48 protein-coding genes and 5 pseudogenes (1 of these 53 running past the window's edge) are annotated in these 57,671 nt (G+C 57.4%); 22 read left to right on the top strand and 31 right to left on the bottom strand.

Annotated features, from left to right (window positions below; genetic code table 11):
- Nucleotides 1-272: the start of a LysR family transcriptional regulator gene (locus J2X66_RS14360; RefSeq protein ID WP_310265384.1), read on the bottom strand. Its footprint begins 583 nt before the window's first position; the window shows 272 of its 855 coding nt (coding positions 1-272); its start codon is at nucleotides 270-272; its stop codon lies beyond the left edge, outside the window.
- 90 nt (nucleotides 273-362) lie between these two features.
- Here J2X66_RS14360 and J2X66_RS14355 point away from each other — a divergent pair, with 90 nt between their 5' ends.
- Nucleotides 363-800 (top strand): multidrug/biocide efflux PACE transporter, encoded by a 438-nt coding sequence (locus J2X66_RS14355; RefSeq protein WP_310265382.1) that lies wholly within the window; start codon nucleotides 363-365, stop codon nucleotides 798-800.
- Between the two features lie 228 nt (nucleotides 801-1,028).
- Here the strand turns inward: J2X66_RS14355 and J2X66_RS14350 are convergent, their stop codons facing one another.
- From J2X66_RS14350 to J2X66_RS14335, 4 genes are all read right to left on the bottom strand, one after another.
- Nucleotides 1,029-1,751 (bottom strand): TylF/MycF/NovP-related O-methyltransferase, encoded by a 723-nt coding sequence (locus J2X66_RS14350; protein WP_007946102.1) that lies wholly within the window; start codon nucleotides 1,749-1,751, stop codon nucleotides 1,029-1,031.
- Nucleotides 1,748-2,614, bottom strand: a complete 867-nt coding sequence (locus J2X66_RS14345) for a hypothetical protein (protein ID WP_310265378.1) — start codon at nucleotides 2,612-2,614, stop codon at nucleotides 1,748-1,750. Before J2X66_RS14345 ends, J2X66_RS14350 begins: the two co-directional genes overlap by 4 nt.
- A 187-nt stretch (nucleotides 2,615-2,801) precedes the next feature.
- Nucleotides 2,802-4,421, bottom strand: a complete 1,620-nt coding sequence (locus J2X66_RS14340) for an inorganic phosphate transporter (RefSeq protein WP_310265377.1) — start codon at nucleotides 4,419-4,421, stop codon at nucleotides 2,802-2,804.
- Nucleotides 4,422-4,587: 166 nt separating this feature from the next.
- Nucleotides 4,588-5,610, bottom strand: coding sequence for a transporter (locus tag J2X66_RS14335; protein ID WP_123432883.1), 1,023 nt, complete (start codon nucleotides 5,608-5,610; stop codon nucleotides 4,588-4,590).
- A gap of 283 nt (nucleotides 5,611-5,893) precedes the next feature.
- Here J2X66_RS14335 and J2X66_RS14330 point away from each other — a divergent pair, with 283 nt between their 5' ends.
- Complete coding sequence (locus J2X66_RS14330) at nucleotides 5,894-7,516, top strand: methyl-accepting chemotaxis protein (protein ID WP_310265374.1); 1,623 nt, start codon at nucleotides 5,894-5,896, stop codon at nucleotides 7,514-7,516.
- Between the two features lie 100 nt (nucleotides 7,517-7,616).
- On the opposite strand, the gene J2X66_RS14325 is transcribed toward J2X66_RS14330, so the two are convergent.
- The 3 genes from J2X66_RS14325 to J2X66_RS14315 form a co-directional block, all read right to left on the bottom strand.
- Nucleotides 7,617-8,795 carry a GAF domain-containing sensor histidine kinase gene (locus tag J2X66_RS14325; protein ID WP_310265372.1) on the bottom strand — a complete coding sequence of 393 codons (1,179 nt, stop codon included), beginning with the start codon at nucleotides 8,793-8,795 and terminating at the stop codon, nucleotides 7,617-7,619.
- A gap of 126 nt (nucleotides 8,796-8,921) precedes the next feature.
- A complete protein-coding gene (locus tag J2X66_RS14320; protein WP_310265371.1) occupies nucleotides 8,922-9,227 on the bottom strand; it encodes a PepSY domain-containing protein in 306 nt (101 codons plus the stop codon).
- A gap of 153 nt (nucleotides 9,228-9,380) precedes the next feature.
- On the bottom strand, nucleotides 9,381-10,508 hold the full coding sequence (locus tag J2X66_RS14315; protein ID WP_310265368.1) for a glycerophosphodiester phosphodiesterase: 1,128 nt from the start codon (nucleotides 10,506-10,508) through the stop codon (nucleotides 9,381-9,383).
- Nucleotides 10,509-10,745: 237 nt separating this feature from the next.
- Here J2X66_RS14315 and J2X66_RS14310 point away from each other — a divergent pair, with 237 nt between their 5' ends.
- Nucleotides 10,746-11,099 carry a DUF2025 family protein gene (locus tag J2X66_RS14310; RefSeq protein ID WP_310265366.1) on the top strand — a complete coding sequence of 118 codons (354 nt, stop codon included), beginning with the start codon at nucleotides 10,746-10,748 and terminating at the stop codon, nucleotides 11,097-11,099.
- 61 nt (nucleotides 11,100-11,160) lie between these two features.
- Here J2X66_RS14310 and J2X66_RS14305 read toward each other — a convergent pair whose 3' ends face one another.
- Both J2X66_RS14305 and J2X66_RS14300 read right to left on the bottom strand, forming a co-directional pair.
- Entirely contained in the window at nucleotides 11,161-11,469 is a 309-nt protein-coding gene (locus J2X66_RS14305; protein WP_310265363.1) for an antibiotic biosynthesis monooxygenase, read from the bottom strand.
- On the bottom strand, nucleotides 11,466-12,173 hold the full coding sequence (locus J2X66_RS14300; RefSeq protein ID WP_310265359.1) for a CTP synthase: 708 nt from the start codon (nucleotides 12,171-12,173) through the stop codon (nucleotides 11,466-11,468). The genes J2X66_RS14305 and J2X66_RS14300 overlap by 4 nt, the downstream gene beginning before the upstream one ends.
- 15 nt (nucleotides 12,174-12,188) lie before the next feature.
- Between J2X66_RS14300 and J2X66_RS14295 the strand changes: the two genes are divergently transcribed.
- Nucleotides 12,189-13,130: a LysR family transcriptional regulator gene (locus J2X66_RS14295; RefSeq protein ID WP_310265357.1), complete on the top strand. Its 942-nt coding sequence runs from the start codon at nucleotides 12,189-12,191 to the stop codon at nucleotides 13,128-13,130.
- A 7-nt stretch (nucleotides 13,131-13,137) separates the two neighbouring features.
- On the opposite strand, the gene J2X66_RS14290 is transcribed toward J2X66_RS14295, so the two are convergent.
- Nucleotides 13,138-13,671, bottom strand: coding sequence for a DUF1003 domain-containing protein (locus J2X66_RS14290; RefSeq protein WP_027923902.1), 534 nt, complete (start codon nucleotides 13,669-13,671; stop codon nucleotides 13,138-13,140).
- 120 nt (nucleotides 13,672-13,791) lie between these two features.
- On the bottom strand, nucleotides 13,792-14,409 hold the full coding sequence (locus tag J2X66_RS14285) for a TetR/AcrR family transcriptional regulator (protein WP_027923903.1): 618 nt from the start codon (nucleotides 14,407-14,409) through the stop codon (nucleotides 13,792-13,794).
- A gap of 214 nt (nucleotides 14,410-14,623) precedes the next feature.
- On the opposite strand from J2X66_RS14285, the gene J2X66_RS14280 reads away from it, so the two are divergent.
- The gene (locus J2X66_RS14280) at nucleotides 14,624-15,700 is read left to right on the top strand and encodes an MBL fold metallo-hydrolase (RefSeq protein WP_310265352.1); all 1,077 of its coding nucleotides are present in this window, start codon (nucleotides 14,624-14,626) and stop codon (nucleotides 15,698-15,700) included.
- A 113-nt stretch (nucleotides 15,701-15,813) separates the two neighbouring features.
- Complete coding sequence (locus tag J2X66_RS14275; RefSeq protein WP_310265350.1) at nucleotides 15,814-17,343, top strand: amidase family protein; 1,530 nt, start codon at nucleotides 15,814-15,816, stop codon at nucleotides 17,341-17,343.
- A 43-nt stretch (nucleotides 17,344-17,386) separates the two neighbouring features.
- On the opposite strand, the gene J2X66_RS14270 is transcribed toward J2X66_RS14275, so the two are convergent.
- The 3 genes from J2X66_RS14270 to J2X66_RS14260 form a co-directional block, all read right to left on the bottom strand.
- Entirely contained in the window at nucleotides 17,387-17,659 is a 273-nt protein-coding gene (locus J2X66_RS14270) for an XRE family transcriptional regulator (RefSeq protein ID WP_310265348.1), read from the bottom strand.
- Between the two features lie 11 nt (nucleotides 17,660-17,670).
- Entirely contained in the window at nucleotides 17,671-17,988 is a 318-nt protein-coding gene (locus J2X66_RS14265; RefSeq protein ID WP_310265346.1) for a helix-turn-helix transcriptional regulator, read from the bottom strand.
- Between the two features lie 93 nt (nucleotides 17,989-18,081).
- Nucleotides 18,082-18,849 (bottom strand): helix-turn-helix transcriptional regulator, encoded by a 768-nt coding sequence (locus tag J2X66_RS14260; RefSeq protein ID WP_310265344.1) that lies wholly within the window; start codon nucleotides 18,847-18,849, stop codon nucleotides 18,082-18,084.
- A 112-nt stretch (nucleotides 18,850-18,961) separates the two neighbouring features.
- Between J2X66_RS14260 and J2X66_RS14255 the strand changes: the two genes are divergently transcribed.
- Nucleotides 18,962-19,783 carry a sulfite exporter TauE/SafE family protein gene (locus J2X66_RS14255; RefSeq protein ID WP_310265342.1) on the top strand — a complete coding sequence of 274 codons (822 nt, stop codon included), beginning with the start codon at nucleotides 18,962-18,964 and terminating at the stop codon, nucleotides 19,781-19,783.
- A 100-nt stretch (nucleotides 19,784-19,883) separates the two neighbouring features.
- The gene (locus tag J2X66_RS14250) at nucleotides 19,884-21,056 is read left to right on the top strand and encodes a hypothetical protein (protein ID WP_310265340.1); all 1,173 of its coding nucleotides are present in this window, start codon (nucleotides 19,884-19,886) and stop codon (nucleotides 21,054-21,056) included.
- Here J2X66_RS14250 and J2X66_RS14245 read toward each other — a convergent pair.
- Nucleotides 21,042-22,046: a hypothetical protein gene (locus J2X66_RS14245; RefSeq protein WP_310265336.1), complete on the bottom strand. Its 1,005-nt coding sequence runs from the start codon at nucleotides 22,044-22,046 to the stop codon at nucleotides 21,042-21,044. The genes J2X66_RS14250 and J2X66_RS14245 overlap by 15 nt on opposite strands.
- Nucleotides 22,047-22,194: 148 nt before the next feature.
- Between J2X66_RS14245 and arsA the strand changes: the two genes are divergently transcribed.
- Nucleotides 22,195-23,952 (top strand): arsenical pump-driving ATPase, encoded by a 1,758-nt coding sequence (gene arsA / locus J2X66_RS14240; RefSeq protein ID WP_310265334.1) that lies wholly within the window; start codon nucleotides 22,195-22,197, stop codon nucleotides 23,950-23,952.
- Between the two features lie 110 nt (nucleotides 23,953-24,062).
- Nucleotides 24,063-24,521 (top strand): aspartate carbamoyltransferase, encoded by a 459-nt coding sequence (locus J2X66_RS14235; RefSeq protein WP_218281369.1) that lies wholly within the window; start codon nucleotides 24,063-24,065, stop codon nucleotides 24,519-24,521.
- 169 nt (nucleotides 24,522-24,690) lie between these two features.
- Here the strand turns inward: J2X66_RS14235 and J2X66_RS14230 are convergent, their stop codons facing one another.
- The 5 genes and pseudogenes from J2X66_RS14230 to J2X66_RS14210 form a co-directional block, all read right to left on the bottom strand.
- Nucleotides 24,691-24,918 carry a hypothetical protein gene (locus J2X66_RS14230; RefSeq protein WP_028939376.1) on the bottom strand — a complete coding sequence of 76 codons (228 nt, stop codon included), beginning with the start codon at nucleotides 24,916-24,918 and terminating at the stop codon, nucleotides 24,691-24,693.
- Nucleotides 24,915-25,789, bottom strand: a pseudogene (locus J2X66_RS14225) (colicin E3/pyocin S6 family cytotoxin); the annotation flags it as partial. The gene J2X66_RS14230 and the pseudogene J2X66_RS14225, both read right to left, overlap by 4 nt.
- Before the next feature lie 50 nt (nucleotides 25,790-25,839).
- The gene (locus J2X66_RS14220; protein WP_259153025.1) at nucleotides 25,840-26,091 is read right to left on the bottom strand and encodes a pyocin S6 family toxin immunity protein; all 252 of its coding nucleotides are present in this window, start codon (nucleotides 26,089-26,091) and stop codon (nucleotides 25,840-25,842) included.
- Nucleotides 26,092-26,101: 10 nt separating this feature from the next.
- Nucleotides 26,102-27,292 (bottom strand): S-type pyocin domain-containing protein, encoded by a 1,191-nt coding sequence (locus J2X66_RS14215; RefSeq protein ID WP_310265330.1) that lies wholly within the window; start codon nucleotides 27,290-27,292, stop codon nucleotides 26,102-26,104.
- Nucleotides 27,293-27,483: 191 nt separating this feature from the next.
- Nucleotides 27,484-28,197 carry an HNH endonuclease gene (locus tag J2X66_RS14210; protein ID WP_310265327.1) on the bottom strand — a complete coding sequence of 238 codons (714 nt, stop codon included), beginning with the start codon at nucleotides 28,195-28,197 and terminating at the stop codon, nucleotides 27,484-27,486.
- A gap of 291 nt (nucleotides 28,198-28,488) precedes the next feature.
- Between J2X66_RS14210 and J2X66_RS14205 the strand changes: the two genes are divergently transcribed.
- Nucleotides 28,489-29,082 (top strand): DUF4174 domain-containing protein, encoded by a 594-nt coding sequence (locus tag J2X66_RS14205; protein WP_310265325.1) that lies wholly within the window; start codon nucleotides 28,489-28,491, stop codon nucleotides 29,080-29,082.
- 47 nt (nucleotides 29,083-29,129) lie between these two features.
- Here the strand turns inward: J2X66_RS14205 and J2X66_RS14200 are convergent, their stop codons facing one another.
- The 3 genes and pseudogenes from J2X66_RS14200 to J2X66_RS30190 all read right to left on the bottom strand — a co-directional run.
- Nucleotides 29,130-29,753, bottom strand: coding sequence for a response regulator transcription factor (locus J2X66_RS14200; RefSeq protein WP_310265323.1), 624 nt, complete (start codon nucleotides 29,751-29,753; stop codon nucleotides 29,130-29,132).
- A 133-nt stretch (nucleotides 29,754-29,886) separates the two neighbouring features.
- The gene (locus J2X66_RS30195) at nucleotides 29,887-30,648 is read right to left on the bottom strand and encodes a methyl-accepting chemotaxis protein (RefSeq protein WP_405046782.1); all 762 of its coding nucleotides are present in this window, start codon (nucleotides 30,646-30,648) and stop codon (nucleotides 29,887-29,889) included.
- 93 nt (nucleotides 30,649-30,741) lie between these two features.
- Nucleotides 30,742-31,515: pseudogene (locus J2X66_RS30190) on the bottom strand (MCP four helix bundle domain-containing protein); the annotation flags it as partial.
- A gap of 1,041 nt (nucleotides 31,516-32,556) precedes the next feature.
- On the opposite strand from J2X66_RS30190, the gene J2X66_RS14190 reads away from it, so the two are divergent.
- A complete protein-coding gene (locus tag J2X66_RS14190) occupies nucleotides 32,557-32,943 on the top strand; it encodes a hypothetical protein (RefSeq protein ID WP_310265319.1) in 387 nt (128 codons plus the stop codon).
- Nucleotides 32,944-33,197: 254 nt separating this feature from the next.
- A complete protein-coding gene (locus J2X66_RS14185) occupies nucleotides 33,198-36,059 on the top strand; it encodes an autotransporter outer membrane beta-barrel domain-containing protein (RefSeq protein WP_310265317.1) in 2,862 nt (953 codons plus the stop codon).
- 43 nt (nucleotides 36,060-36,102) lie between these two features.
- Here the strand turns inward: J2X66_RS14185 and J2X66_RS14180 are convergent, their stop codons facing one another.
- Nucleotides 36,103-36,531, bottom strand: a complete 429-nt coding sequence (locus tag J2X66_RS14180) for a hypothetical protein (protein ID WP_310265314.1) — start codon at nucleotides 36,529-36,531, stop codon at nucleotides 36,103-36,105.
- A 259-nt stretch (nucleotides 36,532-36,790) separates the two neighbouring features.
- Here J2X66_RS14180 and J2X66_RS14175 point away from each other — a divergent pair, with 259 nt between their 5' ends.
- Entirely contained in the window at nucleotides 36,791-40,324 is a 3,534-nt protein-coding gene (locus J2X66_RS14175; protein ID WP_310265313.1) for an ATP-binding protein, read from the top strand.
- A gap of 138 nt (nucleotides 40,325-40,462) precedes the next feature.
- A complete protein-coding gene (locus J2X66_RS14170; RefSeq protein ID WP_310265311.1) occupies nucleotides 40,463-40,780 on the top strand; it encodes a hypothetical protein in 318 nt (105 codons plus the stop codon).
- 70 nt (nucleotides 40,781-40,850) lie between these two features.
- Here J2X66_RS14170 and J2X66_RS14165 read toward each other — a convergent pair whose 3' ends face one another.
- The gene (locus J2X66_RS14165) at nucleotides 40,851-41,474 is read right to left on the bottom strand and encodes a response regulator transcription factor (protein ID WP_310265309.1); all 624 of its coding nucleotides are present in this window, start codon (nucleotides 41,472-41,474) and stop codon (nucleotides 40,851-40,853) included.
- A 332-nt stretch (nucleotides 41,475-41,806) separates the two neighbouring features.
- Here J2X66_RS14165 and J2X66_RS14160 point away from each other — a divergent pair, with 332 nt between their 5' ends.
- The 4 genes from J2X66_RS14160 to J2X66_RS14145 all read left to right on the top strand — a co-directional run bounded on the left by J2X66_RS14160 (nucleotide 41,807) and on the right by J2X66_RS14145 (nucleotide 46,748).
- On the top strand, nucleotides 41,807-42,391 hold the full coding sequence (locus J2X66_RS14160; RefSeq protein WP_310265308.1) for a hypothetical protein: 585 nt from the start codon (nucleotides 41,807-41,809) through the stop codon (nucleotides 42,389-42,391).
- Between the two features lie 212 nt (nucleotides 42,392-42,603).
- Nucleotides 42,604-43,344 (top strand): molecular chaperone, encoded by a 741-nt coding sequence (locus J2X66_RS14155; RefSeq protein ID WP_310265307.1) that lies wholly within the window; start codon nucleotides 42,604-42,606, stop codon nucleotides 43,342-43,344.
- 96 nt (nucleotides 43,345-43,440) lie between these two features.
- Nucleotides 43,441-45,999, top strand: coding sequence for a fimbria/pilus outer membrane usher protein (locus tag J2X66_RS14150; RefSeq protein WP_310265305.1), 2,559 nt, complete (start codon nucleotides 43,441-43,443; stop codon nucleotides 45,997-45,999).
- A gap of 161 nt (nucleotides 46,000-46,160) precedes the next feature.
- On the top strand, nucleotides 46,161-46,748 hold the full coding sequence (locus J2X66_RS14145; RefSeq protein ID WP_310265303.1) for a fimbrial protein: 588 nt from the start codon (nucleotides 46,161-46,163) through the stop codon (nucleotides 46,746-46,748).
- A 76-nt stretch (nucleotides 46,749-46,824) separates the two neighbouring features.
- Here the strand turns inward: J2X66_RS14145 and J2X66_RS14140 are convergent, their stop codons facing one another.
- From J2X66_RS14140 to J2X66_RS14120, 5 genes and pseudogenes are all read right to left on the bottom strand, one after another.
- Nucleotides 46,825-48,996, bottom strand: a complete 2,172-nt coding sequence (locus tag J2X66_RS14140) for an autotransporter outer membrane beta-barrel domain-containing protein (protein WP_310265301.1) — start codon at nucleotides 48,994-48,996, stop codon at nucleotides 46,825-46,827.
- A gap of 136 nt (nucleotides 48,997-49,132) precedes the next feature.
- Complete coding sequence (locus tag J2X66_RS14135) at nucleotides 49,133-52,702, bottom strand: ATP-binding protein (protein WP_310265299.1); 3,570 nt, start codon at nucleotides 52,700-52,702, stop codon at nucleotides 49,133-49,135.
- 3 nt (nucleotides 52,703-52,705) lie between these two features.
- Nucleotides 52,706-53,329 (bottom strand): response regulator transcription factor, encoded by a 624-nt coding sequence (locus J2X66_RS14130; RefSeq protein WP_310265297.1) that lies wholly within the window; start codon nucleotides 53,327-53,329, stop codon nucleotides 52,706-52,708.
- A gap of 227 nt (nucleotides 53,330-53,556) precedes the next feature.
- Nucleotides 53,557-54,072, bottom strand: a pseudogene (locus tag J2X66_RS14125) (serine hydrolase); the annotation flags it as partial.
- Nucleotides 54,073-54,286: 214 nt separating this feature from the next.
- Nucleotides 54,287-54,832 (bottom strand): annotated as a pseudogene (locus tag J2X66_RS14120) (transposase); the annotation flags it as partial.
- 166 nt (nucleotides 54,833-54,998) lie between these two features.
- Between J2X66_RS14120 and J2X66_RS14115 the strand changes: the two are divergent.
- The 3 genes and pseudogenes from J2X66_RS14115 to J2X66_RS14105 form a co-directional block, all read left to right on the top strand.
- Nucleotides 54,999-55,295: a hypothetical protein gene (locus tag J2X66_RS14115; protein WP_310265295.1), complete on the top strand. Its 297-nt coding sequence runs from the start codon at nucleotides 54,999-55,001 to the stop codon at nucleotides 55,293-55,295.
- Between the two features lie 296 nt (nucleotides 55,296-55,591).
- On the top strand, nucleotides 55,592-56,548 hold the full coding sequence (locus J2X66_RS14110; RefSeq protein ID WP_310265293.1) for a fimbrial protein: 957 nt from the start codon (nucleotides 55,592-55,594) through the stop codon (nucleotides 56,546-56,548).
- A gap of 791 nt (nucleotides 56,549-57,339) precedes the next feature.
- Nucleotides 57,340-57,567 (top strand): annotated as a pseudogene (locus tag J2X66_RS14105) (transposase); the annotation flags it as partial.
- Nucleotides 57,568-57,671: the final 104 nt, after the last annotated feature.

Genomic DNA, 57,671 nt, shown 5'->3' with positions numbered 1-57,671 from the left:
TCGACGCCTTGTGACAACTGGCTGGCGGTCATTTCCAGGCGGCTGGTGGCGGCCAGGATTTCCTCGGCCCGTTGCAGCATCACGTGCCCGGCCGGGGTCAGGCTGGGTTTACGACTGCTGCGGTCGAACAGGACCAGATTCAAATCGATTTCAAGACTGGCCACCGCTGCACTGATGGTCGACTGGCTGCGGCCCAGCTTGCGCGCCGCTGCGGAAAACGAGCCTTGGGTCGCCGCCTGGACAAACGCCAGCAACACTTCGTGAGAGGCCATGAACTATCGCCTTGATCGATGGTTATTGGTTATGAAGTATCGGTGTGATGAAGGAGCATGGCAACCACAGTCACTCAGAGGAGCCTGGCCATGAGCGCCAACAAAACCATCACTGAACGTATTTTCCAAGCCGTTGGTTTCGAACTGCTGGCCATCCTGATCTGTACCCCGTTGTTGGCCTGGATCATGGACAAACCGCTGCTCGACATGGGCATGGTCACCCTGTTCATTGCAGCCCTGGCCCTGGCCTGGAACGTGGTCTTCAACGGCCTGTTCGACCGTGTGCTCAAGCACTACAAAATGGCGCACAACGCGTGGGTCCGGGTGGTCCATGCGCTGTTGTTTGAAGGTGGTCTGGTTGCCTTTGGCGTGCCGCTGATTGCCTGGTGGCTGAAGATCGGCCTGTGGGAAGCGTTCCTGCTCGACATCGGTGTACTGCTGTTTTTCCTGCCGTACACCTACCTTTACCATTGGGTGTACGACGTGGTGCGGGAGCGGTTGGTGACGCGCACTGTTTGCGAAGGATGAATAGCGCGGTCGGAGGGGGGGTGTATGAAGTGGACGGCAAGCAGCGGTCGCGGGTCAGAGGGTTTATGGACTGGCTGGGTGATCCAGCCCATAACCTGAAGGAGATTATGTGCAGGAGTAAGCTTGCTCGCGATGGTGGTGGTTCAGTCAACAGTGATGTTGAATGTGATGACCTCATCGCGAGCAAGCTCGCTCCCACAGGGTTTTGTGTCAGCCCCGGGGTATGCGTTAGACGTGGAAGTAACCCACGCACGAATCAAACGGCAAACGCTTCAGCTCGATCTTGTTCAGGTCCAGCACTTCGCGCAGGGCTTTGGTTTCGCCCGGGAAGTTGCGGTAAGCCACTTCGTCCAGCACCACGATCGCGCCTTTTGGCATGTACGGCAGGAAGGTTTCCAGCGCGACTTTGGTCGATTCGTACAGGTCGGTGTCGAGGATCAGCATGGCCACGACCAGGTCAGGGCGGGTCTTGACCCACTCCGGCACGGTCTTGACGATGTCGCCCTTGACCAGTTCGCAACGCGGGATGCGGTTGACCGGGCGCAGCAGGTCGTTGGCGTCGATCATGTCCTGGATCAGCGACTGGTCGGTGTCGGAGAACATGGTCTCGTTGACGTCGGCCGGGTCTTCTTTCTTGTCGATGCTCTGGAAGCCTTCGAAGGTGTCGAAGCCGATGATCGAACGGTTGATCGCGTACGGTTCCAGGATCATCGACAAGTGCATGTACAGCATCAGCGAGTTGCCCTTGTACACGCCGCACTCGATGATCGCACCCGGTACTTCAGCGACTTTTTTGAACAGTTCCATGCGCGACAGGGCAGCGGTCACGCCGATGCGGTTGGCGAACACGAACGGGGCGTCGGCCACGTATTCGGCATCGACCCGTTTCAGAACGTTGGCACGGGTTTCGTTGTACTGGGCCTCGGCAGGCGTGATGCGACGCTTGGTCATTGCTGGATTCCTTGGAAATTCGAAAAGTCGTGGGCGTGGAAATAATCTTTGAAACCGGCGCCGACGTCAGGGCAGGCGCTGTCGACGTTGATCGCGCCACGCTTGTGCTTGAGGTCATCGAGGTGCATCAGGCGGAAATCCACGCTGAAGCGGGTTTGATCGGTGTGGTTGGCGACCGTGCCGTGCAAGTGCGAGCCGGAGAAAATCAGCATCTCACCGGTGTTGCCGGCGATGCGCACTTCTGATGACGTATTGATCGCCTCAAGTGGCACCGGGTGCACGCGGACTTCCTCCTTGAGGTTGTCCTTGGCCTTGTGCCGCTGGTTGCTGATCCAGTCGTTGAGGCTCCATTCGCTGGAGGTGTTCTTCACCGGCACGTCGAAGTAGCCGGCATTGATCATCATGGTCTGGTCGGGGCGAATGGTGTGCACCGGCATCCAGGTGTTGATCTGGCAATCGACGCTGCCGTACCACGTGTCGCGGTGCGGCTTGTAGGCGTAGCTGACGCCAGCGTGCAGGTAGTCATAATTCGGCACCACGCGAATGCGCGGCACGTCGAAAATGTACTCGCGCGGGTCGACGCCGATCTCGTCGATAAATGACAGGATCAGGTCCTTGGCGCGCTGGCTGTTGGTGAACTGGCCCTTGAGGCGTGTTACCAACACCACGAATTCTTCCACCGGCATCAGCGTGTGCAGGGCCTGGTGGTTGGTCTCGCCGTCGAAAGCGGCGGTGATGCTTTCCTGAGCAAACGCACACAGTTCTTTGGCCGCGCGCAGCTGAGTGTTCAGGAAGATGTCGCCAGCGTAGATGGCTTCTTTGAAGTCAGCTTTTTGCTGAAGCTGATTGATATACAGATTCACGATTCCACTCCTGAATACATCGAGTCTCTTAAGAATCGGCAACACGTTAGCAAACTGAAGTGCTAACGGGCGGGTAGTGGATCAATAAATGCGTAATCGCCTGTATTTGCGACGAAATGCTTTTTACCCGGCAAAAAAAATCCCTGTAGCAGCCGGACGCAGGCTGCTACAGGGTTGGGTGTCCAGGTCAGAACAGTTTGGTGAACAACCAGTACAGGCTGCCCGACAACAGGATCGCGGCGGGCAAGGTCAGCACCCAGGCCATCAGCAGGTTGCGGATGGTCTTCATCTGCAAACCGCCGCCATTGGCGACCATGCTCCCGGCCACACCCGACGACAACACGTGGGTGGTCGACACCGGCAGGCCGAACATATCTGCCGCGCCAATCGTCAGCATTGCCACGGTTTCCGCCGAGGCGCCCTGGGCGTAGGTCAGGTGGGTCTTGCCGATCTTCTCGCCAACCGTCACCACGATGCGCTTCCAGCCGACCATGGTGCCCAGGCCCAAAGCAATCGCCACGGCGATCTTCACCCACAACGGAATGAAGCGCGTCGAGTTATCGATCTGCTGCTTGAACAGTTGCAGTTTGCCGCTGGTGTCGGCGTCGAAATTACCGACTTTGTTCTTGTCCATCAGGCGAATGGTTTCGCTGGTCAGGTACATGTCGTTGCGAACGTTGCCCACGGCCTCGGCCGGCACTTTGGACAGCGAGCCGTAACCCTTGACCTGGGCGCCGATGCTGCCGGTGAGGGCGGCGAGTGCAGGGACCAGCTGCGGTGTGGCTTCCTTGCTGCGCACGTATTCGGACAGCACCGGACGCGGGTCGGCCGGGGCCGGTTGTGGCGCCGCCTTGACCAGCGCTTGCTGGGTCACTTCCGCTACGGCGGCGAACTGCAGCGCCTGGTCGGCCGGCATGGTGCGGTTCAGCGCATAGGCCATGGGCAGCGTGCCGACCAGAATCAACATGATCAGGCCCATGCCTTTCTGGCCATCGTTGGAACCGTGGGCGAACGAGACACCGGTGCAGGTCACGATCAACATCCCGCGAATCCACCACGGCGGTGGCGTGCTGCCGACCGGCGCCTTGTACAGCGCCCGATTCTTGACGAATGCACGCAAGGCCAGCAGCAACAGCGCGGCAAAGCCAAAGCCCACCAGAGGCGACAACAGCAACGCGTACCCGATCTTGGTCGCCTGCGCCCAATCCACACCGCTGGTGCCGTCGTAACCGTGCATCAGGGCATTGGCCACGCCGACGCCGATAATCGAACCGATCAAGGTGTGCGACGACGAGGCCGGCAAGCCCAGCCACCAAGTGCCGAGGTTCCACAGGATCGCCGCGATCAACAGAGCGAAGATCATGGCGAAACCGGCGGAGGAGCCGACTTGCAGAATCAGCTCCACGGGCAGCAGGGCGATGATGCCGAACGCCACCGCACCGCTGGACAGCAGCACGCCGAGGAAGTTGAAGAAGCCGGACCACGCCACCGCGAAGTTTGGCGGCATCGAGTTGGTGTAGATCACCGTGGCCACCGCGTTGGCGGTGTCGTGGAAACCGTTGACGAATTCAAAGCCCAGCGCGATCAGCAGCGCTACGCCCAGCAGCAGAAACGGGGTCCAGGTGGTCACCACCGTGCCGAGTTCGTGCATGTCGTGCATCAGGCTGTAAGCGGTGAACAATAACCCACTGGCCAGCACCCCGAAAAACACCACAAGGGTGAACAGGCTGGGCTTTTTATCGAGTTGGGGTTTGGCGCTACGGGCAGCGGATGCCTGGGTATCGGCGGGGTAGGAAGGCGTAGCCATAACGGACAATCCTGATGAGGGAGGTGTATCAGGGATAGTCGTTGCTAATTGTTACAGAGAAACTGCGTCAGATCAGGGTTTGGGGTTTTTGCTTATCCGTTAGTCAGAATCCACCGCGCAACCCAGTAGCAGCAGGCTTCGCAGCTGCTACAGGTCGTGGGGAGGCTTAATAATCCTGGCGCTTGCGAAACGCCCAGCGTCCGGCCAGCACGGTAAAGGTTGCGACCAGTGCCACCAGGATCCAGAACCCTTCCGGGTCGCCGGACAGAGGGATGCCGCCGACGTTCATGCCAAAGAAACCGGCAATGATGTTGATCGGCAACGCCAGCACCGTCACCACCGTCAGCGTAAACAGTGTGCGGTTGCTCTGCTCGTTGAGGTTGGCGGCAATCTCTTCCTGCAGCAGTTTGATTCGCTCACCCAGCGCCGTGAGGTCGTTGATGATCAGCGCAAACTCCTCGGTGGACTTGCGCAGCTCCTTGACATCCTCCTTCTGCAGCCATTGCGGTGGCCGATTGAGCAAGCGAAGCAACGAGCCCGGCTCCAGTGCCAGCAGGCGTTGCAGGCGCACCAGCACGCGGCGGTTGGCGCCCAGTTCGGCACGGTTGGTCGACAGGCGCGACGACAACAATTCATCTTCGATCTGATCCACACTCAAGCTGGTCTTGCGCACGATTTGCGTCAGCACCTCGCCCTGATCGCGCAGCAAATGCACGAGCAACTCCAGCGGCGAACGAAAACATTCACCGGCCTTCACCGAAGAACGCAGCTTGTCCACCGAGTGCAGCGGTTGCAGACGGGCACTGATGATCAGCCGACTGCGGGCGCACACCCACAGCGTCGAGACATCCGAGGAGACCATGCTGCTGAGGTTGAACACCACGTCGTTGACCACCGCCAGCAAGGCCGAATCCACATGTTCGATGCGCGTCGAGCGTGAGCCTTCATGCAGCGCTTCGAAAAACTCGTCCGGCAATTCCAGATGGCTTTTCATCCAGCGCTCGCACGCGGCGTGCGCCAGGTTCAGGTGCAGCCAGAGGAATTCTTCGCTGTCGTCGGGTTGTTGCAGGCATTGCAAGGCTTTGGCTGAATCGATTTCACGACCACGTTCACCGGGCCGAAAACTGAAACCGTAGAGCAGACCGAACAGATCGGTGTCGCGATGGCTTTGGTCGATGCTGTGGTTCATGAGTGCTCGCAAGGGGGCGCTATCGCTCTATGTAGCAGCAGGCTTCGCCAGCTGCTACAGCCGCATCATCGCAAGGATTTTTGACAGTTCTGTGACAAATCGATGAAGGCTGAATAGTGGCTCTACCGACGGTCGGATTGGATTAAAGAACCGCTCTGGCCCGCCGATCTCGCTTACGTTAACGTGCGCGCCTTTGGCCACGAGCCAAGTCGCAGACAGGGATGTCCGAACACCTTTCACGCCCAGTCACGGCGTGTCTCACCCCTGTCATGAGTATCACTCGATGCTGCAAAAATCCCTGAGAGCACAAATTCTCGCCTTGTTGAGCGGCAGCCTGCTGGCGATGTTGCTGATTGCCTTGGCTTGCTTTCACTTTCTGTCCAACGGTGTTCAGAGCTACGCGAACCTGATCGACGGCCCGCTGCACACGTCCCAGTTGATCGATGAAGCCAACCTGCAATTCAAGGTGCAGGTTCAGGAATGGAAAAACGTCCTGCTGCGCGGCAAGCAACCGGCGGATCTGGACAAATACTGGAAGCAATTCGAAGACCGTCAGCGCGATGTGCAAAGCATCCTTAGTGAGCTGGCCGGGCAGAAGGGCATCGAGCCGCAACTCAAGACCCGCATCGAACGCCTGCGAGATGAACACCGCTTGCTGGGCATTGCCTATCAAAAGGGCCGCGATGCCTACGTCGCTGCCGGCGCCGACCCGGCTGCTGGCGACACCGCCGTCAAAGGCGTGGACCGCGCGGCCAGTGATCAGATGAGCGAACTGGTTGTCGAACTGCGCAAACAGGGCGCCGAACAGTCGAAGCGGATCAGTGCCGACGCTGACCGCACCGTGTTGCTGGGGATCATCGTGATGCTCGCCTCAGGCTTGCTGATCGGTCTGTTGAGCCTGTGGCTGGTCAACCGCAACCTGGTCGAACCGATTCGCAAACTGATCGACTACGTGGCGCAACTCAGCCAGGGCAAATTCGCCGATCGCGTGGCCAGCACCCGTCAGGATGAGCTGGGCAAACTGGCGGTCGCCGCCAACACCCTGCGCGATTTCCTCGCTGAGACCTTCAGCCATTTGCAGCGCAGCGCCAAGGACCTGGACAGCGCCAGTGGCGAACTGAACGCCATCGCCACGCTGATGGCCGGTGGAACCAACGAACAGTTCAACCGCACCGATCAGGTGGCCACGGCGATGAACGAAATGTCTGCGACCGCGCAAGAAGTTGCGCGTCACGCCGCCGATGCCGCACGCGCTGCCGACGACGCCGACCAGTCCGCGCAGCAGGGCGAAAAAGTCATGCAGGGCACCATCCATACCATCACCCAGATGCGCGGTGAAATCGCCAACACCGCCACGGTCATTCGTCAGCTGGAAACCGACAGCGGCCGCATCGGCAAGGTGCTGGAAGTGATTCGTGGCATCGCCGAACAGACGAACCTGCTGGCGCTCAACGCCGCCATCGAAGCGGCCCGTGCCGGTGAAGCCGGGCGCGGTTTTGCGGTGGTCGCCGATGAAGTGCGCAGCCTGGCCCAGCGCACGGCGGCGTCGATCATCGAGATCAACCAGATCATCCAGACTGTGCAAACCGGTGCGGTGGATGCGGCGCAGGCGATTGAAAGCGGGCAGTCACGCAGTGAAGAAAGTGTGCAGCAAGTGACCGAGGCCGGCGCCATGCTGGAGCGGATCACCCAGGCCGTCGAAGCGATTCGCGACATGAATCGCCAGATCGCCACTGCTGCCGAAGAGCAGACCTCGGTGGCCGAGGACATCTCGCGAAACCTCACCGAGATCACCAGCATCGCCAGTACCAATCTGGACAACGTGCAACGCACTGAAGCGGCAAGCCACAACCTGCACGGGGTGTCGTCGCAGTTGAATGAAGTGACGGCGCGTTTGAGCGCGTAAGGCCCACGGCGGGTTCATTGCAGACGGCAACGGCGGCGTTATTGCAGGCGTTGCAGGACGCTGATTCCAGCACGTCGGGTTCGCTGGTCAGTACCAGCGCCTAAGCCTGCACAGGCAGTGTGAAGGTAAACGTCGTGCCCTGAAGCGCGGTCGAGACCACCTCCAGTTTTCCACCGTGGGACTGCGCAATCTGACTGGCAATGTACAAGCCCAATCCGAGGCCGGCCTGCGGTGTGTCGCCGGCCGGTCGCGAGTAGGGGCGGAACAGGAAGGCTAATGCGTTCTCGGCAATCAGCCCCTGATTTTTTACGCTCAGGATGAAATGCCCATCGCGGATCTGCGCATTGACCTCGACCGGACCTTGTGGATCGCCGTGGAGTACCGCATTCGCCACCAGATTGGACAGCAATTGGGCGACCCGCTCGCGGTCGCAAGGGACGTTGTGCAAATCGCCAATGGAAGAGGTTATGACGCGGTCCGGGTGAACACTCTGGACCTCGGAAATCACATGCCGTAAAGCCGCGTCCAGATCCGCGTACGGTTTGATGTTCACCGGAATGCCACTGCCAAAGGAGCCACGGGCAAAATCCAGCACGTCATCGACCAGTCGGGTGGCGCGTCGAGCGCTGGTGAGGATGTGCCGGGCCCGTTGCTGATTGGCCGGCTCCGGAAGTTTGCGCAGGAGCATTTCGGCGCCGGCACTGATCGCGAACAACGGGTTGCGCAGGTCATGGCCGAGCACGGCGATGAACTGTTCGCGCAATTGCGAGGTTTCACGCTCCTGCTTGAGCGCCGCTTCGGTGTGCTGCTGGCTTTCTTCGGCCTCGATTTGCAGCGCCAACATCCGGGCGAAGGATTCCATGGTGCTCTGGATCGTGCTGGATGTGAGCGGCGCAGGGGTGGGGTCAAGCGCGCAGATGGTGCCGAAAAAGCGCCCGTCGGTGCGGAAGATCGGCACCGAGATGTAGCTTTCGAACTGGTAAATACGCGGCGTTTGGTGATTGTGATAGAGCGGGTCTTCACTGGCCTTGTCGATCACCACCGACTGGTGGGCCTGACGAATTTCGTGGCACAGGGTCGTGGCCACCTCCAGTTCACCGCCGACCTGCAAGCCGAAATCCAGTTGATCAAGCACGGCGCAAGCGGTCCAGGAATTCTCCGTCACGCGCGCCACCGCGCAGAAACGCAGGCCCGTCAACTCGCGGATGACCTGGAGAATCGCCGGCACCGCGCTGATCCGACCGATCGTGGCGATGTCTGCTGCCGCTGTTTGCCCCATATCGATCAATCTCTGCGAGAACACCGTGGACCGATTCTATCGGGCTGGCGGCGCGTTGGCTCGCGCTGAATTCGGGACGTAAAAAAGCCGCACGATTTGGAGATCGTGCGGCTTTATCAGTTCGGGTTACTTGTCCTGTTTGTTGCTCAGGACTTTGCCGGTCGCAGCATCGAAATCGATGTCCCATTCCGTGCCGTCAGCCAGACGCAGTTCCACTTCGTATTCGTAGCCGTTGAAGTGGTTGTCCAGGTCCGTGTCGGTGATGGTCGCACCCGGGTGCAGTTTCAGCGCTGCCTGGTTCATTTCTTCCAGCGGCTTGATCTTGCCGCTCTTGACCAGTTCAGGGATCTGATCGACGCGAACATCAGCCTGGGCCAGGCCAGCAGTGAGGGTCAGGGCAGCGGCGGTGAACAGGGCAGTCAATGTTTTCATGAAGTTCTTTCCTTGGGTTGTTCTGTTTAAGTGGCGCCAGATTAACTATGGCAACTTAATTCATCCTTAATTCCAGAAAGCCACCACCCACGAGTGCTGCTCAATTCCTGTGGGAGCGTGGCTTGCCCGCGATAGCCGCACCGCGGTCCCGAATCAATACCCGTTATTCTGCAGCAACTGCGCAACCGTCCCCGCCGCCGGCCGCTTATAGAACTTCAACAACTCACTGGCCCGGTTAGTAAAGACCCCATCCACCCCGGCATCCATCACCTTCTGGTAATCCACCGCATCATCAATGGTGTACACGTGCACCAACAAACCCTGATCGTGGGTGAACTGGTTCATCCACGGCTGCACCAGGTCCGAATAGCTCTGATCGCCACCCTGGGTCAGTGCGGCGGAAGGGCCGGTGCCGATGGCGCCCTGGGCCTTGGCGTACTCGACCCATTGCTGGAATTCGGCTTTGTCTTTCGGTTCCTGCCTGGCGTAATAAGTGGCTTTGTCCTTGTCGCCGGATTCAGCGAACGTCACTTTGGATTTCGGCTCGATGCTGCCTTCGCCGACCCACAGCAGCAGGATCTTCGGCACTTTCGGCATTTCTTTTTGCAGCAGTTCCAGGCTGCTCTTCTCGAAGGTCTGCAACACGACCTTGCCTTTGCCCTGGCCTACCGCCAGATCACTTTTCCCCAGTTTCGAACCGGCCGGGCTCAGCCAGCCTCGGTCCTGCAACTTGTCCTTGAGGTCGCGCTCGATGCCGGGGAATTGCTTCGGCTCTTTGGTCTCGATGTACAAGCCCGGCTTGTGCAGCGGGTTGCCTTGGGCGATGTCGATGATCTCGTCCAGCGTCAGGATTTTCAGCCCGGCGTAGGACGGACGCGCGCGATCCGGGTAAGCCGTGTTGAACCAACTGCCGGCGTCGAGGGTTTTCAGCTCGGCCATGGTGAACGCGTTGGCCGGGCTGTTCTTGCGATCAGGGAACCGGGTGGCGACGTCGGTGGTGCGTTGCAGGTTGTTGTCGTGCAGGGCAAACAGCACGCCGTCCTTGCTGCGTTGCAGGTCCATTTCCAGGTAATCGGCGCCCAGGTCGCGGGCCAGTTTATAGGCGGCCGCGGTGGACTCGGGGGCATCGAACGACGCGCCGCGGTGGGCGATTACCGCCGGGTGCGGAATGCCCAAACGGCTGGCCAGCGCGGTCGGGCCGGGTTCGCTGGCGGCCTGTGCCTGGCCGAGGCCGAGCATCAGGCTCAGCAGCAGGGCGCTTTTGGTGAAGGTAACCGGCATGTCGAGATCCTTTCGCAGAGAGATTTTCAAAGACGTCCCTTTTAACAACTGAGCGCCGCTCGCGCTATCGCCAGACCGACATAAACGTGTTTAAAGCTCATTTTTTCAGCGCCGGTGTGTGCCGCTTTGCAGTACTCTTGGCCACGGCAGTTTCCCCGGCAGAGGGAAACCCGCGTCGTTTTCCTTGCGTGTAAACCATCGGTCACCGGTCGTTAACGACCCTTTTGTGAGGTTTATATGCGCATCACTTCCGAACTCATCTGCCAGGCTGCCGACCAACTCCACGGCTTCGTCGGCCTCAATCGCAAGACGGGTCATTACATCGTTCGATTCAGCGAAGACGCGTTCGGTATGGACGTCGCCGATGACGGCATCATTCCGGTGAGCGAGTTTGTCTGGGCGCCGGGGCCGGGGCAGGTCATGACGCTCAAGCGTGAGTTGATTCAGTTGCTGCTGGATCAGAATATTGATGACCGCATCAACATCACCGAGCCGTTGCGGGTGTATATGCAGCGGCGGGACGTGCCGCAGATTGCGGCGGTGCGGAGTCTTGTCCGGCCTCATCGCGAGCAGGCTCACTCCTACAGTTGAAACGCGTTCCCCTGTAGGAGTGAGCCTGCTCGCGATGGCGTCCAAAAGAACACCACAACGCTCAGAGATGAAACCGATAATCCCGCTCAACCCTGCACACCCGCGTCTGACACTCCGCATACCAGGTCGAGCGCCCACGCTCACGAATCTGACTGTGCTCGGGATGATGTTTCCACGCCAGAATCGCCGCTTCACTGGCCCAATAAGAAACCGTAATCCCGAGCCCATCCTCGCCCCGGGCCGATTCCACACCGAGAAACCCCGGCTGCTCACGGGCCAGCGCCACCATGCGTTCAGCAGCCTCGGCGTAACCGTGATCACCTTCAGTGCGCCGGGAGGTGAAAATCACTGCGTAGTAAGGCGTCGTCATGGTTTCTGCCTCACACAAGCCCTGACGAAAGCGCGGACCAGCGGCGGCAGAACGCCCTTGAGCGCCGCACGTTCCGGCTGGAACAGCGTGGCGACAAAGAACGGATGCCCCTTGAGCTCAACCGCCCGCAAATCCTCCTGGGAATCATGGCCAACGGCGTGCAGCTGCTGGACCAATAACGCTCGTTCGAACTCAGGATTCACACCGAAGCGGCAGCGATAGCCTTCGCGTATGGCAGTCGTTTCGTACGCGTTGGCGATCAACGAACCTTCAACCAGATGAATGCTATCCACCGCTTCCACCAGCGAGCAGGTCAGCGGCGTCAGAAGCGCCCGTGCGGCATCAGGATGCGTCTCGCCGTGTTCGGCATCTTCCCAGCCCAACACATGGCGGGCGTACTCCAAAACCGCATGTTGAAACCCGCCACAAGTGCCGAGGAACGGTCGCTGCTGCTCTCGGGCAAAGCGGATCGCCCGTAACGCCCCATCCATGTCTCGATAAGGACTACCGGGCACGCACCAGAAACCCTCGAAACCTTGCAGCGGTGTGTCGGCGTTGATCTGGTCAGTGGCCAGCCACTGGAATTGCACGTCCAGCTTCAACGCTTCGGCGGCCATGCCAAGGGCGACGGGAATGGCTTGGTGGGCGGTGACTTGAGGGTCGTAGTCACCGATCAGCGCGATGCGGATTAAGGGGGTTTCCATGAGTGCTCTCTCGGCTTGTTGATTCCTGGCGCCCACTATAGATTGGCGTTCACGCACTCAATATGGGCGTTATTCCAAATGATCAATGCAGCAGCGCACTATCGGTTGGACTATCCCGACCTGGCCTTGATCCTCGCGCTGGTGCGTGGCGGTTCGCTATCCAGGGCCTCGAACCTGCTGAAAGTCGACGTTTCAACGGTGTTTCGCGCCGTCCGCCGACTGGAAGCGGCATTGGGGCAGCAACTGTTCGAAAAGAGCCGCGCCGGGTATTTGCCAACCACGCTCGCGCAAACCTTGGCCGAGCAGGCCGAGCGCGCAGAGCAAGCGTTGGACGCGGCGCGAATTGGGGTGGAGCAGGGTGGGGAAGTCATCAGCGGCACCGTTCGCCTGACCTGCACCGATTCGGTCCTGCAAGGGTTGCTGCTGCCGGCGCTGGCGCAGTTCATGCCGTCCTACCCAGCGTTGACCATTGAGTTGAGCACTTCTAATGACTTCGCCAACCTCAGCCGCCGCGATGCTGACATCGCGTTGCGCCTGACGCGCACACCGCCCGAGCATTTGGTCGGTCGACGCCTTGCGGACATTGCCTACCGGGTGTGTGCCAGTGAGCGGTATCTGAAGTCTGTCGACCCTGAAGATTTGGCTTCGCTGACCTGGATCGCGCCTGACGATTTCCTGCCTGACCATCCCACTGTTGCCTGGCGGCGTCAGCACTTGCCGGGCGTCACGCCGGCCTATCGCTGCAACAGCATGCTGTCGGTGACCGAGCTGGTGCGGGCCGGGTTAGGGGTGGCGGCCTTGCCGGACTTTTTGATCGGCGACACGTTGCAGCCGTTGACCGCTCCTCTGGACGGTTACGACACCACGCTCTGGCTGCTGACCCGTCCAGACTGCCGCGCATTGCGCTCTGTGGTGACACTGTTTGATGAGTTGGGGCGGGTGCTGCGATTGCCTTGAGCGCGCGTTAAACCTTGGGCGGCTCTTTGCGCACGAAGTGCTGATGCATTTCCGAGGTCAGGTTTTCAATGCGCTCGGTGAGGGTCTTGGTCATCTCGGTGAGCCGGGTGTTTTGTTCGAGCAACTCCATCAATTGCGCGTTGTTTTTTGCAGCTTCGGCCTGACGTTCGCTGTTGGCCACGGCGATGGCCTCACGGTGTTGCGCATCGGCATCGGATTGCGCTTTGTCACGCGCCGCCTGACGGGTCTGGGCCAGCAGAATCAGTGGGGCGGCGTAAGCCGCTTGCAGGCTGAACGCCAGGTTGAGCAGGATGAACGGGTAGACGTCGAAATGGGTCACGCCAAAGATATTGAGGCATATCCACACCGCCACGATCAGCGTCTGCGCCCCGAGAAAGGTCGGCGTGCCAAAGAACCGCGCGAAGGCTTCGGCCCGCAGGGCAAATTTGTCGTTGCCGAAAGTAGGCGCGAGGTGGGCGTGAGCGCGATGGAAGCGTAAATGATCGACGACGGGTTTTTTATCAGCAGTTGGGGTGGTCATGATGCTCTCTGCATGGCGCTGGGACTGACGCTCACTATAGCCCCCTCGCCAGTTTCATTCTGAAACACATTGCACTGATTTACTGAGCACCGAGCCATGCAGGGGAAGGGCGGGACCGTGTCATTTTTCGCAGACCTGATAACAGGCCAGGAACATGTCCAGCGCCGACTCCACCACGGTGGTCTGCATCTGCGGTGACAGCCCCGGCAACCCCATGGAAATCTGTGGCCAGAACGCAAAGGACTTGAGCATCCCCTGAATCTGTTGGGCGGCAAACGCGGGGTCGACCGGTTTCAATCGACCATCGGCCTGTGCCGTGCGAATCCACACGGTCAGGTCTTCTTCACGCTGGCCCATTCTGGCTACCATGTTCTGCGCACGCTCGGGCGAATGAATCGTGGCGGCGATGGCCACCCGCGCCAGGTCGAGAAAATTGTCATCGCCGAGCGTCTGCATTTTCGCCTGCAACATCACGCGCATCTGGTCGCGCAAGGGCAGGTCAGGGCGGTAGGACGTTTCCTGATCTGACAGTACCCGCGCCCACAATTGATTGAGGATTTCGGCAAACAACTCTTCCTTGCTCGGGAAGTGGTTGTACACCGTGCGCTTCGACACGCCGGCAGTGGCGGCAATCTTGTCCATGCTGGTGATATCGAAACCGTTGGCACGGAATTCGACAATCGCCGCCTGGATAATGGCTGCACGTTTTCGGTCGGTGAGGCGCTGTGGAGCTGTCATAAGTACGCTTCGGCAGGAGGCAAAGGAAAGTTACACTCGGTAGTTTACTTGTCATCGGCTTTGATGCAACCTAGAAACTACACTGTGCAGTGTAACGTTTTGTTAATCCTGCCCAGCGAAAAATAGATCTCCGGCTGATGCGTGCGTGCTTTGGCCATTTATCGTCCCACCGTGAAGAACTGCCATCTTGCGGTTTTTCTGGAGTCACTCAGTCATGGCCACTTCTACTTCCGCTGCGGATAACGCCCCTACGCCTGAAGCTTCTCATCAGACACTAGGGCGCTTTCAAAACCATGTGCCCGTGCAACGTGAAGGCGTTCACAAAATGCTGCGCATCATGTGGAGCATGATCTTCCACAAACCGCGCAACAGCCGCCCAGCGGCCTCAGTGCCGGTACAAGCCCTGACTCAGGCGGCGTTGATCGCAGCGCCTAACCACAGCGTCTACCGCCTCGGCCACTCCACCGTCCTGCTGAAACTGCGGGACAAATTCTGGATCACCGACCCGGTCTTCGCCGAGCGCGCTTCACCCGTGCAATGGGCCGGCCCCAAGCGCTTCCACCAGCCGCCGATCAGCCTGGACGAATTGCCACCGATTGAAGCGGTGATCCTGTCTCACGATCACTACGACCACCTCGACTATCGCGCGGTACTCAAACTGGCGGACAAGGCCAAGTACTTCCTTACCCCGCTGGGCGTCGGCGACACGCTGATCAAATGGGGCGTGGAGGCCAGCAAAGTGCGCCAACTCGATTGGTGGCAGGGCACTGAGGTCGACGGCATCCAGTTCATCGCCACCCCTTCACAACACTTTTCCGGGCGCGGTTTGTTCGACGGCAACAGCACCCTTTGGGCCTCGTGGGTGATGATCGACGGCGACACTCGGGTCTTCTTCAGCGGCGACAGCGGCTATTTCGACGGCTTCAAACGCATCGGCGAACAGTACGGCCCGTTCGACCTGACGCTGATGGAAACCGGCGCCTACAACGTTGAATGGCCGCACATTCACATGCAGCCGGAAGAAACCCTGCAAGCACACATCGACCTCAAAGGCCGCTGGCTACTGCCCATTCACAACGGCACCTTCGACTTGTCGATGCATGCCTGGTTCGAGCCCTTCGACCGGATTTTGGCGTTGGCCTGGGAGCGCAATGTGTCGATCACTACGCCGCAAATGGGCGAGGCGTTTAACATCATGTACCCACAGCGAGGGGCCGCGTGGTGGTCGGAAATGGAAAGTACGGTGAAGGAAGAAGGGCGTTTGGCTTGTAGCGGCTACAAGTCAGGGTGACATTTCCTACATTGACAGCTCCTTGTGACTGACAGCCGTTTCCTACGGTTTCGGTAGGCTGTGCGGCGGGTGAAATGACTCGCCCGTGATTAGCCATAACAAGGATGCTGTAAATGAAGGACATTTTAAAAAACCGCATGACGGCGCTGGCGCAGATCATTCTGCTATCGGTCTCCGGGCCTGCATTGGCAGACAACAACGCCTCCGTCACTGCCCAGCCGCTCGAATATGCGAGCGTCAGCGAGCTCACCGAGCGAATGGCGCGTAACGAACTCACCTCAGTCACCCTGGTGGAATATTTGCAGGCGCGCATTCACACGCTGGATAAGCAAGGGCCGTCGATCAACGCGATTATCGAGCTCAACCCCCAGGCCATCGACATTGCCAGCGCCTTGGACCAGGAGCGTCAGGACGGAAAAGTGCGTGGCCCGCTGCACGGCATCCCCGTTCTGCTCAAGGACAACATCGACACGGCGGACCAGATGCAAACGAGCGCGGGTTCTTTGGCCATGGTCGGTCAGCCTGCTGCGAACGACGCGTTTGTGGTCCAACAGCTGCGTGACGCAGGTGCCGTCATTCTCGGCAAAACCAACATGAGCGAATGGGCTTACGTCCGGGAAATGGGCTTGCCCCACGGTTGGAGTGGCCGAGGTGGCCAAGGTAAAAATCCCCACGTGTTGAACGGCGAAATCTGCGGTTCCAGCTCGGGATCAGCCGCCGGTGTTGCCGCCGGTTTTGCACCGTTAGCCATGGGGACCGAAACCAACGGTTCCATCGCGTGCCCTGCTTCGGCCAATGGCGTGGTGGGCGTGAAGCCTACGTTGGGTCTGTTCAGCCGATCGGGCATCATTCCCATCACACGTCTGCAAGACACGCCGGGCTCCCTCTCTCGGACCGTCCGCGATGCCGCGCTGATGTTCAATGCCCTGCAAGGCGTTGACGCCAGTGACCCGGTCACCCGCGATGCCCCCGTCGGCGTTGACTACACCGCGCTGCTTACCACCGAGGCGCTGCAAGGCAAAAGAATCGGTTACCCGACTGAGTACGTCGGCACGAACGGCACTGTTCTTCGGCCTGGTTTTGAATTCCTGATGGCCCTGGCCACACTGGAAGAGCAAGGCGCGACCCTGGTGCCGTTGACACTTCGACTGCCTGATATCGATGGCTACTTCAACGCCCTCATGGCAGGCATGAAACATGAACTGCCCGAGTACCTGGCCAGTCGTTCAGGCTTGCCGATTCAGACGCTTCAACAGTTGATCGACTTCAACGAACTTAACCCGGGCGCCGAAGGCTACGGGCAGCAAATGCTGAACGACATCAATGAACTGGACATGACCCCCTCGCAGGCCGCCGAGATGTTCGGCACCCTCAATGCCAGTTTCAAGGCTGCCATTGATGAGCAAATGACTGAACATCGCCTGGACGCATTGTTCGCCGATGCCGATGGCTACTCGCAATTCAGCGCCGCCGTCGCCGGTTACCCCGCCATTACCGTCCCGTCGGGCATGAGCAGTGATGGGCAGCCGACGTCTGTGTTCTTTTTCGGCCAGCGCTGGAGTGAACCCCAACTGCTGGCGCTGGCTTACAGCTATGAGCAAGCATCGTTAGAACGCCAGAATCCGGCTTTTGAAGAGCAGTAAGGTCTCAACGGGGACGGTCATTTCAGCGTGATCAAGTCAGGCATCAGAACGCCTGATCCTCCACCGTCGGGCCGCTCGCCATGGAGCGGCCCACAATCTTCGCCACTGTCAGATCGCGAACGTTCCCACCGAGAATTTCATCCAGCTCCCCGGCTGACAGCCCCAGCCTTTGCGCCGCTTCCGCCTTGCCCAACTGACCGATATCCAGCAGCATGCCAATCTTCATGAGGTATTCGGCCTTTGCCCTCATCTGCCCCGCATCGATATCACCCGAAGACGGATGACCGCGCCTGTCGCATTCATTGATTCCATTCATCTGCTGACTCCTCACTCAACCATCGCGTAGTCCGCCCGACCCACCGGATCAGGCGTCGACCCTTTCACATTCATCCCTCGACCCGGCGCAAACCCAGGGAAGAACACCAGGCCTTCCGATTCAAACCGATACGCCAACGCCAGCCGGGTGACATCCAGCACATCGCGTTCGGCCTCAAATCGCGTAATGGCCTCCACGGAGACCCCGGATTCCTCCGAGAGCTCTTCCACACTCCAACCCAGCATCGCCCGGGCCTGGGCGCAGTGGGCCGGGGTGAATTGGAAGAGGGCGATACGTTCCAGGGTGATTTTCATCGCATGAGAGGCCATGGTGTTCTCCGGGCTCGAGAGTGCTGATTTAAAATATACTGTGTTTTTGTACAGTTGTTTTGCGCCCGGATCAAACTCATTTTTCGATTTTTGCTATTTCGAGGCTTCCATCCAGACGGACGGTGGCTGGCCCAGTAAACGACGAAACATGGTCGAAAAGGCGGCAGGGCTGTCATAACCGAAATCCAGTGCGATGCGCGTTACCGCCGTTCCTGATGCCAACCGCGCCAGGGCCAGCACCACGCAGGCACGCTGCCGCCATTGGCTGAAACTCAGGGTGGTCTGTTGTCGAAACAACCGGTTAAACGTTCGCAGACTGATGTGCAATTGATCGGCCCATTGCTGCGGCGACTGGTGAGCATTCGGCTGCCGCAGAAACGCCCGACACAACCCCAGCAACCGCGCATCGACAGGCAACGGAATGTGCAACGGCAAGTGAGCACTGCGCGCCAGTTCATGCAGTAGCAAGTCGATCAGCGCGCCATCGCGCCCGGCCTCGTCGTACACCAGCGGGATCTCCACTGCCTCCATCAACAAATGCCGCATCAACGGCGACACACTGATCACCTGGCAACGAGCCCCCAGATCAACCGTGCCTGGTTCGATGTACAAACTGCGCGTGCTCACCCCCAGCATCAGCACCTCATGCGCCACCCCCGCCGGAATCCACACCGCCCGCTGTGGCGGTACCACCCAATTGCCGTCATGCGTGCTGACCTGCATCACCCCCGTCGCGCCGTACAGCAGTTGTGCCCGCCGATGCGTATGACGGGGCAACATATGACCATGGGAATAATCCGTACCGACCGCCACCACCGAGCGGGGCGTGTCATCCAGCAGATTGATCGAAACATTGCGCATTGAGCGGTTTCCAGCAGTTGGCGTAAACGCGAACATTATTGGCTGACTTGCTGAGGCAGGCCAAGGCGCATCGCTCTATTGTCGACCGCTCTCAATCAACGGACGACGCGTGATGTTTTATCTCCTGCTGGCATTTTTCGGGTGCATGACTGGCGTCACGGCGGTGCTGTTCGGCTTCGGCGGCGGCTTCGTCGTCGTGCCATTGCTCTACCGCATGCTCACCGCCAGCCACGGCAGCGATGACCCGATCGGCCAATCGGCGATGCACATTGCCGTCGCGACGTCGACCTGCGTGATGATCGTCAACGCACTGATCGCCACCCGAAAACACCACCGCGCGGGTAATCTCATTCGCCATTACCTGTGGCCGTTGGGTGGTTTCATCGGCTTGGGCGCGACGGTCGGCGCCTTGGCCGCGACGTGGGTCAGTGGCGAACTGATTCGTTACGCCTTCATTGCCTACCTGGCTGTGACCATTGTGGATTGCTTGTTCAGACGCGGATTTCTGACCGCGCCCGACACTGCAATTCCACGGCGATTTGGGAGCGCAGAACAGTCTGGCGGCGGTGTAGGAATCGGCATGATAGCCACGTTTCTTGGCGTAGGCGGCAGCGTCATGACCGTGCCACTGTTGCGGCGATGCGGGTTGAGCATGAGTCACGCGACATCCATGGCTAATCCGCTAAGCCTGCCGGTAGCGCTCGCCGGAACAGCGACTTACATGGCAATGGCGGCGTTCGCCGAGTTTGATCTGGGCACGTGGTTTGTGGGCTATGTGGATCTGCTGGCGTTTGCGGTTTTGACGATGGGATCGTTGCTGGGGATTCGATTGGCCACACGTTGGATCGGACGAATTCCGGACCGAATCCATGCGCGGGTGTATGTGGGGTTGCTGGTGTTGGTGATGGTGATGGTCAGCATGTGCCTGAACTGATCGTCATCAAGTTAGCTTTTTATCGATTCTCGAACACGGGTTCGCCATAATCGCCGCTCTTTATTGCGAGCCAATGCTCGCTGCATTCAAGGATTATTTGATGTCTAAAGGACTGTTTCGTCTTGCTGGCATTGTCGTATTGGTGTGCTCCACGTTTTCTACGATGTTGTGGGCCGACAGCGGCAAGCAGGTCTATACCGGGACACTGGGAAAGATGCCGATTGTGCTGGAGGTGAGCGCCGATGGCAGTGAAGGGCGTTACTTTTACCGAAAGTACCGCAAGGACTTGGTGCTTAGTGGCTCAAGGGAAGGGGAAACACTAGTGCTGGAAGAGGGTGACCAGCGTTATGGAGAGCACAAACCTTTTCCGACAATTCGCTTGCAACCAAAGTCCAGCGGCTGGTCCGGAGAATGGACTAGCCCTAAAGGCAAAGTTTTGAAGATTGATCTGCAGCCAGCGAACCTTCCTCAGATTCCCGCTGACACCTTGCCCTATCTCGCCAGACTTCACGACAAGGCGCCTTATGAATACCTGCGCTTGCAAGGTATGAAGCTTACACAAGGCAAGACTGAAACCTTCATGGGTTACACGCTGCAATGGTGGAGCGACCCACAATCCAAAGCCGAGCTGTTTGAAGTGGTTTCGGGCTACAACGCTGAAGAGCGTAAGCGTATCAATCAGCAATTGATGGGCCGTTTGTGGCAGGAGGTCGTGGGGTATTACGGATGCTTCGCCAACTACGCTGACGCCTACTACGCACAGACGAGTCAGCCTCTGTGGATGACGCCGAACGTCATGAGCGTCCGTGTCTCAACCGAGTACTTCTGTGGCGGTGCTTACCCGGATCAGGTCAATGACTCACTCAACCTCGATACTAAAACGGGCCAATCTTTGACGCTTGATGACGTGCTGTGGGTGGGACAGGGAAAACCGCTGCACTACGAGGAAAACTACGACGCCTACATTTCTTCGTCTGAGTCATTCAGTGCCTATTCTGATTACCGTGGTAAAGAGCTGGCGCCGTGGCTGGTGGCGCAATTGCTTAAGCTCTATCCCGATCAAATGACGGTCACAACAGAAGGGGACGACGACTGCGACTACGATGACGAGGACCGCTGGAGTTTTCCTTCCTGGTATTTCACCGAGCAGGGAATCAAGTTAGATCCGTCCTTTCCTCACGTGGCTGCAGTGTGTGGAAATGTGGACTGGGGTGTCCTGCCGTATAGCCTGATCAAGCAACACCCCGGCGGCGTTGCGCTACAGCTGCCCTGATTGCGTACTCGATAACCCCGGCGCCTCACGAATAATGAAGTGATCCAGGTTCTCGATATTCGCACTGAACACCCCGAACGTCTGCTCGGGGTTTTTCTTGCTCGGCACCTGCTTCAACTCCGGCGTCACGCCATAAAAGAAGCAATACAACTGCGCTTCACTGTCGATGGCGTGCTTGATCTCTTCCAGAAACGCTTTGCGCTTGCGGTAGTTGTCGATCAGCTTTTTGCTCAAGTAAACGTTGACTGAATACGGCTTCTTCTTCGCCTCATCCGCCTGCTTGAACCAGACCTTCTGTTCGAAATCGATACGAAAGCTCTGGGTGTAATCCTTGATCTCCTTGATCTTGCCCCAGTAAATCAGCCCCTTGTTGTCCGTCAGGTATTCGATCTTCTTGAAGAACGACCCATAAGGCGCCGTGTGCTCGCCAATCTTCAGCGGCATGCGCTTGAGCAGGTCCTTGTCCTCGAAGTTCGACACAAAACACTCCACCGGGTGGGCGAAGACACTGGTCTTGTCCGGTGCTGATTCGCGGCTTGGGGGTTCGACGTCACTGGCCGCTGAAGAGGGTTTCGAATCGCCCTGCATCACATCAGCCGCCACCGCTGGACTCGACGGCTTACGCACATACTCGCGTCGCGTCAGCAACAACTCCGACGGGAAATGCTCCTCGCGACTGTCATCCGTTTCCGCACCGTCCGCGTCCACACCTGGCGCCGGCGCCTTGAGACTGACATAAGGACAATCCGCCACATGCCGGGTGCTGGGCGTGTTCTTGAAGTGCGGGGTGCGTACGTAATTCACGTTTTTGGCGTTGAACGTCGTCAGCACATTTGCCGCATCGAAGGCCGAGCGACAGGCGTCATTGGGGCATTGGAAGTGTTCTTTGGCGGAATCGAACTCCATGGTTTCGTCGAAATTGAGATCGCGCACGTCATAGATCGACAGCTTGTCGTCGAGGCTGAGGCAGTAGGCGAGGTCGAATTTCATGGCGGGCTCGGGTCCTTGAGTGGGGAAGGGTATTAATAGCGGGAGCTGCGGCGGGTTGCACTGACTGTTTTCCAGATAAAGTTGGATGTGCTGAGCATCGGTCTAAACTCTGAGCCTCAATTGTGCTCCGTAGCGAGGCTAACGTGCCATGCAGTCCACCCTCAAACTGCTCGATCAGCCCACCCAATATATGTTCTTCACTGGCAAGGGCGGGGTTGGCAAAACGTCGGTTTCCACTGCGGTATCAATCGCCTTGGCTGATGCAGGCAAGAAGGTGCTGCTGGTCAGCACAGACGCGGCCTCGAACCTTGATGAGATGCTCGGTGTCGAGCTGAGCAATCAGCCTGTAGCGGTGCCGAACGTGCCTGGAATGTTCGTGCTCAACATCGACCCCGGAACCGCTGCCATCGACTACCGGGCCCGAGTGGTCGAGCAAATGGGCGCCCAGGCCAGCGATCAAGATATTGCTCTGGTGCGTGAGCAACTCTCGGGAGCATGCACGACCGAAATCGCTACGTTCGATGAGTTCTCCCACCTCCTGTCACAGGGGGGCGCGGCCTATGATCATGTCGTGTTCGATACCGCGCCCACGGGACACACGCTCAGGCTGTTGAGCCTGCCCAAAGCGTGGAGCGGATTTTTGGAAGGCAATGATCGTGGCGCGTCATGCCTGGGGCCGCACTCGGGGTTGAAAATGCAGGAGCAGCTTTTCAATCAGGCGTTGGCGGCGCTCAACAATCCAGCCCTGACCACCGTCGTGCTAGTGGCTCGCCCTGACAAAGGCGCACTGAGCGAGGCCGCGCGTTCCTCCGACGAGCTCCGTGAGTTGGGTCTGGAAAACCAGCGTTTAGTGGTGAACGCTGTGTTCAAACGCAGCAACTTGAATGATCCGATCGCAGCCGCCATCGAAGCGATCGGCCAGCAGGCGCTCGACGAGATGCCCGCGTCGCTGCGCCAGCTTTCAGCCGACTACATTTCGCTCAAGGCTGTAGATTCCGTCGGCTTGCCCGCGCTCCGCAGTCTGCTTTCCCCGGAACTTGCCAGGCCAACAACGGCTGCAACACAAGCGCGCTCACCCCTGGAACACCACACCCTCTCGGAACTGGTTGCCGAGCTTGCGAATGACGAACGCGGGTTGATCATGGTCATGGGCAAAGGGGGAGTCGGCAAAACCACCGTTGCCGCCGCCATCGCCCTGGGCCTGGTGCAGCACGGCAAGTCCGTGCACCTGAGCACCACGGACCCTGCGGCGCATCTGGCGGTGACCCTCAACGCCGATGTGCAAGGGCTCGACGTTGGCCGCATCGACCCCAAGGTCGAGACCCAAAAATACGTGGACAAGATCGTCGCCTCCCGCGCGCCGACCCTGACGGACGATGAAATAGCCTTGCTCATCGAGGATCTACGATCCCCCTGCACCGAAGAGGTCGCGGTCTTTCACGCGTTCTCCCGCGTGGTTGCTCAAGCCAGAACGTCGTTCGTGGTGCTCGATACCGCCCCCACGGGTCATTCACTGCTACTGATGGATGCCACAGGCGCCTATCACCGCCAGATGGTTCGGGAATTCAAAGGCGACTCGGACCACATCGTCACGCCTTTGATGCGCCTGCAAGATGCGGCCTACACCAAAATCATCCTGGTGACACTGCCGGAAGCCACACCGGTGTCTCAGGCGGCAGCACTGCAGGATGACTTGCGCAGGGCCAAAATCGAACCGTTTGCCTGGGTGGTCAATAAGTCTCTATTGGCCACAGACACCGATGACCCGCTGCTGCGAGCGCGCCTGGGCAGTGAGCGCAAGCAGATGGCGCGGGTTGCAGACCAAACCAGCCACGATGTCATCGTGGTGCCCTGGACGGCGGAGCCACCTGTTGGTGTCGCAGCGCTGAAGCGCCTGTTGGATTGACGCGCCAGCGTCGGCTCACACCCTTCCAACATCGGAGAAAGACCGTGCTAAAAACCGCCATCGCCTCAATCATTCTCTCGGCGCTTGCTGCAAACCTTCACGCTCAGACCATGGATCATTCGAACGACGCGCAACGGCAAGCCGAGGTTGCAGGTCGCGGCAAGGATGTCATGCCGTTCAGCCTCGCAGCGACGACCCATGTCTTCACCAAGACCGCTGAAGGCGGCATTCAGCAAGTGGTCGTCAAAAAGCCTGCGGATGCTGCCCAAGTGCAGTGGGTTCGCCAGCACCTTCAAGACATCCGCGAGCGGTTTCTCAAGGGCGACTTCTCAGGCCCGGCGCACATCCATGGCCAAGACATGCCTGGCCTGGCAGACCTGAAAGCCGCCAAGCCTGGGCAAATGGCGATCACCTACAAAGACATCGAAGGTGGCGCCGAATTGGCCTTCAAGACCTCGGATCCAGCCTTGATAGCGGCGCTTCACCAGTGGTTTGATGCCCAACTTTCCGACCATGGCAAGGACGCGATGGAAGGAGACGCACATCACAGCGAGATGATGAACAAGTGAACGAGGGGCCATGGGCAGCCACCGGCCGAGGTTGGGTAACAACGTTTTGGAGCCTTTTCAAACGGAGCGCGGATGCGGGCCTGTTTGAGCGCACGGAGTTGGACTTCCAAGCGAGCTGTCGTCCAGACTCGATGGTGTGACTTTCAAAACACCGTTAACCCATCACACGTCAATTTTGACTGGTGGTTAAAAAAAGAATGAGATCGGATGGAAACGAAACCGAGCAGGCCTGTTCAATGGCGGTAATTTGATCCTTCGTCAATTGGTAGTCATACACATAGTCCTCTTGATCCTTCCAGCCCATCAATACCGCGAGCTCCTCGCTTTTGATCGGAAGCACGTTCTCATAAGAAGCAAAGTCGTCTCCCTCATAGATACCCATCACCGTGTGCTTCATGGCTCTACCGTCCTCGTTGGGTCTGCAGGTTTTGTCTGATTGCCTGATGCGTGATCAAACTCGCCCAAGTGTTTTCCGCGTTTGTTGTATTTCTCCACTGCGCCGTGCTGGAAGTCCCATTCGTAAATCGTGCCTTTTTTATCCTTCCAACGAGGACGTAGGCCCCCGCCCTTCATGCGGGTTTTGCCTGGGGCCCATTTTGCATCCGGGAAGGCCGGCAAGGTATGTGGCTTCGGGTAGTAATGATGAGAAAAACTGACAACGACATAGACCAGCCTTACCCCCGACTCCACGGGAAACACAAGAATGAAATCCTTGTACTCCGGCGGATACACCGGGTTCACGATGCTGCTGTCAGCGGCTTTCGTCGGCGGGTAAACCCAGATATGCGGCGCTTGCGGGGCAGCCTCCAGCGCCGGAATGCCCAGGATGTCGGAACCCTCCACAGCCGGTGTCCAGATCAGTTCAATGCCGTCACCCAGGTCAGCCACCTGCTGGCTGCCACGCAATGTGAACTGCACGACATCAACCATTTCCCAATCGCGATTTTTGCCGGTGTAGAAACCGTACCCTTGAGGCTGCCGTCAGTCTGTTGCTCGACCCGCAGGCGAACGCGGGTACGGGCCTGTTTGAGCGCACGGAGTTGGTCTTCGGTGTAAAGCGAGCTGTCGCCCAGATTCGAGGGTGTGACCAACGCTACGAGACCAACCAGCGCCGCCGCGACGGTGCCTGCGGCTGCGGCGGGGACAGCGGCGAATGCCGAGCCGGCCAAGGCGAGGGAGCCCAGACCGACGGGAATCGCTGTGCCACTGATCTTCTTCAGTGGCACAGCACCTGATTCGTCCGCTTTGCGAGCAGCTAACAGAATCAGGTTCGGATGGTGACGTCATGCCCATCACCGGAGGGTTGTCACATTGGGTTTCATTGCTTGGAGCAAGTCCCCATAAAGTACTCTAAACCCTCTGGGAAACTGATGCCCAGAAGTCTTGATAGTGCCATTACCTGATCTTCGTTTAAAAGTAGCTCTCCTGGTTCCACTTCATTAAGTGGCTTCGATTCAATCAAATGCGCAACTTTCTCATTGAGTTCACTTCCTTCGATATCCAGCTCAAACTGCAAGGAGTCGTCCTGCTTGTCATCCGGATAAAAGCCAGTTATTAAAAGGTAGCGCATGCTGTAATCCTTAATTTCTTGAGGTTTTTCTGCCTGGTTTCGCAGGTTTTGTTTGTTCGCCTGTGATGTGGTTGAACTCGCCTAAATGGATTCCGAGTTTGTCGTATTTTTCCACAGCATTACTTTTGTAGTCCCATTCATAGATTCTCCCCTTACGGTCAACCCAACGAGCGCGCTTCCTTCCTCCCCCTTGAACAGATGACTTCGACTTTACGCGGGTTGTATCTGGGAATGCGGGAAGCGTTTTCGGGTGGTCATAATACGAATGATCACTGGTTTGACTGAGAACAATGTATACCGGCCTAATCCCTGAATCCGCCGGAAACACAAGAATGAAATCCTTGTACTCCGGCGGATACACCGGGTTCACAATGATGCTGTCAGCCGCTTTCGTCGGCGGGTAAACCCAAATATGCGGCGCTTGTGGTGCAGCCTCCAGCGCCGGAATGCCCAGGATGTCGGAACCATCTACAGCCGGTGTCCAGATCAGTTCAATGCCGTCACCCAGGTCAGCCACCTGCTGGCTGCCACGCAAGGTGAACTGCACGACATCAACCATTTCCCAATCGCGATTTTTGCCGGTGTAGAAACCGTACCCCTTGAGGCTGCCGTCAGTCTGTTGCTCGACCCGCAGGCGAACGCGGGTACGGGCCTGTTTGAGCGCACGGAGTTGGTCTTCGGTGTAAAGCGAGCTGTCGCCCAGATTCGAGGGTGTGACCAACGCTACGAGACCAACCAGCGCCGCCGCGACGGTGCCTGCGGCTGCGGCGGGGACAGCGGCGAATGCCGAGCCGGCCAAGGCGAGGGAGCCCAGACCGACGGGAATCGCTGTGCCACTGATCTTCTTCAGTGGCACAACGCCTGAATCATCCGCTTCGCGAGCACCCAGCAGAATCAAGTCGCCGTAGTCTTTCAGGCTATCGGTCGGCACCATCCCTGAGGGATTCGAGTAATCGATGATGGCGTCCGGCAGCTTGCAGGACTTGGCGAAGACACATCCGGCTTGAGTGGACCTTTGCTTTTGCGCTATGACCTGACGGCTGCGTTCGAAGGCGTCTTGCCTGGCCAGCATGGCCTCGTAGGCTTTTTGTCTGGCGTCCCGCTCGGCCAATTCGGTGGCAGTCATGTAGCGGTAGGTGACGTGATGCCCATCACCGGAGGGCGGATTCTTAATCCGCGGAATGTCCTTGTTGCCAGCCACTGATCATCCTTTCGTTCGTCCATCGACAGCCCCGGAAAGGGACTGCGCGACGTTAACGAGCGTGGCTAATCGTGGCTGTAGGACGAGTCCTGGATGGCTCTAAGCGTTTTCTCTTTTTATCGGGAGGGCAGCGCAATCCTTACGACTCGCCGCCTTCCTGCACATGTGCCAATGAAGTTTTACAGGCCCAATCACTCAAACTTCAACCGTTCCACCTTCTGAAACAGTGAGGCAGTGAACTCATCCCGGTCACCGGAATGGTGACAACGTCGATGACAGTTCGGACACAGCGCCACGGCATTGCTTGGCCGATCCGAACCGTCCTGTGCCAAATGCTTAACGTGGTGGACCTCAAGAAACGGCCTGCCATCCTTTTCAAACGGAGCAGGCTCGCCACAGCCTTCGCATCTACCGTTAGCCTGTTGGCGAACCCAAGCTCTCACCTCAGGATCGCGAACATATGACTTTCCGCTGGACTGAGTCTGTTCTGGTCTCTCAATCCCTTTCGGCACGTCTTTAATCGGTTGTTTTTCAAGTTTGGCAGAACGCTGTTCCAGCGTTGCCTCGTCCGCTGTCGGGACAAAATCCTCAGGTGTCAAAGTACTTGGAGCGTTGAGCGCTTCTCGAATGCTTCGCGCTACATTGGCGCCGACATTCTTGGCGGGTTTGTAGCCCTTGATAGGCTCTCGACCCAACTCGACCATGATCGTAGAAATGTTCTGCATCCGAAACTCAACCGACCCTTTGGTCCGACCGGCTAAGGCTCCCTCACGCAGGATGCGATTCTCCTCAGTCTTAACGACTTTCTGACCACTTTGCTCGCGGGACAACATGCTGAGATAGGCGTCTACCGCAGCCTGAATCTCAATGTCAGTCCAATCGCTGTTGCTCTTTTCCGTGTCCATAAAATCGCCGAGGGCTGAATACCCTCGGACGATACTGAGTGGCCATTACGACTGTCTACGAAAATTCCTACAGAAAAGACCGACGCTTCTTTCAGTTGATCCTACAAAGGCTATCCAACCGAATGCTTCGAAGACTGCCACTGAGGGCTGTTTGGTCGCTGAGCTGTCTTAGGGTTTACCTACGAGTGAAAATGCGACAGAAGTTCAGCGCGCTTTTTTCGCTCGATTGGTGTCTAGTATTTATGACATAAATCGGTTGTTTTGAAGTTAGTGTCTAGGAAAGCTGATGTTATGAGATTTCGAACTCTATCGGACCAGGTCATTGCGGCATCCATAGGGGCGCGTATACAAGCGCTGCGCTTGAAGAAGAACATCAGTTTGGAAATCGTGGCCGATACGCCGGCATCAGCCGCCAGACGCTGCGCTTGTTGTTCAATCAGCCCCCTGTTAACCACCGATGGCGACTCACCGCTGGATAAGGGCAGGGCAAGGCCACTGATCATCATCGCTCCGAGCACGGTTGATCCGACATGGGTCAGCCTAAAAAAGTCGCTGGATGAGCCTGCCAATCGCAAGGGCTTCACTGATCGCTACATGGTGCTGTACACCGAGCTCAACCTGATGGGCCAACACGAAGGCATAGATTTGGGGCCTCAGGACACGGCGGCGTTGATCCGCTCACTGAAGCTGGGGGCCGGCGCCAAGACCAAGGTGATTCTGGTCGGTAAGGACGGCGAAAAGAAACTCGAACAAGTGGACACCGTCAAGTTGGAAGAGATTTTCGCCGCCGTCGACCATTTGCCGGCGGCCGAGAAAGAAACCTCGCCACCGACAGTGGCCACCCCAGTCGCTGATACCGAACCCGCAGCCAAAACAGCCGGATGATTAAAACGGGGCGAAGCCGTGAGTTGCGCCACTGTTCTGCTCAAAGCTCAGATCAATTGATTGCGCCTGGCAAACTCCACCAGCTCCAACAGCGTCGCATTGTTTAGCTTCTGCATGATGCGCGACTTGTAGGTGCTAACGGTTTTATTGCTGAGCAACATCTCCCGGGCGATCAGCATGTTGCTCTTGCCTTGGGCCAGGCCCAGCAGAACCCTGAGTTCACGACGGGACAGACGTTTGAGCAATTGTTCGTCGTCTTCGGCGAAATCACTTCGGCGTACCGAGTCGATAGTATCGATCGGAAAGTAACTTTTGCCGGCGGCAACGGCTAGCAAGGCCGGAATGATTTCTCCCGGATCGCCCACTTTTGACAGAAATGCGGAAGCACCGGCCCGCAGGCACTGCGTCGAATACACTGGATTTTTCATTGATGTGTAAACCAGAACGCGCGTGCGAAGGGCCTCGGTTCTAATCCGGTGAATGACCGTCATGCCATCTATCAAGGGAATGTCCAGATCCAGTATCACGACATCCGGTTTCAGCTCCAGGGTTTGATTGATCGCATCCCTGCCGTTTTCGCATTCACCAACAATCTCATGGCCTTCCCGGGCCAGAATCAAGCGGATGGCCATGCGCACAACGGCATGGTCATCGACTATCAGGACTCTCATGGGTTGGCCCTCAGCCTGTGTTCTCTAGTCTTCACGCAATGCTCGACTGGTTTGATTCGCAGCAGAAAAAACTCCAGCGGGGCTGGAGTTGAAGGGAAATCGCAGGTTTAGTCGACGCTGGGTGGGCAGGCGCTCAAATGTGGAACTTGACGACCAAGTCATTGAGGCCAGCAGCCAACCGCGCCAGTTCGTTGCTGGCCGCGCTGACCTGACTGGCGCCGGTGGCCGATTGCGCGGACAGGTCGTTGATGTTGAGCAGGTTGCGATCCACTTCCCGGGCCACTTGCGCCTGTTCTTCCGCGGCGGCGGCGATCACCAGATTACTTTCGTTGATCTCGATGACGGCGCAATTGATGGTCTGCAATGCCGTGCCCGCGCCTTTGGCCACGTCCAGCGTCGATACCGTGCGTGCGGTGCACAGATGCATCGAGGCCACAGCGTTTTCGGTGCCATTTTGTATGCTGGTGATCATGGTCTCGATATCGCTGGTGGATTGTTGGGTGCGATGAGCGAGTGCTCGCACTTCATCGGCGACCACGGCAAAGCCGCGTCCGGCTTCACCGGCGCGCGCCGCTTCAATCGCCGCATTGAGCGCCAGTAGATTGGTTTGATCCGCCAGCCCACGTATCACCTCCAGCACTCTGCCGATGTCCTGGGATTCGACGGCCAATGCACTGATCAGGTCGGCAGCGCCTTGCACGTCATGGCTCATGCTTTCGATGGCAACCAACGTCTCTCCCACCATGACACAGCCTTCTTCGGCCGAACGCCGTGCATTCTGCGAGGCCAAGGAGGTACTGCTCGCATTGCGCGATACTTCTTCGACGGCACTGGTCATCTGTGTGACAGCGGTGGCGGCCTGCTGAATTTCCAGGGTTTGCTGGGTAATACCCATGGCGCTTTCCGCCGTAACGCAGTCGAGTTCTGCCGTGGCTTCGCCCAACTGATTCGCGCATTGGGTGATCTGCTTCAGGGTTTCACGCAGGGTGCCTTGCATCTTTTGCATGGCCAGCAACAAGTAAGCGGCTTCGTCCTTGCCCTCGACGGTAATAGTGCGAGTGAGATTGCCATGGGCGATTTCCTCGGCCACGTCCAACGCCAGTTTGATCGGGCGGGTGATGCTGATAGTCAGGCACCAGGCGCAGAGGATGGTCAGCGCTGTCGACAGGAACAACAGGGCGATAGTCGTCTTGACGGTCATGTCGAACTTCTCGGCATTGATCTTCGCTGCAGCTTTGCTTTGTTCGGCGTTGATCGAAATCATGGTATTAACCAGGTCGCTGTTGCTGGTGTAGTTGTCGAGCAGCGCCCCACTGATGAGGGTGTGCACGGTTTCGTTCCTGGCATCATTTCGGGCGGCCCTGATCAGTTGCTCTTCAAGTTTTTCGTATTGCGCTTGCTGTTTGACCAGTGTGTCGAAGCTGGAGCGTTCTTCCGCACTGGTAATGAAGGGCATATAGGCTTGTTGAGTGTCGCGGGTGATCTGCTGAAGCGTGGACAATTCGCTGATAAGGCCTTCGCGAATTTCGTGGTCGTCGGTGTTGCCCAATTGCTGATTCAGGTTACGTTGACGCTGGATGATGTAACTGAACTCGCCAAGCTTGACCAGGCTCGGAACATCGCTGTTGGCGACATCCTGGCCGAGTTTCGCGATGGTTTTCATCTGCGAGAGTGAATAGCCGCCCAGAATGATCATCATGATCGCGATCAGGGAAAAGCCCAGCAGCGCCCTCGGCGCGATGTTCAGGTTGCGTAAATTCATCGGTTGATCCTTGACACCATTGATGGGGGTTGCCGTGTTTGCGCTCTGGTGGCGCGATGGCGATTTCTATGGATTTGCACGCAGGGACTGGATGAACAATTAAGAATTCTGCTGGCGGCGGGACGGCGAGTAACGAGGAAAGCTCCGCTATTTTTGAAGGATGTTTCCTACAAAAAAGCGTATGAAAAGCTCCAGGGGATTTTTATGGACTTTGCTTGGCGTTGAAATTAACGTCAGCGCGTAGTACCCATCCTTCTATTTGTTGGCGTGACATCTGACAACGGTGCCAGACCGTTCGTACATTAATCTTCCAGTCCAAGATTTAACCTGCATGCGTTGAGGTTCCTGATCGCTGGTCGTTCGAGACTAAGAGCACGGTATGGGGGCAGTGTGTTGCTGTTGAATTAATAAATTAATGGGCGGTTACCATGCTTCGTATATTGCTGGTCGGTTTGTTATTTTAGAGTTACGGTGCGGGCGCTCGTGCTGCTGGATTGTGTGATTATAGTGAGGCCTTTACGAATAGCGTGGTTACGGCGGATCTGCATACATCCCAGCCTGGAGATATACTCGGCTACTATGAAATTGGCTTCACGGCAACCCGATGCAGACCACCGACACCCGTTATAATAATGAGTGGTATGTAGCGTATTTTGGAGTAGGCAGCACTACAGGCTGCGTTACAACAATCACCGCAGTTTACGTGGATATAAGCCCCTCGATTTGTAATCAGTGGGCCATTGGCTCGATATGTCTCACGATAAAACTGGATCAGTTATTCCCGCAAAACTGTTACATGCGCAAGAATTTTATTCAAAATAATTACGCATTGCCTAAACCTGGAAATTACGTACTTAAACCTTATGAGTCAAAGCTTTATGAGCGGTGGTTCATTTATGAAGGTGTGAGTAGAAACAGTATCCTTCTGGGCACGTCGAACGGAGGTGGCACCATTATCACCACTTGCTCTTTGGTCAATAACGATATTCTGGTGAACTTTGGTGAACTTTGGTGAACTTTGGTGAACTTTGGTGAACTTTGGTGAACTTTGGTGAGGTGTCCGAGGCGAAAGATTCGGAGCGCTTCAATATTGAATTTTTCGGGTGTACCAATCAGGCAGACAGCCGGCAGTTCAATGATACGGTATCTTTGAGCTTTCGCTCCGAACGTATTCGCGCCGATGGTGCCGCACTGCAAAACAATATCTGTGCAAATTGTGCCAAGGGCTTGCAGATTGCATTGAAGGATGGCGCCGGTAAACCCATCGATCTGTGGAAGCGATACAAGTTGTCCGGTAATGGTGCATCTACAGTCACTCCAATCGAACTGGTCTACGGCTTTATTGCGGAACTTCAGAGTAATCCGAATGAAAAGCTGGCAGGTGGCAAAATCGATGGTCAGTTGGTTTTTGAAACCATCGTCGAGTAACCGATTTTTTATCACTCAAAATCCTCCATAGCATATGCGTGGAGGCTTTTTTGTTGGTGTGTCGACATGAATAAGAATAGAGCTGTAGGACCATTCAACATTCCTGAACAGAATTGGATGACATCCGCTAATACCCCCGTCCTACGTTGCACTTCAAGCTCACGGTTGAATATTGCCAAAGTCACCCAAACGAAACGTAGCGCTTGTATGCCGCGTGGTTTGACCGATCCCCGACTCCAAACAAGGACGACTCCGTGCGTTGCATCCTTTCAAAACCCCACGCCCTGGCTGCAGCCATTTCTTTGGCCAGCGTTGCTTTTTCCAGTGCCCATGCCGCTTCGATCGAACTTGGAAGCGGTGATCAACTCGTGCTTCGAAAATCCACTCTCAGCACCAGCGAGGACAATGAGCCGGTGCTGCTGGTCAATGGTTCGGGTGCCAGCGCGAAACTCACCGACAGTTCGCTGACCACCACCGGACGCGCCAGTCATGCGGCGCAGGTGCAGGCCGGTGAACTTGAGCTCAATGGTGTGACGCTTACCACATCCGGCGCGAATGCATCGGCATTGGCGGTCAGTGGCGTCGAGAGCCAGGTCACAGTGACCGGCGGCACCCTGCAGACCGAGGGCCAGAATGCCCACGGGGTGATGTTGGGCAACAACGCCAGACTGGCGCTGGATAACACCGATATCAGCACCAAGGGCGCCGGCGCGCGCGGGGTAAATATTACCGGCAACGCAACCCTCGCCATGTTGCGCGGCAACATTGCCACCGAGGGCAACGCAGCCGATGGGCTTTATCTGCGCGGCACCAACGACCAGCAGCGGGCCAGTGTCTCTGTGGTAAACAGCGCGATCAAGACAGCAGGCCGCAGCGCCAAAGGAATCAATGCCAATCGCGACTCGCATGTGTCGCTGCAAAGTTCCAGCATTGATACCAGTGGCCAGACTGCCCATGGCATCTGGGCGGCCAGCTCGACCAGTCTGGTGCAGGCCAACGACGTCGGCATCACCACTCGTGGCACCAACGCTATCGGCGCATTTGCCCAGAGTAACTCAACGATTGACCTGCAAAAGGGATCGGTCGAGACCTTCGGCGACAGCGCCCACGGCCTCTATGCTGACGGCGCTTCGACGCTGAACGCCAGCGATGTCGACGTCCGGGTTCATGGCTTGAGTGGCGGTGTGTTCGCCGTAGGAACTGGCACGCAGATCGATCTGAAAAATGTTTCGATCAATGCCGACGGTGGCGGTGCTGGAGTCGTCGGCTACGGTCTGTCTCATGTCCAGGCGCAAGGTTTGAACATCAGCGCCGCGGGCCAAGGTTCTCGCGGACTGTTGCTGCAAGACGGTGCGAAGATGGGACTGGCCGACTCGCTGGTGCAAGTGCTGGGCGAAGACAGCGCCGGCGTTCGCTCGCTGTCGCAAGCGGGGCAGATCAATGCGCTGTACCTGCAGGAGTCGGCAATCATTGCGCAGCATGTGGCAGTCGATGTGTCCGGCGGCTTGCGCCTGGAATTGCTCGACAGTCGAGTCGAAGGTGAGCAAGTGCTGCGCACCAGCGTGCGTGAACTGGCCGACGGTAGCCAGGTGGATAACCAGCATGTATCGCTCGCAGCGGTCGGCTCGACGTTGCAGGGCGATATTCAGGTCGAAGCGCAACAGGTCGAGGTGACACTGCAAGAGCAGTCGCGGTTGCGCGGCTCGATCACCGGTCTGCAGCACCTGGGCCTGGACAACAGCCTGTGGCTTATGACCGCTGACTCGAACGTCGGCGAGTTGCAGTTGAACAAGGCGCATGTGGTGTTCGATCCATCCTTGTCCGGCACCTTCAAGACCCTGACCGTCAACGAAAACCTGAGCGGTAACGGCCGCTTTGACTTGAGCACCGATCTTTCGACCTTGAAGGGCGACTTGCTGCGGGTCAACGGGCAGACATCGGGTGAGCACACCCTGGTCATCGAGGATTCGGGACGCGATCCGAACGGTCCCGGGCAACAGTTGCGGGTGGTCGATGGCAGCGGTGGCAATGGCACGTTCGACCTCATGGGTGAGCACGTCGATGCGGGTGCCTTTCGCTATACCCTCGATAAACAGGGCGACGACTGGTTTCTGGTCAACTCCTCATCGATCGTACCGCCGGACACTCTCGATCCCAGGATTGATCCCGATCCCCGAATTGATCCCGATCCCAGGCCAGCTGACCTTTCCAAAGGCGCCAACGCCGCGATAGCTGCACAAACCGCCGGGGCGACGCTGTGGAGCGCGCAGATGAACGCCCTGGTCAAGCGTTTGGGCGAATTGCGCATGGGCAAGGACGAAGGTGGTATCTGGACTCGGGCCATCGGCCGGCGCTTCGATGTGAGTGAAGGTTCCAGCCGCGCATTCACGCAAAACGTCACCGGCATGGAAGTGGGCGCCGACAAGGCTTTTGCCCTCGGCGCCGGCAAGCTGTACGTCGGTGGCGTCGTCGGTGGCGCGCACTCGAACATGAACTTTGGCGAGGGCGCTTCGGGCGACATCGATAGCCGAATGTTCGGCGCCTACGCCACCTATCTGCACGACAGTGGCGTGTATGTCGATACGGTCGCCAAGTACAGCCGCTTCGACAACGAAATCAAGACCCCCACCAATCTCGGGCGCCCGGTGAAAGGTAGTTACACCAACCACGGGGTCGGCATGGACGTCGAAGTCGGGAAACACATTGCGCTGGAAAAAGGCTGGTTCGTCGAGCCGCAACTGGAGGTCACGGCGACCCACACCACGGGCGGCGACTACACCGCGACTAATGGTTTGCACGTGGATGCCGATGATATGAACTCACTGCAAAGCCGGTTGGGTTCATTGTTCGGCCGGCGCATGACGCTGGACAACGGGATTGAGGTGCAACCTTATGCCAAGGCGTCGTGGGTCACCGAACACGCAGGTGCCAGCACCGTTAGGGTCAATGACAATCGTCTCAAGGCACAAGTGCCGGGCGATCGTCTGGAGCTGGGTTTCGGCGGCATCGTGCAGATCAGCGAGCGCAGCAAGCTTGCCCTGGATGCCGAGTTCGCCAAAGGCCATGACATCAAGCAACCGTGGGGGCTGACGCTGGGTTATCGCTACCTTTGGTAAACGGGTACACCAGGCACTGCGACAGGTCTGGTGCGCGACAGGTTCATCGACCGTGGCTGGCCAGGCAAGAGGCGGCAGGCTGGTCACGGATATATTCGAGCAGGTTGCGCAAGTGGCCGCTGCTCAATGGCAAATCAATGATCCCGAGCAAGGGCAGTTCCAGTGTTCGGGCCACGATCTGCAAGGAGCGTCTTTGGTGATAAGAGTAACAGCCGACGATTACGAAATGCCGGGTTTTGCCCTGCCGGTGCAGCGCGTTCATGTGCTGCAGGTCGATCTGGATATCGCTGGAATATTTGAGCATTGCCACATCGAACTGTATGGCGCTCTGGGCGTTCATCGCCAGTGCGTGCGTAGTAGAAAAACAGTGTCGGATGCAATAGACACCCGCCTGGTTGGCACTGTTGTGAGCAGCGTGAGCCAGGATGGCATTGTCTTCGATCAAGAGCATTTTCAATGCGGAACCCTTCATGACAGTGGGCCGGGTGGCTGGAAAAACACCCTAGGCTGCACTCGCGGATCTCCTTGAAGGGTTTGCCTGAATGTTGCGTAGGACAAATCTGTTGATGCAGACCGTTTGGTCCTACGTGCTGACGACACGCGTAGAGCGCCGCTGCTGATCCGCTTTACCCCTGTTTGGTTTGGTTCGGGAAACGCTTGTTTTGACCAGTTATTTGCGCGTTGTCTTTTTCACAAAATGGCTATGGCTGACATGGGTTTTTCCAGGCGCCATGGCGCATGCCCAACCGGCGCAGTTACAGTTGCTTGTGCAGACGCCGGTGATCGCGCCGATTGTTGACTTCAGCCCGGCGATCCGCACATGGCTGGGTCAACACCCCGTGTTGCGCGTCGGTGTCTGGGGCGAGGGTTTTGTACCGTTCGACATCGGTTTTGAAACCGACAAATTCGAAGGCGTCGCGGCGGATTACCTCGGCGTGTTGCGTAACACCCTGGGTTTGACCGACGTGCGCATTTTTCGCTACCACAGCCGGCAAGAGGCCGAGATGGCTCTGGTGGCCGGCAATCTGGAGCTTTTGGCGATCTACTCCAGTCACTCGGGGGAACGCGAAGGTATAACCACCTCCAATCCTTACCTGCTCAATCGCGCGGTGATCGTCAAGCGTACCGGCGACAGCTTGAAGGGACTGGATCGAATGAGCGGGCAGCGACTGGCGTTTCGCAATGATCGAAAACTGTACCAGCGTTTGAAAACGCACTACCCGGAGGCCATTCTGCTACCCCGTAGCTCAGACTTCGATGCCTTGTCGGCGCTGGTCGACGGCCAGGCGGATGCGACCTGGAGTAATGCGGCGTCAGCTGATTTCCTGATCAAGAGCACCTTCTACAACGGCGTCCATATTGCCGCTGACGCCCTGCAACCCGACATAAATTTTGCCTTCGCCGTCAGTGCCGGTAACCCTCGACTGCTGGAGGCCGTTAACCGCACGCTGGAAGCCATCCCGCTGGCCGGGCGCCTGCGCATCACCAACCGCTGGGACTTGGCCGCACGCTACGTGCAGTCGCCTTCGATACTTGACCTCTGCGAGCAGGAGCAGCAGTGGATCGCCCAACATCCGAAGGTCAAAGTCGCCGTCAGCGGAAGCTACGCACCGATGACGTTCTATGACGAGCAGGGTGTTCACCGAGGTTTGACCGCCGACGTACTGCAGCGAATTTCCCAGCGTACCGGCCTGCGCTTGGTGATGGTGCGCACCAACAGTGTCACTGACATGCTCGAGCGGTTGCACGACGGTTCGGTGGGTGTGATTGCTGCATTGGGTATCGGGCAGGAGCCGACCGACAGACTGCGGTTCAGCCGGCCCTATGCAGTCAATCCGTCGGTTCTGGTCAGCCGTCTCGAGCCGGAGGACTTGAAAGAGGTCAGTGACTTCAATGGCCGTGCCATCGCCGTCGTCGCCGGCAACGCGCTGATTCCCTGGTTCCGCCAACATTACCCGCGCATCGCCTTGGTGCCGGTCGAGAGCACTGTGCGCGGCACGGAAATGCTCATCGAAGGTGATGTAGACGGGGCGATCAACACCCGGATTGGCGCCGAATATTTCATCAAGAATTTTTACCCCGATCAGTTGGCCATCCGCGCTTCCGTGGGGGCCGGCCCGGCCCGTATCGGCCTGGCGGTGCGAGATGATCAGGCGATCCTGCTCAACATCATCAACAAGGCCTTGCTCGACATTGCACCGGAAGACCTGCAATACATGACCGAGCGCTGGCGCAGTCACGCCACGCCACCTGTGGCCAGCTCCTGGACCAATTATCGTGGCTTCGTCTACAAGGTTTTGGGCGTCGCTTTTCTGTGCGTGGTGCTGTTTTGCATCTGGAACCGATACCTGCGCCTGCAAATCACCCAGCGTCAGGCGGCCGAACGCAAACTCAAGGATCAACTGGAGTTCACCCGAACCCTGATCGATGGCTCTCCAGTGGCGCTGTATGTCCGCGACCATGAGGGACGATTGCTGCAGTGCAATCAGTCTTACCTGGATTTTCTGCAGACCGAGCGGCATATCGTCGACGGCAAGAAGTTGCGTGATACACCGTTGATAACTCCGCATTTCAACGAGCGTTACCAGCAGTTCTACGAGCGTACCCTGTTGGAGGGTGAGCCGACATTTGCCGATATGGAGGTGCAGGTCTGCGGCCAGGCGTACCGCATCTATCACTGGACTTTGCCGTTTCGCAACGCCGACGGGCAGGTGATCGGCGTCATAGGTGGCTGGATCGACCTGACCGAGCGTGAGCAGATTCTTCAGGAGCTGCGCCATGCCAGGGACACCGCGGATGCGGCGAACCGTTCGAAGTCGGTGTTCTTGGCCAGCATGAGCCATGAAATCCGCACCCCGATGAACGCCATCATCGGCCTGCTGGAATTGCTCCAGCGGCGTGGTGGTAGCGCCGAGCAAGTGCGCGAAGCCGTGGACGTCGCTCACGAGTCGGCGCAGGCGCTGCTGTCGTTGATCGGCGATATCCTCGATCTGTCGAAAATCGAATCGGGGGCGATGAAACCTTCGCCGCGCCCGACCGATCTGCCCAAGCTGATGAACTCGGTGTTCAAGCTGTTCGAAACCAGCGCGCTGAACAAAGGTCTGGAGATCGACCTGGTGTTGGAGGTCAGGCACCCGCATATCCTGATCGACTCGCTGCTGTTGAAGCAGATCGTCTCCAACCTGCTGAGCAATGCCATCAAGTTCACGGAACAGGGCAGTATCGAGATCGCGGTATTCGATGCCGTACAGGCGCCGCAGGACGGGGTAGGGCAGTTCATGATCCAGGTGACCGATACCGGTCATGGTTTATCGAAAGCCCAGCAACTGGAGGTTTTCGAGCCGTTCATCCAGACCAGCCACGGCAGTGCGACCCAGGGCGGGACGGGGCTTGGGTTGAGCATCTGTCGACGGCTGGCGGAATTGCTCGGTGGCGAGTTGCAACTTGAAAGCGAACCGCAAGTTGGCTCTACCTTCAGTCTTGTGTTCAACGGCGTGCTTTGCGAAGAACCGCAAATGCCTGAAGAAGCGTCAAAGGCGCCCATGCCGGGGCGCTCGCTGCATGTACTGGTGGTGGATGATCACGCCGCCAATCGCTTGCTGTTGTGTCAGCAACTGGAGTTTGCCGGCCATCGTGCGGAGGAAGCGGAAGACGGCTCGCGGGCGCTGTTCATGTGTCGACACGCGGACCCGGCGTTTGATCTGGTGATCACCGATTGCAACATGCCGAACATGGACGGCTTCGAATTCACCCGACACTTGCGTGTGGGGGAGCGTGAACAGCGGTTGCCGGCATGTCCGGTCTTTGGCTTGACCGCCAATGCCCAGACAGAAGTGGTCAAGCATTGCTTGCGGGCGGGCATGAATGACTGCCTGTTCAAACCCTTGTCCCTGGACCACTTGCTCAACCGCATCCAGTTGGCCTTCCCCGACCGAGCCATGCCGTTTTCCGCCGAAGCGCTGGCCAAGGTCAACGGGCTGGGTGCCGAGGCGCATGCGACCTTCATTGAGCAAGTCGTGCGCAGCAATCGGGAGGATCGGCTGTTGCTCGATGTGCTGATCGCCGAGAGCGATCTGCCGGAACTGGCGCGTCTGGCCCACAAGATCAAGGGGGCGGCGAAAATCATCGATGCCCACGAAGTGGTGGGCGACTGTCGACGGTTGCAGGCGTTCGCCGAGCAGCATCAGGAAGAGAACTGCCTGGTGCAGGTGCACCACTTGAAGCAAAACCTTCTGCTACTGGAAGAGGCATTGCTGGGAGAATAGTAGAGCGATGTCCTACATTGTTTAACTGATCGGCATCAAACGTTGAGCAATTTTGTGATGCAGGATCAATTCAGCTATTTACCTGCGGGTGGCTCTGGTCTTTACTTTGTGAAGTCCTCCTCAACCTCCCGGTGATTCATGCGTAAACAACTGATGTTCGTTCTGGCGTTGGCATCCATCAGTGCGCAATGCCTGGCAGCGGCGCCCGCACCCTATGCGGGGGTTTTGCATTTTCAGGGTTTTCTGGTCGAGGGCGGTTGCGGTTTGTCGACGCGCGAGGCGGCGGCGTGGGGCAATACCACAGCCACGGCCAGCGCGCGGGAGAATGTTGGTTGTGAACAAAGCATGCATCTGCGGCAAGTCAACTTCGCCGAGCAGACGCAAACCTTGACCGGGGGCGTAACGGAACTGGCGCGTCTGTGGCAGAGCGGTGTGCTGATCATCGAGCACAGCTGAGGCGGCTTCGATCCGGATGACGAGCAAAAAAAACTGCAGCGATGCAGTTTTTTTGTATCGAGGGGAAAGCTCAGGCCAGGCCGTGGCGCTTGGCGAATTCCGCCAGTTCGACAATGCTCTCGATCTTGAGTTTTTCCTGCAGTCGGGTCTTGTAGGTGCTAACGGTCTTGTTACTGATGTGCAGTGACTCGGCGATTTTCATGTTGGTCAGGCCGGCCGCCAGACAGCGCAGCACGTTCATTTCCCGAGGCGACAGTTTCTTCACCGCATCGTCTTCGTCCGAGCTGAAGTCTTCCTCGCGTACCGAGTCGATGGTGTCTGCCTTGAACCAAGTATAGCCATCCTTGATGGCCAGGCACGCGTTAAGCAGTTCGCCCATGGTGCCTTCTTTGCTCACATAGCCCGAGGCGCCATCCTGCAGGCAGCGCTGGGGCAGTCGGGCATTCTTGGCTCCGGTAAAAATAAGAATCCTGGGCCTGGGGGTGATGCACGACAGACGCTTCATCACACTCAAACCGTCCAGTTGAGGAATATCGACGTCGAGAATGACCAAGTCAGGTTTCAGTTTACGCACCCCATCAATTGCGAGAATGCCGGTGGTGGCATCGCCGACCACTTCGAAACCTTGTCCATGAAGAAGGTTAGTGACCGCCAGGGTAACGATTTGATGGTCGTCAACGACTAAGACTTTCATTGTTTCTCTCAGCGGGTAGAAAAAATAAGTGTTCAACAACAGCAATTAAATAAAGTGCCATCATTCTCGTTGCGAAGCCAGATCAAAACAAGGGTCAATAATGCGGCTCGCTGAAATTAGTTATCGGTCAGGGCACGGTTTTAATGAGCGAATCCGCGTATGTATAGTGATTTATATCATTAAAATAATATTCTGTAGTACCAATCCTACATGGATGTAGCTGTTGATCTGACGGGCGATCTGGACTGCTCCTACAATGTTTTTTAAAGCGGCGAATTAATCTAGTTTTACCTGCCAACGCAGGACTAAATTAATCGAACGGATCTGGTCCCATGAAAAAACTTTCCTTTATCGCTCTCGCCATCGCTGCCGCTGCTGCAATGTCTTCCACTGCCAACGCTGCAAGCGGCACCCTGCAATTCACAGGTAACCTGACTGCCGCCAGCTGCACCGTGACTCCTGGTGGCGATGCCTCCGGCACCGGCAACAACATCGTTGTCGACATGGGCAGCGTTTCGTTTGCCGACCTGGAAACCGCCGCTCCTGGCAACGGATCGGTAGGCGTTGCCGTTACCGACCTGAGCTTCGATATCGGCTGCACCGGCGTTGGCGCCTATGACACCGTGGTCATGAACTTCGACCCGCAAGCCGGTTCGGGCCGTGACACTTCCGATGCCCGTCTGTTGGCCCTGTCTCCTGGTGGTGCAGCTGGCGCCGCTATCGCCGTTGTCGATGGCAGCCGCAACATCATCGACATGTCCAAGGATCCGGAAGTTCGTGCAGCCCTGACTGTTAACGCATCAACCGGTGCCGGTACTGCCAAGATCGATCTGGCCGCTGCTTACCTGCGTACTACTGGCGCACAAACTCCAGGTGCTGCAAACGGTAGCCTGCCATTCGTTCTGACCTACGAGTAAGTTGCTGTTGCCACTGCCGGATGCAATGCCAAAGGGCGTGCGTCCGGTAGTGCATTTGTTTTTTTATTATATGGGCGAGTGATGCTGTCGCTAGATGTCGATGTAGTCAACGAAATCATCGGGATCTCGTATTTTTTAAGATTAGTTGCAGGGAAATATTCTGCGTCGGCAGATGTTTGATTTTTGTCGGGTTAATTGGTTAGAGGGTTGTTATGTGTAAGCGCAGTTTGAAAGCACTGTTCTGTTTATTGCCTTTGGTGTTTTTTTCCAGCGCCGAGGCAGGTATTACCCTAGGGGCGACGCGCATTATCTTCGAAGCCAAAAACAAAGAAGAAAACATCACGGTACGCAACGAAAGTGACAAACCGATCCTCCTGCAATCGTGGCTGGATAATGGGAGGGAAGAAGATTCGGCGGTGCCATTCGCCGTGACACCACCTCTGACAAAAATGACCGCCAATGGTCAGCAGTTGTTGCGGATCCTGTACAAGGGCGCGGGTTTGCCTCAGGACCGCGAGTCGGTGGTCTGGCTCAGCGTGCAGGAAATCCCCGCCAGCGTAGAAGGTAAGAACACCCTGCAAATCGCTGTTCGCCAGAAGATCAAAGTGTTCTATCGCCCGGCCGGGCTGACCGGAGAAGCCAAGGACGCCGCTGGCAGCCTGCAATGGAGACTGGAAAACGGCGGCAAGCAACTGAGCGTCTACAACCCGAGTGCCTTTCACGTTTCGATGGTGCAACTGCTGGGCGAGAAACTCGAGTACAGCAACCTGGTCGCCGAGCGATTCATGATTGCCCCCGGTGAACGCAAAACTTTCGATGTCAACAACGGCGGCTTCAATGTCGGCGCCGCGTTCAGTTTCCGCAGCATCAATGACTGGGGTGGCCAGGAGTTGTACCACACCAAGTTGCAGGCGGCTGCCAGCACTACCGCGACACGGGCTGACGCTCAGTAAGTTCCCGCCTTCGCTCCCTTGACGCCATCCGGATGTTTCTCCTGAAACACCCGCTGGCCGGGCTTCGCCTTGAAAAAATGAATCCAGGTTTCTGTCATGCGTATACGCCAGCCTTGCCTCGCCAACTCTTCCCAGCGTTCTGCCCAACCGTCGCGGCTTTCACACTTGAGACTGGCTGTTGCCCTGGGGATTGTAGTGCCAGGATTCGCCGGGGCGGTCGAAGGCGAAAGCGGCGGCCCGGTGACGTTCAACACGTCATTCATTCAAGGTCTGGGGCAGCCTGCGGACCTCAAGCAATTCATCGAAGGTAACAGCGTATTGCCGGGAACCTACCGGGTGGACATCTACGTCAACCGCAGCTTGAGCGGCCGGCAGGACATTACTTTCCTGAAACAGGATGACGGTGATGTCACGCCTTGCCTGACATTAACGATGCTGCGCCAGTTCGGCGTAGATATTGATCGGCTGATCGCCGAGGGCACCTTGAGCGCCTATGCCGATCTCGACAGCTGCGTGGACGTCAAAGCGCTGATCCCGCAGTTCGTCAGCGAGTACGAAGCCAATTTCTTGCGCCTGTATCTGAGCGTTCCCCAGGCGATGATGAGCCGCTCGGCGCGCGGTTATGTCGACCCTGCGCTGTGGGATGAGGGTGTCGCGGCGGCATTTGTCGACTACGGCTTGAACACTAGCCGACGCAAGAACGATTATTCGACCACTGACAGCTTGTCCGCCAATTTGCGCAACGGTCTCAACATCGGTCCCTGGCGCCTGCGCAACGAGTCGAGCTATTCCAAAAGTACTGCCAGCCCCGGCTTGTTCAACAGCAACCGCACCTATGCGCAACGCGATATCACCTCGCTGCGCAGTCAGTTGACCGTCGGCCAGACCTATTCCGATTCGGAGATCTTTGACAGCGTGCGCTACAAGGGCGCTCAACTGGGCTCCGACCTGGCGATGCTGCCGGACAGCGAACGCGGCTATGCGCCAGTGATCCGCGGCGTGGCCAACAGCAACGCAACGGTGGAAGTGAAGCAGAACGGTTTCAGTCTCTACACTACGACAGTGTCGGCAGGCCCGTTCGAGCTGACAGACATTTATCCGAGCGGTTCTAACGGTGACCTGGAAATCACCATCACTGAAGCTGATGGCCAGGTTCGCAGCTTTACCCAGTCGTTTGCCTCGCTGCCAATTCTGGTGCGTCGCGGTGCCTTTCGTTACAACCTCGATCTGGGGCAGTTCGACGCTTTGAATGAAGACGCCGACTCGCCGCTATTCGGTACTGGCAACCTGGTCTATGGCCTGACGGACAACATGTCGACCTTTGGCGGGTTGATGCTCAGCGACGGCTTCAGCGCCACCAACATCGGAGCCGGTTTCAACACTCCGGCGGGGGCGATCTCGGTCGACGCCACCCAGTCCAGCAGTTCGACTCGACTCGGCAAAAACATCGGCCAGAGTTTGCGTTTTCTCTACAGTAAGACCCTGAATCTGACGGGAACAACGTTTACCCTGGCCGGTTATCGCTACTCGACTGAAGGCTATCGGACTTTCAGCGAGCACGTCGATGATGAAAATCGCGAGCCCGATGAGCGGGTGCGTGGCCGTGCCAAGGCGCGTTTCAATCTCACCGCCAACCAAGTGCTGGGCGACGGCTTCGGGTCGTTGTACCTGTCTGCCAGCGATCAGACTTACTGGAATCTGCCGGGTCAGACCCGCACCCTGCAGGCCGGTTATTCCAACCATTGGGGGCGGGCGAACTATTCGTTCGACGTCACGCATACCCGCTTTGCCGACAGCCAGAGCGCCTATCCCAGCCAGGGCAATACGCGCAGTCGCGATGCCCAGGCGACGTTCAGCCTGTCGTTCCCGCTTGGCGATGATGCCCGTGCACCGCGTGCCAGCTTCAGCGCTGCCCACGACGCCAGCGGCACCAATTCAAGGGCCAACATCGGTGGTTACGTGGCGGGGCGCGATGACCTGAACTTCTCGCTCGGCGGCAGTCGCGGTGTCACCGGTGAGTACAGCGGTGATGGCCAGATCAATGCCAAGACGCCTTACGCCAGTTTGGGTGCCGGTTATAGCCAGGGCAGAAACTACAAGACCGCCAACCTCAGTGCGCGTGGTTCCGTGGTGGCCCATGGCGGTGGCGTCAACTTCGGTCAGCCGGTGGGCGAAACCTTCACCCTTGCGCAAGTCGAGGACACTCCTGGCGTGCAGGTCGGACGTTACGCCGGGGTCAAGACCGGGTCGAACGGCTACGCCATCATCCCAAACACTCAGCCTTATCGCGGCAACTTCGTGAGCCTCAATACCCAGGACCTGGGCGCCGATATCGAACTGGAAAGCACCAGCCAGCAGGTCATTCCTCGCCGTGGCGCGATCACCAAGGCCACGTTCAAGGCGAAAAGTGGCATGCGCATGGAAGCGACCTTCAACTACCCCGCCGGCAAGGTCCCGTTTGGCGCGATCGTCGAAGACGAAGAGGGCCAGCAATTGGCGATCGTCGACCCTCGCCAGACGGCGTTATTGCTGGTTGAAAAGAACGAAGGAACGCTGGTGGTTAAGTGGGCCGACCAGCGCTGCACGGCGCAGTATGCGATGAGTGAGAAAGTCGCGGGTGAGAATTACCAGAGCAAAATCCTGACCTGTCAGTAACGAGGTTTTCAGGGAGGTTTTGTGGGGGCTTTCTCACTCCAGTATCGCTTTAAGTCCTACATTCAGGGCGGAGCGTTCCTACCATCGAACCCTTTGGAGGCTGGTATCTTCTTGCGTACTGCAGGGAAGCAGCCCCTACCATTTCCACGAGTAATGCCTGTATGAAAAAAATCTCCTTATTAGCACTGACCATCGCAGCCAGCGCCGTGTTGTCCGGCTCCGTACACGCCGCCAGCGGTACGCTGCAATTCAACGGTGAACTGAACAACGCCAGTTGCACGGTGACCCCCGGAGGCGACGCCAGTGCGGGTAACGGCAGCAACATTCTGGTTGATATGGGTGACGTTTCCTTTGCTGATCTGGAAGTGGCTTCGCCGGGAGTTGGCAATGTCGGCGTGGCGGTGTCCGACCTCAACTTCGATATCGGTTGCCCAAGCGGTGTCGGCGCGTTGAGCTCGGTGATCATGAACTTCGATCCGAACACCGGCAGCGGTCTGGACAGCGTCGACGGTCGTCTGCTGGCGCTGTCACCGGATGGTGCCAGCGGTGCGGCGATTGCGCTGGTCAATAGCGCCAACGACATCATCGACATGTCCAGCGCACCGAGTATTTCGGCACCGCTGAGCATCGACCAGGATGGCGTGGGAACGGCGAACATCGCACTGCGTGCGACCTACCTACGCACTGCGGGAGCCGAAGTGCCTGGTGCTGCCAACGGCAGCCTGCCGTTTGTCCTGCGCTACGAGTAAGTACCTCCCCATGAACGAAAAGGCTGGGTTTTTACACCCAACCTTTAACGTACCTCTGGACCGTCGACCGGGTGGCTTACCAGTTGTAGCGATAACCAACTGTGACAGCCATCGGCTGTTCGATGCCGTGGCCCTTGGTGTAGGAGCCTTCGACATAGAAGTTATGATTTTCGGCGGTGCTCACCATGATGCCGCCGCCAATCTCGGCCCGCGAACCCGGCAGACGACTGTCCAGTTTCGTACCGCTGACCTTCACGTTGCTCTTGCCCGCATGCTCGGTGATCCAGGTTGCCTTGGCGTAGGGCTTGACGGTCACGCCGTTGTCCAGTTTCAGATCTCGGCCGACGATACCGCCGATCCGGCTCTGCACCGAGAGCATCGCGTCCTGCTCGACCTTCAGGCCATTGCTAGCGGTGTAGCGACCACCGCTGATGCGCGCCACTTGCACCCCAACCTGAGGCTCGACGAACCAGCCCTTGTCCAGATCGATGTGCTTGCCCATTTGCACGTCGGCGCTCACCGCATTGTTTTTGAAACGTGCCTTGACCTTGTTGCCGACGTTGCTGGTGATGTTGATGTCGTTGTCCAGGCGGCTGTACTTGACCACGCCGTCGACATACAGACCGCTGCGGTCCAGATAGCTGGCGTAGGTGCCCAGCGTGGTGCTGTCGATGGTGCCTTTGCTGCCCTCGCCGAACGACTGCTTACCCGAGCCTTGGCCGAACAGGCCGCCGACGTACAGCGTGCCGTTGGCGAAATCCATTGCCTTGTCCGCACCGACTTCCATGCCGTTGATCTGCTGGTCAAAGGCGCGACTGGCGCCGCTGTCCAGATGCTGCTCGACGCCGTAACCGCGAGCCCAGACGCCACCCTGATCATTGCCCGAGCGCAGTTCACCGAAGTGTCCGGTGGTGGCGCTCATTTGTGCGCTTATCAATGCCGCACCTGCCGCCTGATTGGCGATGGCAGCGTTGGCGCCTTTACTCAGGGATTGTGCCTGAGGACGTTTCGCGGGTGGGGCCTGCTCAGCAGGACTCGCAGGAAAATCCGGCGCCACCGGATCGGCAGGAACGGCCGGATCAACCGGATCAACCGGTTCAGCCGGATCGGTCGGATCGGTCGGATCGGTCGGATCGGTCGGATCAACCGGAGTAGTCGGCGTTTGCGGCTCGTTGATCTGGTTTTCAGGCTGTGTATCGGACGCGTTCATCAGGACCCAATCGTCACCCACATGCTGCAATTCATAGCGGAACGCACCGGCATCCACGGTTTGCCCGTAGAGGCTGAAATCGCCAGTGCCGCCGACGCCATCCACCAGGGTCAACGCCTGCGCGTTGCTCGGTGCATTACCCGAATCCTCGATCACCAGCGTATGACTGCCGCTGACCGTATCCATCAAACGGATTTGGTCACCCTTTTGCGCCGCCAGGTCGGTGTTCAGCGCAAACGTACCGTTGCCGGTCAGCGGGCCTTTGACGAACAGGGTATGAAAACCACTGGCGGCCGGATTGGCGAAGGTGACTTTGCCGTCGATGTGGCTCGCCATCCCCAGGATTGCGTCGCCCTTGAGCTGCAAGTTGCCACCCTGGTTGATGGTGGTATCGCTGGCTTCGGCGCGATCGGCCATGACCATCGAGCCGCCCTGATTAACGGTGGTGTTGTGAATTGTGGTGCCTGCGTTAATCTCGAACATGCCGCCGTCGTTGATCACGGTATCGACTGCCGAACCGCTGTCGAACACCGACATGTAGCCACCGCCATTGACGGTTGTGTCTTGGGCACGGCCGTTTTCATATACAGTCATGTCGCTGTTGCTTACCTGGGTATTGCGGGCAGTCCCGTTGTTGTACACCCACATGGCGCCACCGTTGAGCATGGTATCGCTGGCCCGCCCGTTTTGTGCAACGTCCAGGTTACCGCCATAGACCGTCGTGCGCAGCGCCGTGCCCGAGCCAACCACAACCATCTGCCCCTTGATCAGCAGGCTGTCATACGCCGAAGAGCTGTCATTGAGCTCCAGCCATCCGTTGTTGCCATCGATGGTGGTGCCGATCGCGGAGCCCAATTCCCAGATCCGCAAGCGGCCATTGGTCACCGTACTGTCGACGATGGCGCCGCCGGAGCCGACCTGGACCGAGTGACCATCGTCCATCACCATATTGGACTGGTGCGAAGTCAGGCATTGGGATTGCTCGCAACTGGCACCTGACGCCTGTTCAGCCGCCAGCACCAACATAGCACCTGACATCGAAACACGAGAAAACCTTACTAACCTAGACATGACATCCGCCGACTGCGTGTGAGAGAGATCTAGATTCTCCAGATGCGCAGTGGACGGGTAACGTAGGAGATTCCCAAGTTTTTGTGGGAAGAGTCCTACAAGATCAGCCGTTGATGTAGGCCCGGATGCTGTCCTGCAGGTGCTGCATTTGCGTGTCGAAACCCTCTAGCATGCGGTTCAGATCCCCTGTCGCAAGCGATTCGTGGCAGCCCTGTTCAAGCTGTTCGCACGCACTGATCAGCGGCGTTGCATGGATGATCCGCGCACTGCCGAGGATCTTGTGGCAGCAGCGTGCGGTGGCGTTCAGATCGCCGGAGGCGTACAGCCCGTGCAGCGCGTCGAAGTCCTCCTGATTGGTGCGCAGCACCGTGCCCAGCAACTGACAAGTCAGCGCGGCATCGCCGGCCGTGATGTCCGTGACCTTGGATAGATCGAAGCTCGGCGCACTGGCCTGCCGACCGAGTTCGGCATCGCGCAGGTACCGTTCCAGCACCTTTCGCACCACCGGTTTGAACAGGCAGTTGTTCATTCCGGCCTCGAGGCAGTTGTGGATTTCCTCGGGCTGGGCATTCGCGGTCAGTCCCAGCACATGGGTCGGGGTGCGACCTTCGGCAGCTTCGATGGCGCGCAATTGGCGAGTCATCTGGTCGCCGCACATGTGCGGCATGTTGCTGTCGGTAATCACGTAATCAAATGCGCCGTCGCTCCAGGCACGCAGGCCTTGCAGGCCGTCTTCTGCGCATGTCACGCGCATGCCCAGCGACTCCAGCTGGCGCTGGAGCACTACACGATTGAACTCGTGATCTTCAACGATCAGCACGTTGCGGGTCGGCAATGGCGGCAGGTTTTCGCTGTCGATTTCCTGCGCTGCCGTCTCGCCCTCGACCAGCGCCACGTTTAGATCGAAGGTGAAACACGAGCCTTGTCCTGGCGTGCTCTCGCATTGCAATTGGCCACCCATCAGTTGCGTCAGTTGCTGACAAATCGCCAGGCCAAGCCCGGTTCCGATGCGGGTTTCAGTGTCTTTGTCCTGAAACTGCGTGTAGGGCTGGAACAGGCGCTGGCGCTGTTGCTCGTTCATGCCGATTCCGGTGTCTTGCACAGCCAACCGCAAATGGGAGAGCGGAGCGTCGGTGCTCAGGTTCAGCTCGACCGTAACCGTACCCTGGGGCGTGAACTTGATCGCATTGCTTAGCAGGTTTGACAAAATCTGCCGGAAGCGCAGCGAGTCCAGTTGGACCGCACTGTCCGGGCCGTGGCAGGCCAGGCGCAAATCAACGTTTTTCTGCTGGGCCAGACTGGCAAAACTCTGGATCACCGTGCTCGCCAGGCGTTGCGGGTGGCAGCTGCTGCTGTGCAGTTCGAATTTTCCGGACTCGATTTTTGACAGGTCGAGAATCTCGCCTATCAGTTCCATCATGCCGCCGGCGGACTTCTGCGCGATATCGAGAAGTTCGCGGTCGGAGCATTTGTCCTGCAGCAATTCGAGGACGCCGATCAGCGCGCTCATCGGCGTGCGGATTTCGTGGCTCATCACCGCCAGGAAATGGCTTTTGCCGCGATTGGCGGCTTCGGCCTGGTCCTTGGCCTGATGAAGGGCGTGTTGCAGGTTCTGCTGTTCGGTCAAATCGATCCAGCCACCGATGACACCGGTCATGGTGCCGTCGGAATCGCGGTAGGGCAGGGCCCAATGGTAGATGTGGCAAGGCTTGCCCTTGACGGTCATGGTGAAGTTGGCGAAAGACGCCTCGCCGTTGTCGAGGGTGGCGCGGTGGATGCGTTTGTAGTGATGGGCATCGTTGACCGGGATGATGTCGGCCTCGATCAAACCCTTGTTCAGTACCTGATCGAGCTCGACATCCAGCGATTGCAGGTAGGCACGGTTGCACGTCAACAGCAAGCCCTGCCGGTCGCGCACGTAGATGGGGTTTGGCGTGCCATCCACCAGCACTTTCATGAACACTAATTGGTCGTTCAAGGCCTTCTGCGCTTTCTTTCTTTCGGCAATCTGTCGGCGCAGACCGAAGTTCCAGGCAAGGATTACCAGCAGCACCGTGACCAGCCCGAGCACCGCACGGTAGAACCAGGTTTTGTAGGCGCTCCACCCCCCCTGGCTTTCCTGCGGGTTTTGCCAACGATTCGCCAGATCACTGAACTCATCGGGCGGAATGTCGAGCAAGGCTTTGTTGAGTATCGACACCAGTTCGATGTTTTGTTTGCCAGTGGCAAAGCCGATCAGCGCGGGTTGCGAGCCGATCACCGAGTCGATTTGCAGGCGTGCGCGAAAGAAGCGGTCGATCAGGTAAGCGGCGCCGAGTTGGGGTTGGAGAACGCCATCGACGCGCCCCTCGGCGAGCAGTTCGTAGGTTTCTATCGGGGTATCGACTTCCATCACCCGAATGTCCGGCCATTCGCGCGCCAGCCAGTTGGCGGCGGCCGAGTCCTTGATGATTGCCACCTGTTTACCCTTGAGCCCGACAAGGCCCGGGTGCTCGGGTTGCTGGCGGGTTACCAACACAAACGGGTTGACCACGTAAGGCCGTGTGAAGGCGAGGCTGCGTTCACGTTGCTCGCTGTAGGTCATGGCGCCAATCAGACTGACCGGGTCCCTCTGGGTGCGACTGCTCATGGCTTCGATGGACGTGATTCTGCTCGGGCGGAAAACCAGGCCAGTGCGGTCATTGATCATTTCCAGCAAGTCAGCTGCCATGCCGCGCAATTCACCCTGTTCGTTGAAAAAACTGTAGGGCGAGTACAGGTCGTTGGCCAGTACGTCGATTCGCGGATGATCCTTGATCCATTGTTGCTCGGCAGGCGTCAGTTGCAGGCGGGTGTAGCCCAGTTTCGGATTGGCACTGATGCCCCAGCGACGCGCAATTACGTCACGTTCCTGAGGCGGGATTTTCGCCAGCACACTGTTGATCAGATTCAGTAACCGCGGGTCCTGGCGGTGCACGGCAAAACTGAAACCCAGGCCTTCAGAGTCGCGCTGGATGGTTTGTTTCAGATTTTGCTGGTAACTGCGTTCAAGCAGATATTGCGCGGAAATCGCATCGGTCAGCAGGACGCTGCCTTTGTTGTAGGCCACGTGCCCGAGGCCATCTTCGGTGGAATGCACCGGCTTCACTTTTCGTCCGGGAAAAAGTAAGGTGACCCGCTCCTGGGTCATCCAGTCCGGATCGAACAATACCGTGGTGTCAACGGGTAGTTCGTTGTTTGGCCAGTGGGTGCCGAAACGACTGATCAGAACAGCCTGGTCGTAGGCGTAGGGTGCGCTCAGGCGCAAATCGTCGTAGGCCGCATCCAGTCGATTGATCCGCGGCACCAAGTCGACTTCCGCATTTTGCAGGGCGATCAGCGCTTGCTGCTGACTGGCGAAACGCTCGATCTGCAAGCGCACACCCAAGGCTCGTGCCATCACGTCGAGGTAGTCGGCGGACAGGCCCTCGTAGTCTTTCTGGTTGGCAGTCATGTCCAGCGGCGGGCGGTCTGGCAGATACACACCAACCCGTAACGTACTCTTGTTCTTGAGCCACTGGCGCTGCTCGGTATTGAAGGTCGGTTGCGCGTGACTGTCGGCGGCGCGGCTGAACAGGGTCAGGGGGGCGGCTGACGCGATCAGCATCAGCGTCAGGGTGAGTACACCCAGCAATATTTGGCAGGTGCGCTTCATGGTTCAGACCAGATTATTGCGTTTAGCGAACTCGATCAGCTCCAGCAATGTGCCCGCGTTGAGTTTATGCATCAGGCGGGTTTTGTAGGTGCTGATGGTCTTGTTGCTCAAAAGCATGTCTTCGGCGATCTGCTTGTTGGTCTTGCCCAGGGCGAGGCCATGCAACACCTTGAGTTCACGACGGGACACACCGCTGAGCATCTGCGCATCGTTCTGCGCGAAATCGCTTTGGCGCACCGAGCTCAGGGCGCCGATGGGGAACCAGGTCTTGCCATTGGCAACAGCCTTGAGTGCACTGGCGATTTCCGTGGGATCGTCGACTTTCGACAAAAATGCCGATGCCCCGGCCCTCAGGCATTGCGCTGCATACGCTTGGCTTTTCAGCCCGGTGTGAACCAGCACATGGGCCGAACTGCCGGCGATACGCAACCGGTCAATCACGGCCATGCCATCGAGTTGCGGAATGTCGAGATCGAGCACGATCGCATCGGGCTTGAGCTCGAACGCCTTGTTTAGCGCATCGACACCGTTATCGCACTCGCCGACGATCTCATGACCTTCCCGGGCCAGAATCATCCCGATCGCCATGCGCACCACTGCGTGATCATCGACCAGTAACACTTTCATCGATCAGCCCCTCATGCCCTGTTTCAGCATAGCCCCGCAGCCAAAAACAACCCGGCGGAGCTGATGCGTGGCTTGGCGTTGTAAAAAGAGGCGCGAATCCTACGTGGTTTGTGTGGGTATGCAAGACTGGTTGCGGGCGCCCAACAAAAAGATCACGGCCTTCGTCAGCCCCTGCAGTATTCGTTATAGGAGCTGCCGAAGGCTGCGATCATTTATTTTTTGCTCTATCAGCGACCCAGAGCGTTCAACACCTGATGAGCAATCTTTACCCGCTCCGCAATCGTACAGTTCTTGTTGGCCAGAATCACGATGCCGATGTCCTTCGCTGGCACGAACGCAACATAAGCACCGAAGCCACCGGTCGATCCGGTCTTGTTGATCAGCAAGTCTCCGGTCGGCGATGGCGGTGGGGATAGCCACTGGACTTCATGCGCCTGCATGGCCATCGACGTCGAGTTCCCGGCTAGCAAACGATCCAGCGTTACCGGGTAGTGATACAGCTCCCATCCCAGCCCTTGGGTCATGTCGCCAACGTTGTAGTAAGCGGTATGCGTCAGGGCCATGGCTTGCTGTAACGGATTTTCCAGCGTTTCCGGGTGCATGTTCGCTTCGACAAAACGGAGCAAGTCCGCCGCGCTGGTTTTCACGCCATAGACCTCGGAGTCGAGCACCCCCGGGGTGACACGCATAGGCTTGTTCTCCTTGTTATAGCCCTGGGCATACAGCTCCATCTGATCCTGTGGCTGTTGCCGCTAACCGAAGACTGACCCAGGTGTTCAACTGCTTCTGCTCGCTTTCCGAGCAGGAGAACACAGGGTGATCAGCATAGAAATGTTGGGGAAAGTTCTGCGGGTGTACTTTCGCGAAAAGCAGTCGCTGCATCAGATAACCGCGCCATCTGCGCGCTCTTACCATTGTTAAGGCATTCGAGCTCGGCAATTACCTGGGCATCGCGCTTGATGAGTTCATCGTCGTTAGATATCGATCAATGCTCTGCTCGATCTGCTGCATGTGTGCCTTCACCTTGCCCTGAGTGAAGTTGCGGTCGCGATTTTGACGGGTTTGAATTTGCTGCCGTCGATGGCGATGATCGATTGGGAGAAGAGATTGAGGTTGCGGCAAAGCACTACGGACTGGCGGCATACGCTGCGAATGGCTTTGCCGTTGTCGTTGCGAAAGTCGGCAATGGTTTTGAAGTCCGGAGCCAAACGGCCCGTTAGCCACATCAACTCGACGTTGCGCTCGGCCTCACGCTCAAGCCGGCGACTGGACTGAATCCGATTGAGGTAGCCGTAGATATAGATCTTCGGCAAGACTGCTGGGGGGGGCTGGACGACCAGTTGCGGCAGGATCGACGCCCTCAAACCTAAGTGTGCCCAAGTCGAGTTCATCGACGAAAACGTCGACCACTCGCACTTCATTTTCTTCAGTTACGTAATCGTCCAGGCACTCCAGCAGCAAGGTGACTTGCGTCCGGGCCTCGCCTTCAATGAATCGCTTCATCATCGCCCCTGCTACGATCTCGACGATGAAAAGGTTAGACGATTACTGGCCCTTTCTCAGAGCCTGGCCCCAAAGAGGACGTAAGCTTGCCGCTCATCTCGTGGCATAGCAGCATAGTGAGAATTTATTCCTTCACTATCACCTATCACGCACTTCCAAGGTCACCATGTCCATAAATTTTGATGAGCTACTGAAAACCGTAGACGACGAACAATCATTCATCGGCTTCATTGAATCTCTAGGTGTGGATTTCGCCGAGGAGCGTTTGCTGGAGGAGACCTCTCCGTCGTCTCCATATGGACCGGGGGCGTTGGGATGGGAAAACGGCTCTATTGATACCTTTCTTGATGCTGCCGCAGCGTGGGCGACTGCCTGGTCACGCAGTTCCCCTGTGAGTGCCAGTAGATCAAACGTATGGCAATGCTGTGCGGCCATTTTGCTGGCTGGTAAATTTTATGATTAAGCCCAGCCATTGCTGTTCGAAGGACAACGACCGAACGAAGGCTGCCGGTCGTGAAAGTCCATTTTCGACTCATACTGTTTTAAACCGCAGGTCTTGACCTGCACAGCGGTGTTTTCACAAAGGCTTGACCCAACGCGGACACAGGCTTGGCAGGCGATTAAACGGATTTATAAATACGCGACTTCCTACAGACCGTTTGCGCAGCGTCCGACATCAGTCTCGGACTATTCCTACAGCGTTTTTCGACCTTTTTTCATTTAATCCCTTCCCATTGTATATAGCCTGGGAGGCCTTCCGTGATCCGCTTATTGTTTATATGTTTTTTTTCCCTGAGCTATAGCTCGGGAGCCTACGCCATCTTTTGTCAGTTTGATGAGCTCTATGCCAACAGTGTCGTGACTGCAGATCTGATTACATCCAAACCCGGAGACGTGGTCGGTTACCATGAATTTGGTTGGACGACGACAGGCTGCCAGCCTCCGACACCGGTTTACAATCAGGATTTTTATATTTCTTATCTCGGTAAAGGTGGAACTACAGGATGTATAACGACTATTTCAGGAGTCTATCTAGATGCTAGCCCTGATCTCTGCTCACCTGCTACTTATGGCTCAGTAAGTACTAAGATAAAACTGGATCAATCTTTCCCGCAAAGTGGGTACGCTCGTAGAAATTTCGTCCGAAATAGTTATGCGTTACCACCTCCCGGAAATTACGTCCTAAAACCCTACGAATCAAAACTTTACTATTTATGGTATGTGGGTACTACTTCGCCTGGCGTGGGACGCACAAGTATCTTACTTGGCGTAACGCAAGGAGGGGGGACGGTGATTACAACGTGCTCACTGGTCAATAGCAATATAGTTGTAGACTTTGGCGAAATCTCGGAGGCGAAAGCGTCAGAGCCGTTTGATATTGAGTTCTCTGGATGTACTAATCAGGCGGATACTAAACGGTTTAATGATACGGTTTCCCTGAGTTTTGTGTCTGACCAAATCCGAGCCGATGGTTCAGCTTTGCGGAATAAATCCTGCGCCTATTGCGCCAAGGGCCTACAGATTGCATTGAAAGACGGCAGTGGTAAACCAATTGACCTAACTAAAAACTACAAACTGTCGAGCAATGGGGCATCAACGATCAGTCCCACTGGGTTGAAATATGGTTTTATCGCAGACCTGCAAAGGGACCTTGATGAAGCACTTTCCGGTGGCAGCATCGACACAAACCTAACTTTTGTTACGACTGTTGAATAAGTAGAGGTTTTATGAAAGTTGTGTATTTTGAAAGGTTGGCTTTGGGGGCATGCTTGCTGCTGGACACAGCTCAGGCCAGTATTAATATGCAGAAACCGCTGGTAATTTTCTGTGGCGCCTAGGACCGAAGGGTGAGAGCATCATTGTTCAAATTTTTTGAACCTTGCCTGTTTTAATATCGAAAGTTGTAATCCAACGAAAAAAAGAAAAGGTATTGCTCGCCGAGCAACTCACATTGGCCGCCGGCGAGCGAAATGTTACCCCCGTCGTATTTACTTAATTCGTCACGTCGCTGTTCTTTACCATCGGAAGCGACAGAGGCAATCAAGAAGACATCCAAGCGGCGTTGCAGAGTGCAGCGAGCACTCCTGCTGTGCCAGCATTCGACCCGCGCCCCGTGATGGACTGATTCATTTCATCTCATGGGCGAGGAATGCGGCGGTAGTGTGACTTGGAGAAAAACTCGGTTAAAAACGTCATCGGCCTGCATTATAATGAGGTCCGTCACAAGAAGCGTAGCGCAACTCAACGCTGTAAAAAACCCTTCTTTTGCGGGCACTTGTTTACCGCTTTTGGCCGTCAGATGCCCTCAGCCAACTCAGTTATTATCCGATCTCGGACGATCACGCTGCTTGAGTCACGCCTGATCGCCTCAAGCAATCCTGCGAAGCCGAAGATGCTCATCATTCTCATGAGGTTGTAGGCGAGCACATGAAGGCCCATCTCGGTTGAATCGCCCCGGGTTTCGTAGACACCTCCATGCCTTAAAATGAGGCCAATCAGGAGGTGCCATGAGCAACCCGCGTTATCCCGAAGAATTCAAAATCCAAGCGGTCAATCAAGTGACCGAAAAGAAGCTTCCCGTCGCTGACGTAGCGGCCCGTCTTGGTGTGTCGACGCATAGCCTCTATGCGTGGATAAAGCGCTACAGCAAACCTCAAGAAGAACGGCAGCAGGACGATGATCAGCACGCTGAACTGCGTCGTCTGCGAGCGGAACTCAAGCGGGTCACTGAAGAGTGAGACATCTTAAAAAACCGCCTCCCCGGCGCTCCGCGGCCCATTGGATTAGAAACACTGCGTTCTACACTGATCCTACTGGACAGTGGTCGCTGGCTTTTTGG

The organism is Pseudomonas sp. 3296 (assembly GCF_031456615.1).
In the GTDB taxonomy this organism is placed as follows: domain Bacteria; phylum Pseudomonadota; class Gammaproteobacteria; order Pseudomonadales; family Pseudomonadaceae; genus Aquipseudomonas; species Aquipseudomonas mucoides.
Note: the sequence above shows the minus strand (reverse complement) of the source record. Positions and strands in the feature narration are given on the sequence as shown.

Coding starts and splice junctions, on each gene's coding strand:
- J2X66_RS14290 (WP_027923902.1), bottom strand. CDS start 13,671: ATGACCACCCCAACTGCTGATAAAAAACCCGTCGTCGATCATTTACGC.
- J2X66_RS14200 (WP_310265323.1), bottom strand. CDS start 29,753: ATGAGAGTCCTGATAGTCGATGACCATGCCGTTGTGCGCATGGCCATC.
- J2X66_RS14115 (WP_310265295.1), top strand. CDS start 54,999: ATGTCCATAAATTTTGATGAGCTACTGAAAACCGTAGACGACGAACAA.
- J2X66_RS14205 (WP_310265325.1), top strand. CDS start 28,489: ATGAGATTTCGAACTCTATCGGACCAGGTCATTGCGGCATCCATAGGG.
- J2X66_RS14285 (WP_027923903.1), bottom strand. CDS start 14,409: ATGACAGCTCCACAGCGCCTCACCGACCGAAAACGTGCAGCCATTATC.
- J2X66_RS14180 (WP_310265314.1), bottom strand. CDS start 36,531: ATGAAGGGTTCCGCATTGAAAATGCTCTTGATCGAAGACAATGCCATC.
- J2X66_RS14210 (WP_310265327.1), bottom strand. CDS start 28,197: ATGGACACGGAAAAGAGCAACAGCGATTGGACTGACATTGAGATTCAG.
- J2X66_RS30195 (WP_405046782.1), bottom strand. CDS start 30,648: ATGGGTATTACCCAGCAAACCCTGGAAATTCAGCAGGCCGCCACCGCT.
- J2X66_RS14165 (WP_310265309.1), bottom strand. CDS start 41,474: ATGAAAGTCTTAGTCGTTGACGACCATCAAATCGTTACCCTGGCGGTC.
- J2X66_RS14170 (WP_310265311.1), top strand. CDS start 40,463: ATGCGTAAACAACTGATGTTCGTTCTGGCGTTGGCATCCATCAGTGCG.
- J2X66_RS14325 (WP_310265372.1), bottom strand. CDS start 8,795: ATGGGGCAAACAGCGGCAGCAGACATCGCCACGATCGGTCGGATCAGC.
- J2X66_RS14145 (WP_310265303.1), top strand. CDS start 46,161: ATGAAAAAAATCTCCTTATTAGCACTGACCATCGCAGCCAGCGCCGTG.
- J2X66_RS14260 (WP_310265344.1), bottom strand. CDS start 18,849: ATGCGCAATGTTTCGATCAATCTGCTGGATGACACGCCCCGCTCGGTG.
- J2X66_RS14175 (WP_310265313.1), top strand. CDS start 36,791: ATGGCGCATGCCCAACCGGCGCAGTTACAGTTGCTTGTGCAGACGCCG.
- J2X66_RS14235 (WP_218281369.1), top strand. CDS start 24,063: ATGGATCATTCGAACGACGCGCAACGGCAAGCCGAGGTTGCAGGTCGC.
- J2X66_RS14275 (WP_310265350.1), top strand. CDS start 15,814: ATGAAGGACATTTTAAAAAACCGCATGACGGCGCTGGCGCAGATCATT.
- J2X66_RS14315 (WP_310265368.1), bottom strand. CDS start 10,508: ATGCCGGTTACCTTCACCAAAAGCGCCCTGCTGCTGAGCCTGATGCTC.
- J2X66_RS14160 (WP_310265308.1), top strand. CDS start 41,807: ATGAAAAAACTTTCCTTTATCGCTCTCGCCATCGCTGCCGCTGCTGCA.
- J2X66_RS14280 (WP_310265352.1), top strand. CDS start 14,624: ATGGCCACTTCTACTTCCGCTGCGGATAACGCCCCTACGCCTGAAGCT.
- J2X66_RS14270 (WP_310265348.1), bottom strand. CDS start 17,659: ATGAATGGAATCAATGAATGCGACAGGCGCGGTCATCCGTCTTCGGGT.
- J2X66_RS14130 (WP_310265297.1), bottom strand. CDS start 53,329: ATGAAAGTGTTACTGGTCGATGATCACGCAGTGGTGCGCATGGCGATC.
- J2X66_RS14310 (WP_310265366.1), top strand. CDS start 10,746: ATGCGCATCACTTCCGAACTCATCTGCCAGGCTGCCGACCAACTCCAC.
- arsA (WP_310265334.1), top strand. CDS start 22,195: ATGCAGTCCACCCTCAAACTGCTCGATCAGCCCACCCAATATATGTTC.
- J2X66_RS14150 (WP_310265305.1), top strand. CDS start 43,441: ATGCGTATACGCCAGCCTTGCCTCGCCAACTCTTCCCAGCGTTCTGCC.
- J2X66_RS14320 (WP_310265371.1), bottom strand. CDS start 9,227: ATGAAAACATTGACTGCCCTGTTCACCGCCGCTGCCCTGACCCTCACT.
- J2X66_RS14355 (WP_310265382.1), top strand. CDS start 363: ATGAGCGCCAACAAAACCATCACTGAACGTATTTTCCAAGCCGTTGGT.
- J2X66_RS14140 (WP_310265301.1), bottom strand. CDS start 48,996: ATGTCAGGTGCTATGTTGGTGCTGGCGGCTGAACAGGCGTCAGGTGCC.
- J2X66_RS14265 (WP_310265346.1), bottom strand. CDS start 17,988: ATGGCCTCTCATGCGATGAAAATCACCCTGGAACGTATCGCCCTCTTC.
- J2X66_RS14255 (WP_310265342.1), top strand. CDS start 18,962: ATGTTTTATCTCCTGCTGGCATTTTTCGGGTGCATGACTGGCGTCACG.
- J2X66_RS14245 (WP_310265336.1), bottom strand. CDS start 22,046: ATGAAATTCGACCTCGCCTACTGCCTCAGCCTCGACGACAAGCTGTCG.
- J2X66_RS14250 (WP_310265340.1), top strand. CDS start 19,884: ATGTCTAAAGGACTGTTTCGTCTTGCTGGCATTGTCGTATTGGTGTGC.
- J2X66_RS14155 (WP_310265307.1), top strand. CDS start 42,604: ATGTGTAAGCGCAGTTTGAAAGCACTGTTCTGTTTATTGCCTTTGGTG.
- J2X66_RS14330 (WP_310265374.1), top strand. CDS start 5,894: ATGCTGCAAAAATCCCTGAGAGCACAAATTCTCGCCTTGTTGAGCGGC.
- J2X66_RS14300 (WP_310265359.1), bottom strand. CDS start 12,173: ATGGAAACCCCCTTAATCCGCATCGCGCTGATCGGTGACTACGACCCT.
- J2X66_RS14335 (WP_123432883.1), bottom strand. CDS start 5,610: ATGAACCACAGCATCGACCAAAGCCATCGCGACACCGATCTGTTCGGT.
- J2X66_RS14135 (WP_310265299.1), bottom strand. CDS start 52,702: ATGAAGCGCACCTGCCAAATATTGCTGGGTGTACTCACCCTGACGCTG.
- J2X66_RS14350 (WP_007946102.1), bottom strand. CDS start 1,751: ATGACCAAGCGTCGCATCACGCCTGCCGAGGCCCAGTACAACGAAACC.
- J2X66_RS14340 (WP_310265377.1), bottom strand. CDS start 4,421: ATGGCTACGCCTTCCTACCCCGCCGATACCCAGGCATCCGCTGCCCGT.
- J2X66_RS14305 (WP_310265363.1), bottom strand. CDS start 11,469: ATGACGACGCCTTACTACGCAGTGATTTTCACCTCCCGGCGCACTGAA.
- J2X66_RS14230 (WP_028939376.1), bottom strand. CDS start 24,918: ATGAAGCACACGGTGATGGGTATCTATGAGGGAGACGACTTTGCTTCT.
- J2X66_RS14220 (WP_259153025.1), bottom strand. CDS start 26,091: ATGCGCTACCTTTTAATAACTGGCTTTTATCCGGATGACAAGCAGGAC.